General features: G+C 43.6%; 58 protein-coding genes and 1 pseudogene. 23 read left to right on the top strand and 36 right to left on the bottom strand.

The window, feature by feature from the left end:
* Positions 1-143: 143 nt before the first annotated feature.
* Both O9323_RS22480 and O9323_RS01225 read left to right on the top strand, forming a co-directional pair.
* Positions 144-224, top strand: a pseudogene (locus O9323_RS22480) (Uma2 family endonuclease); the annotation flags it as partial.
* Between the two features lie 79 nt (positions 225-303).
* Positions 304-888, top strand: coding sequence for a Uma2 family endonuclease (locus O9323_RS01225; RefSeq protein ID WP_002750099.1), 585 nt, complete (start codon positions 304-306; stop codon positions 886-888).
* Positions 889-901: 13 nt separating this feature from the next.
* On the opposite strand, the gene O9323_RS01230 is transcribed toward O9323_RS01225, so the two are convergent.
* Positions 902-2,389, bottom strand: a complete 1,488-nt coding sequence (locus O9323_RS01230) for a DUF3084 domain-containing protein (RefSeq protein ID WP_288124573.1) — start codon at positions 2,387-2,389, stop codon at positions 902-904.
* A 7-nt stretch (positions 2,390-2,396) separates the two neighbouring features.
* Positions 2,397-3,074, bottom strand: a complete 678-nt coding sequence (gene ntcA, locus O9323_RS01235; RefSeq protein ID WP_002750097.1) for a global nitrogen regulator NtcA — start codon at positions 3,072-3,074, stop codon at positions 2,397-2,399.
* Between the two features lie 214 nt (positions 3,075-3,288).
* Between ntcA and fabI the strand changes: the two genes are divergently transcribed.
* The 3 genes from fabI (at position 3,289) to glyQ (ending at position 6,333) form a co-directional block, all read left to right on the top strand.
* Positions 3,289-4,065 (top strand): enoyl-ACP reductase FabI, encoded by a 777-nt coding sequence (gene fabI, locus O9323_RS01240; RefSeq protein ID WP_002740281.1) that lies wholly within the window; start codon positions 3,289-3,291, stop codon positions 4,063-4,065.
* A 293-nt stretch (positions 4,066-4,358) separates the two neighbouring features.
* Entirely contained in the window at positions 4,359-5,282 is a 924-nt protein-coding gene (locus O9323_RS01245; protein WP_002750096.1) for a hypothetical protein, read from the top strand.
* A gap of 175 nt (positions 5,283-5,457) precedes the next feature.
* Entirely contained in the window at positions 5,458-6,333 is an 876-nt protein-coding gene (gene glyQ / locus O9323_RS01250; protein ID WP_002750095.1) for a glycine--tRNA ligase subunit alpha, read from the top strand.
* Positions 6,334-6,478: 145 nt separating this feature from the next.
* On the opposite strand, the gene rpsJ is transcribed toward glyQ, so the two are convergent.
* From rpsJ to rpsL, 5 genes are all read right to left on the bottom strand, one after another.
* The gene (gene rpsJ / locus O9323_RS01255; RefSeq protein WP_002740287.1) at positions 6,479-6,796 is read right to left on the bottom strand and encodes a 30S ribosomal protein S10; all 318 of its coding nucleotides are present in this window, start codon (positions 6,794-6,796) and stop codon (positions 6,479-6,481) included.
* 90 nt (positions 6,797-6,886) lie between these two features.
* On the bottom strand, positions 6,887-8,116 hold the full coding sequence (gene tuf / locus O9323_RS01260; RefSeq protein ID WP_149108009.1) for an elongation factor Tu: 1,230 nt from the start codon (positions 8,114-8,116) through the stop codon (positions 6,887-6,889).
* 153 nt (positions 8,117-8,269) lie between these two features.
* Positions 8,270-10,345, bottom strand: coding sequence for an elongation factor G (fusA, locus tag O9323_RS01265; protein ID WP_002750091.1), 2,076 nt, complete (start codon positions 10,343-10,345; stop codon positions 8,270-8,272).
* 142 nt (positions 10,346-10,487) lie between these two features.
* Entirely contained in the window at positions 10,488-10,958 is a 471-nt protein-coding gene (gene rpsG / locus O9323_RS01270; RefSeq protein WP_002739653.1) for a 30S ribosomal protein S7, read from the bottom strand.
* Between the two features lie 155 nt (positions 10,959-11,113).
* Positions 11,114-11,497, bottom strand: a complete 384-nt coding sequence (rpsL, locus tag O9323_RS01275; protein ID WP_002740176.1) for a 30S ribosomal protein S12 — start codon at positions 11,495-11,497, stop codon at positions 11,114-11,116.
* 424 nt (positions 11,498-11,921) lie between these two features.
* Here rpsL and O9323_RS01280 point away from each other — a divergent pair, with 424 nt between their 5' ends.
* From O9323_RS01280 to O9323_RS01290, 3 genes are all read left to right on the top strand, one after another.
* Complete coding sequence (locus O9323_RS01280) at positions 11,922-12,206, top strand: type II toxin-antitoxin system RelE/ParE family toxin (RefSeq protein WP_002740273.1); 285 nt, start codon at positions 11,922-11,924, stop codon at positions 12,204-12,206.
* Positions 12,207-12,249: 43 nt separating this feature from the next.
* The gene (locus O9323_RS01285) at positions 12,250-13,407 is read left to right on the top strand and encodes a HigA family addiction module antitoxin (RefSeq protein ID WP_149108010.1); all 1,158 of its coding nucleotides are present in this window, start codon (positions 12,250-12,252) and stop codon (positions 13,405-13,407) included.
* Positions 13,408-13,495: 88 nt separating this feature from the next.
* A complete protein-coding gene (locus O9323_RS01290; RefSeq protein WP_149108011.1) occupies positions 13,496-14,692 on the top strand; it encodes a DNA double-strand break repair nuclease NurA in 1,197 nt (398 codons plus the stop codon).
* A gap of 498 nt (positions 14,693-15,190) precedes the next feature.
* Here the strand turns inward: O9323_RS01290 and O9323_RS01295 are convergent, their stop codons facing one another.
* Positions 15,191-15,796, bottom strand: a complete 606-nt coding sequence (locus tag O9323_RS01295; RefSeq protein ID WP_002743578.1) for a LabA-like NYN domain-containing protein — start codon at positions 15,794-15,796, stop codon at positions 15,191-15,193.
* A gap of 104 nt (positions 15,797-15,900) precedes the next feature.
* Entirely contained in the window at positions 15,901-17,514 is a 1,614-nt protein-coding gene (metG, locus tag O9323_RS01300) for a methionine--tRNA ligase (RefSeq protein WP_043998264.1), read from the bottom strand.
* A 155-nt stretch (positions 17,515-17,669) separates the two neighbouring features.
* On the opposite strand from metG, the gene O9323_RS01305 reads away from it, so the two are divergent.
* Positions 17,670-18,386 carry a lysophospholipid acyltransferase family protein gene (locus O9323_RS01305; protein ID WP_288124577.1) on the top strand — a complete coding sequence of 239 codons (717 nt, stop codon included), beginning with the start codon at positions 17,670-17,672 and terminating at the stop codon, positions 18,384-18,386.
* Between the two features lie 56 nt (positions 18,387-18,442).
* Here the strand turns inward: O9323_RS01305 and O9323_RS01310 are convergent, their stop codons facing one another.
* Positions 18,443-19,150, bottom strand: coding sequence for a Rho termination factor N-terminal domain-containing protein (locus O9323_RS01310; RefSeq protein WP_193979008.1), 708 nt, complete (start codon positions 19,148-19,150; stop codon positions 18,443-18,445).
* Complete coding sequence (locus tag O9323_RS01315; protein WP_288124578.1) at positions 19,147-20,481, bottom strand: AAA family ATPase; 1,335 nt, start codon at positions 20,479-20,481, stop codon at positions 19,147-19,149. The genes O9323_RS01310 and O9323_RS01315 overlap by 4 nt, the downstream gene beginning before the upstream one ends.
* A gap of 79 nt (positions 20,482-20,560) precedes the next feature.
* Between O9323_RS01315 and O9323_RS01320 the strand changes: the two genes are divergently transcribed.
* Positions 20,561-20,980, top strand: coding sequence for a GAF domain-containing protein (locus O9323_RS01320; RefSeq protein ID WP_287694128.1), 420 nt, complete (start codon positions 20,561-20,563; stop codon positions 20,978-20,980).
* Here the strand turns inward: O9323_RS01320 and O9323_RS01325 are convergent.
* Complete coding sequence (locus O9323_RS01325) at positions 20,960-22,153, bottom strand: NAD(P)/FAD-dependent oxidoreductase (RefSeq protein ID WP_288124579.1); 1,194 nt, start codon at positions 22,151-22,153, stop codon at positions 20,960-20,962. The genes O9323_RS01320 and O9323_RS01325 overlap by 21 nt on opposite strands.
* Before the next feature lie 413 nt (positions 22,154-22,566).
* Between O9323_RS01325 and O9323_RS01330 the strand changes: the two genes are divergently transcribed.
* Positions 22,567-22,917, top strand: a complete 351-nt coding sequence (locus tag O9323_RS01330; protein WP_002793181.1) for a hypothetical protein — start codon at positions 22,567-22,569, stop codon at positions 22,915-22,917.
* On the opposite strand, the gene O9323_RS01335 is transcribed toward O9323_RS01330, so the two are convergent.
* The 14 genes from O9323_RS01335 to O9323_RS01400 form a co-directional block, all read right to left on the bottom strand.
* Positions 22,918-23,487 carry an ExbD/TolR family protein gene (locus O9323_RS01335; protein ID WP_002776482.1) on the bottom strand — a complete coding sequence of 190 codons (570 nt, stop codon included), beginning with the start codon at positions 23,485-23,487 and terminating at the stop codon, positions 22,918-22,920.
* Between the two features lie 18 nt (positions 23,488-23,505).
* A complete protein-coding gene (locus O9323_RS01340; RefSeq protein WP_024968580.1) occupies positions 23,506-24,144 on the bottom strand; it encodes a MotA/TolQ/ExbB proton channel family protein in 639 nt (212 codons plus the stop codon).
* Between the two features lie 349 nt (positions 24,145-24,493).
* The gene (locus O9323_RS01345; RefSeq protein WP_002750073.1) at positions 24,494-25,441 is read right to left on the bottom strand and encodes a F0F1 ATP synthase subunit gamma; all 948 of its coding nucleotides are present in this window, start codon (positions 25,439-25,441) and stop codon (positions 24,494-24,496) included.
* Positions 25,442-25,650: 209 nt separating this feature from the next.
* Positions 25,651-27,159 (bottom strand): F0F1 ATP synthase subunit alpha, encoded by a 1,509-nt coding sequence (atpA, locus tag O9323_RS01350; RefSeq protein WP_002750072.1) that lies wholly within the window; start codon positions 27,157-27,159, stop codon positions 25,651-25,653.
* A gap of 69 nt (positions 27,160-27,228) precedes the next feature.
* Positions 27,229-27,777 carry an ATP synthase F1 subunit delta gene (gene atpH / locus O9323_RS01355; protein WP_149108016.1) on the bottom strand — a complete coding sequence of 183 codons (549 nt, stop codon included), beginning with the start codon at positions 27,775-27,777 and terminating at the stop codon, positions 27,229-27,231.
* Positions 27,778-28,320, bottom strand: coding sequence for a F0F1 ATP synthase subunit B (locus O9323_RS01360; protein WP_002750068.1), 543 nt, complete (start codon positions 28,318-28,320; stop codon positions 27,778-27,780). It lies immediately after the preceding gene.
* Positions 28,321-28,446: 126 nt separating this feature from the next.
* Entirely contained in the window at positions 28,447-28,878 is a 432-nt protein-coding gene (locus O9323_RS01365; protein WP_002750066.1) for a F0F1 ATP synthase subunit B', read from the bottom strand.
* Positions 28,879-29,108: 230 nt separating this feature from the next.
* Positions 29,109-29,354 carry an ATP synthase F0 subunit C gene (gene atpE, locus O9323_RS01370; protein WP_002740068.1) on the bottom strand — a complete coding sequence of 82 codons (246 nt, stop codon included), beginning with the start codon at positions 29,352-29,354 and terminating at the stop codon, positions 29,109-29,111.
* Positions 29,355-29,584: 230 nt separating this feature from the next.
* Complete coding sequence (atpB, locus tag O9323_RS01375) at positions 29,585-30,334, bottom strand: F0F1 ATP synthase subunit A (protein ID WP_002739857.1); 750 nt, start codon at positions 30,332-30,334, stop codon at positions 29,585-29,587.
* 58 nt (positions 30,335-30,392) lie between these two features.
* Complete coding sequence (locus O9323_RS01380) at positions 30,393-30,755, bottom strand: ATP synthase subunit I (RefSeq protein WP_149979147.1); 363 nt, start codon at positions 30,753-30,755, stop codon at positions 30,393-30,395.
* A gap of 406 nt (positions 30,756-31,161) precedes the next feature.
* A complete protein-coding gene (locus O9323_RS01385; RefSeq protein ID WP_288124580.1) occupies positions 31,162-31,950 on the bottom strand; it encodes an ion transporter in 789 nt (262 codons plus the stop codon).
* A gap of 86 nt (positions 31,951-32,036) precedes the next feature.
* Complete coding sequence (locus tag O9323_RS01390) at positions 32,037-32,954, bottom strand: NAD(+) kinase (protein ID WP_008201585.1); 918 nt, start codon at positions 32,952-32,954, stop codon at positions 32,037-32,039.
* 23 nt (positions 32,955-32,977) lie between these two features.
* Entirely contained in the window at positions 32,978-33,955 is a 978-nt protein-coding gene (locus O9323_RS01395) for an SDR family oxidoreductase (protein ID WP_288124581.1), read from the bottom strand.
* A 61-nt stretch (positions 33,956-34,016) separates the two neighbouring features.
* On the bottom strand, positions 34,017-34,907 hold the full coding sequence (locus O9323_RS01400) for a S66 peptidase family protein (protein WP_288124582.1): 891 nt from the start codon (positions 34,905-34,907) through the stop codon (positions 34,017-34,019).
* A gap of 40 nt (positions 34,908-34,947) precedes the next feature.
* Here O9323_RS01400 and O9323_RS01405 point away from each other — a divergent pair, with 40 nt between their 5' ends.
* Complete coding sequence (locus O9323_RS01405; RefSeq protein ID WP_288124583.1) at positions 34,948-35,772, top strand: Rpn family recombination-promoting nuclease/putative transposase; 825 nt, start codon at positions 34,948-34,950, stop codon at positions 35,770-35,772.
* A gap of 296 nt (positions 35,773-36,068) precedes the next feature.
* Positions 36,069-36,269 carry a hypothetical protein gene (locus O9323_RS01410; protein ID WP_002739871.1) on the top strand — a complete coding sequence of 67 codons (201 nt, stop codon included), beginning with the start codon at positions 36,069-36,071 and terminating at the stop codon, positions 36,267-36,269.
* A gap of 17 nt (positions 36,270-36,286) precedes the next feature.
* Here O9323_RS01410 and O9323_RS01415 read toward each other — a convergent pair whose 3' ends face one another.
* The 7 genes from O9323_RS01415 to trxA all read right to left on the bottom strand — a co-directional run bounded on the left by O9323_RS01415 (position 36,287) and on the right by trxA (position 40,506).
* A complete protein-coding gene (locus O9323_RS01415; RefSeq protein WP_002739902.1) occupies positions 36,287-36,745 on the bottom strand; it encodes a cupin domain-containing protein in 459 nt (152 codons plus the stop codon).
* 48 nt (positions 36,746-36,793) lie between these two features.
* Positions 36,794-37,636: a dihydropteroate synthase gene (gene folP, locus O9323_RS01420; RefSeq protein WP_002776467.1), complete on the bottom strand. Its 843-nt coding sequence runs from the start codon at positions 37,634-37,636 to the stop codon at positions 36,794-36,796.
* A gap of 120 nt (positions 37,637-37,756) precedes the next feature.
* A complete protein-coding gene (locus O9323_RS01425) occupies positions 37,757-38,554 on the bottom strand; it encodes a hypothetical protein (RefSeq protein ID WP_002739654.1) in 798 nt (265 codons plus the stop codon).
* 150 nt (positions 38,555-38,704) lie between these two features.
* Positions 38,705-39,364 carry an ATP synthase subunit B family protein gene (locus O9323_RS01430; protein ID WP_002739760.1) on the bottom strand — a complete coding sequence of 220 codons (660 nt, stop codon included), beginning with the start codon at positions 39,362-39,364 and terminating at the stop codon, positions 38,705-38,707.
* 36 nt (positions 39,365-39,400) lie between these two features.
* The gene (gene coaD, locus O9323_RS01435; RefSeq protein ID WP_002743551.1) at positions 39,401-39,874 is read right to left on the bottom strand and encodes a pantetheine-phosphate adenylyltransferase; all 474 of its coding nucleotides are present in this window, start codon (positions 39,872-39,874) and stop codon (positions 39,401-39,403) included.
* Positions 39,871-40,155 carry a DUF427 domain-containing protein gene (locus tag O9323_RS01440; RefSeq protein ID WP_002739527.1) on the bottom strand — a complete coding sequence of 95 codons (285 nt, stop codon included), beginning with the start codon at positions 40,153-40,155 and terminating at the stop codon, positions 39,871-39,873. The genes coaD and O9323_RS01440 overlap by 4 nt, the downstream gene beginning before the upstream one ends.
* Positions 40,156-40,188: 33 nt before the next feature.
* Positions 40,189-40,506 (bottom strand): thioredoxin, encoded by a 318-nt coding sequence (gene trxA, locus O9323_RS01445; RefSeq protein WP_002739627.1) that lies wholly within the window; start codon positions 40,504-40,506, stop codon positions 40,189-40,191.
* Between the two features lie 468 nt (positions 40,507-40,974).
* On the opposite strand from trxA, the gene map reads away from it, so the two are divergent.
* The 5 genes from map (at position 40,975) to O9323_RS01470 (ending at position 46,098) form a co-directional block, all read left to right on the top strand.
* Positions 40,975-41,820 carry a type I methionyl aminopeptidase gene (gene map, locus O9323_RS01450; RefSeq protein WP_002750037.1) on the top strand — a complete coding sequence of 282 codons (846 nt, stop codon included), beginning with the start codon at positions 40,975-40,977 and terminating at the stop codon, positions 41,818-41,820.
* A gap of 69 nt (positions 41,821-41,889) precedes the next feature.
* Positions 41,890-42,291 (top strand): universal stress protein, encoded by a 402-nt coding sequence (locus O9323_RS01455; protein WP_069474818.1) that lies wholly within the window; start codon positions 41,890-41,892, stop codon positions 42,289-42,291.
* Between the two features lie 444 nt (positions 42,292-42,735).
* Positions 42,736-42,960, top strand: a complete 225-nt coding sequence (locus O9323_RS01460; protein WP_002739844.1) for a DUF2811 domain-containing protein — start codon at positions 42,736-42,738, stop codon at positions 42,958-42,960.
* Between the two features lie 49 nt (positions 42,961-43,009).
* On the top strand, positions 43,010-43,636 hold the full coding sequence (pth, locus tag O9323_RS01465) for an aminoacyl-tRNA hydrolase (protein WP_288124584.1): 627 nt from the start codon (positions 43,010-43,012) through the stop codon (positions 43,634-43,636).
* 134 nt (positions 43,637-43,770) lie between these two features.
* Positions 43,771-46,098: a VPS10 domain-containing protein gene (locus tag O9323_RS01470; protein ID WP_288124585.1), complete on the top strand. Its 2,328-nt coding sequence runs from the start codon at positions 43,771-43,773 to the stop codon at positions 46,096-46,098.
* 120 nt (positions 46,099-46,218) lie between these two features.
* Here the strand turns inward: O9323_RS01470 and fumC are convergent, their stop codons facing one another.
* Entirely contained in the window at positions 46,219-47,622 is a 1,404-nt protein-coding gene (fumC, locus tag O9323_RS01475; protein WP_002750033.1) for a class II fumarate hydratase, read from the bottom strand.
* 241 nt (positions 47,623-47,863) lie between these two features.
* Here fumC and O9323_RS01480 point away from each other — a divergent pair, with 241 nt between their 5' ends.
* The 5 genes from O9323_RS01480 to O9323_RS01500 all read left to right on the top strand — a co-directional run bounded on the left by O9323_RS01480 (position 47,864) and on the right by O9323_RS01500 (position 53,154).
* Positions 47,864-48,151, top strand: coding sequence for a YggT family protein (locus O9323_RS01480; RefSeq protein ID WP_002750032.1), 288 nt, complete (start codon positions 47,864-47,866; stop codon positions 48,149-48,151).
* An 83-nt stretch (positions 48,152-48,234) separates the two neighbouring features.
* The gene (locus tag O9323_RS01485) at positions 48,235-49,842 is read left to right on the top strand and encodes an MFS transporter (RefSeq protein WP_002739918.1); all 1,608 of its coding nucleotides are present in this window, start codon (positions 48,235-48,237) and stop codon (positions 49,840-49,842) included.
* Positions 49,843-50,035: 193 nt separating this feature from the next.
* Positions 50,036-50,431, top strand: a complete 396-nt coding sequence (locus O9323_RS01490; RefSeq protein ID WP_002743536.1) for a helix-turn-helix domain-containing protein — start codon at positions 50,036-50,038, stop codon at positions 50,429-50,431.
* A 158-nt stretch (positions 50,432-50,589) separates the two neighbouring features.
* Positions 50,590-51,651 (top strand): S-methyl-5-thioribose-1-phosphate isomerase, encoded by a 1,062-nt coding sequence (gene mtnA / locus O9323_RS01495; RefSeq protein ID WP_002776457.1) that lies wholly within the window; start codon positions 50,590-50,592, stop codon positions 51,649-51,651.
* Positions 51,652-52,440: 789 nt separating this feature from the next.
* Positions 52,441-53,154: a response regulator gene (locus O9323_RS01500; RefSeq protein WP_288124600.1), complete on the top strand. Its 714-nt coding sequence runs from the start codon at positions 52,441-52,443 to the stop codon at positions 53,152-53,154.
* A 51-nt stretch (positions 53,155-53,205) separates the two neighbouring features.
* Here the strand turns inward: O9323_RS01500 and O9323_RS01505 are convergent, their stop codons facing one another.
* Both O9323_RS01505 and O9323_RS01510 read right to left on the bottom strand, forming a co-directional pair.
* Entirely contained in the window at positions 53,206-54,207 is a 1,002-nt protein-coding gene (locus O9323_RS01505; protein ID WP_016517207.1) for a phosphoribulokinase, read from the bottom strand.
* Between the two features lie 189 nt (positions 54,208-54,396).
* Positions 54,397-56,217: an EAL domain-containing protein gene (locus O9323_RS01510; RefSeq protein ID WP_288124586.1), complete on the bottom strand. Its 1,821-nt coding sequence runs from the start codon at positions 56,215-56,217 to the stop codon at positions 54,397-54,399.
* Between the last annotated feature and the right edge of the window lie 490 nt (positions 56,218-56,707).

Below are 56,707 nucleotides of genomic sequence, written 5' to 3' on the forward strand. Positions count from 1 at the left end.
AAAGAAAAACTTGATTAATAATGTACAGGATTAATTCTACTACAAAATTGGAAGGAGGGGGCAACCATCGATCCCTACCTCCCACACTCCGAGAATGATTATTATTCTTGAGAATGAATAGTTTATTTTTTGGAAGTCCCCAAGCAAGGGGAATTATATCCCTAGATTCTTTAGGAATTAGCTTAAATCTTGCCGATATTTACGAAGGAGTTGATTTTAATTGAAGAATAATTGATGAATGATAACCTTTTTTCTGTGATCTAGGTTATAATCGGGAGGATTAAAAATTCTGTGACAGAGAAAATGCTAACTCGATCTCCTACCAAAACCCTCAGCTTAGAAGAATATCGTAATTTAGAAACTAGAGCGGAAACTAAACAGGAATATCACGACGGGGAAATTATCGAGATGACAGGGGGAAGCATCAATCATAATCGACTGGTACGCAATTTAATTCGCTTGTTAGACAATGCTTTAAGGAAAACTATTTATGAAGTCTTTCCCAGTGATTTACGACTATGGATACCCCAGTATAATCGCGGTTTATACCCAGATTTAATGATCATTGCTGGGGAACCATTATTTAGTGATAATCGCAACGATGAAATTTTAAATCCCTGTGTAATTATCGAAGTTTTATCTCCTTCCACCTCCGGTTATGATCGGGGTGATAAATTTCGTTATTATCGTTCTATACCCCAATTAAACCAATATCTTCTCGTCAGTCAAGAGGAGATACTAATAGAATCCTATAGCAAAACCTCGGAAAATAATTGGTTACTGCAAGAATACACCCCAGCAAGGGGAATTATATCCCTAGATTCTTTAGGAATTAGCTTAAATCTTGTCGATATTTACGAAGGAGTTGATTTTAATCTCAAATCCTAACTTTAGCTATCTTTTAAGAAGACGTACTAAAAACAATTTTACCATCTTTTACCGCTACTAAACGCAAAGTTAAAGGTCCAGATGTATTAGTTTTACTAGCAGCAACTGCCTCAAGTGTCTCGATAGAATTACCCGACTTTTTCACTTGACCAATAAAGTTAACTACCGTAGTTAATAAACCATCTTCCACTTGAATTGACCCTAAAACTCCCGCACTTCTAGCGCGAAATTGAGCCGAAGCTAAGAGTAAATCTAATCGCTTTTGTAGGTCTTCTTCTGTCATATTTTGGGGATCAATAGAAACGGTAGCGATCACCTGTTTCTCCTCAAAAACTCTTTGATTGGGAACCACATCAGCAAAGACACGAATCTCGCTTTCTCCTAAGACATAATTACCTGCGGAAAGGATTCTCACCACATATTCTTTACCGTCCTGTAATTGTTGACTTAACTGTTCTACCTGTGCTTTTGTGATCTTAACTAAACGCTGGTCAAAATTAGGCTGATTCGGTTGGGTGGCACGGATAGCATTTATATTCGCTTCCCGCAATAACTTATCAATAACAGCGACAATAGCTTGGGGATCGACAATACGAAAAGCTCCAAAAGATAACACCTGTCCCCGGAAAATAGCGATTTGTTTTTCCCGCAATTCTTGATAGGTTTGATAGTATTGTTCTAAAACTTCCACTTCCCGCTTAAGAAAAGCCATTTGGGTTTCTAAATCTTTTAATTTTCCCTCGCGCTGTTCCAAAGCAAAATTTTTATCCACAATCGATCGATCGAGTTCTCCAATACGTTGATCCCGGCGATCAATTTCTAGCTGTAGGGTTTTTTGTTGAGTTTCCAACTGTTGAAGTCGCGCTTGTCTGGTTGTTAATAATTTTTGTTGATTAGCTAACTCTTTATCTCTAACTTGAAGGGTGGTTTGTAGTTGATTGATCTGACTAGAAAGAATTGATTTTTGTTGGGACAATTGATCCCGTTGACTGATTAACTCTGCCTTTTGATTAGTTAAAATAACTCGTTCATTATTTAAATTAGCCACTTCCTTGCGAAACTTTTCCAACTGTCCCGAAACTAATCGCAAACGTTGACGAGAAGCTTGATAATTTTTATTAAGAACCTCTAGACGTTTCTGCACAGCTATCTGTTCACTTTTAGCCGTTTTTAAAGCCTTTTCCACTCGATTTTTTTGTTCGGTGGTTTTTCTTACCTGTCTTTCTAAATCCTTAATAGCGGCACGACGTTCATTTAATAGGCGATCCAGTTCAAAAACCCCTTGACGCAGGGATTTACTAGAAGCAAATAAGACAATTAAAGTGGAACCGGCGATCAAAATTCCCGTTACAATCGTCATCAAAGTTGCGGTTTGTTTCGGACGCAGATTAAATAAACGCATCCTTTTCTTACCGATACGGCTCCCTATGCGATCGCCAATCGCCGCTATCAGACCACCTAAAACCACGATGGCCAAAACTAAAATATAAGCGCTAGTCATCCAGAATTTAGGTAAATTGTTGACTGAGAGCGACGGGATTATGGACGGTAATTTTCTTCTTGTAAATTGAGACCATTTCTTGATCCCGCAGCTCTCCCAATAAACGGGTGACAGTGACGCGGGTAGAACCGATCGCTTCTGCGATCGCTTGGTGAGACAATTTTAGATCCACCCGGATGCCATCGGTGGTGGGAACCCCAAAATCACGACAGAGAATTAATAAAAAACTGACCAAACGTGAACCCATATCCCGGTGAGCTAAGGTTTCGATCATCATTTCCGTTTGCAGAATCCGCGAGGACAAACCCTGCAGCATCAACATTGATAAATCGGGATTATTGCGGAGGGATCTTTCTACCTGCTCGATCGGGGCCGAGAGTAATTCTACCGGAGTAAAAGCCACGGCATGATAAAAACGATCCGATCGCTGACCAGTCAGTAAGGATAGCACACCAAAGACGCTATTTTCCCGCAGTAGAGCCACGGTAATTTCCTCTCCCGCTTCATAGACTCGCGATAACTTAACGGCTCCTTTCAGCAAAAAATAGACTCTTTCGGCGGGATCTCCCGGGAAAAAGATCGTTTTGCCACGCTCGAACAACTCCACCACCGGGGGGAAATTGCCGCTGCCGATTCGACGGAACACATCTGCTAGGGGTTTATCTTGTATTAATGATAAGTCCATCTCACATCCAAAAAAGGGGAAAATTGTTTTTATTATCCAACGAGTGTCACCTCTATTAAACACAACCGCTCGCTAAACTGGGAAAAGTTTTGGGCGCTTTTTGCCAGACAATGGGGGAGGGGTGATCATTGCTGCCCCGTTATCTGTATCCCTATTATACCGAATCTCGCTGGGGTCGGCTATTGGGGAGATTTTTGTAAGAGAAACGAGAACTATGTTAGATTTAACGGGAAAAAACGCCCTAGTGACAGGAATTGCCAATAATCGCTCGATCGCTTGGGGAATTGCTCAACAACTCCATCAAGCTGGTGCAAATATCGGTGTCACCTATCTCCCCGACGAAAAAGGCCGTTTTGAGAAAAAAGTGCGAGAATTGGCCGATGAACTTAATCCCGCTTTTTATGTCCCCTGCGATGTCCAAAATGACCAACAGGTAGAAGATACTTTCGCTACAGTGGCGGAAAAATGGGGTAAACTGGATATTTTGATTCACTGTCTCGCTTTTGCCGATAAAGAGGGTTTAACGGGCGATTTTACCGCCATCCCCCGGGAAGCTTTCACTAAATCCCTAGATATTAGCACTTTTTCCCTAACCCGTCTAGCGCGATCGGCTAAACCCTTGATGACGGAAGGGGGAAGTATTATCACTCTTACCTATCTCGGCGGTGTCAAGGTAATTCCTAACTATAATTTAATGGGGGTGGCAAAAGCCGGTTTAGAAATGAGTGTTCGCTATTTAGCTGCGGAATTAGGTGGCCAAAAGATCCGAGTTAATGGTATTTCTGCCGGTCCAATTCGCACCTTAGCATCTTCGGCCGTGGGGGGAATTCTTGATATGATCCATCATGTGGAAGAAATCGCTCCTTTACATCGCACCGTGACACAAATTGAGGTAGGAAATACGGCCGCTTTTTTAGCCAGTGATCTTTCTAGTGGTATTACCGGTCAGATTATTTATGTAGATTCCGGTTACGAAATTATGGGAATGTAGTTTTATTCAGTTATTAGTTATTAGTTATTAGTTATTAGTGTCACGGGGTTCTGAAGGGGGATTTTTGACTTCTTTGGGGTTAATTGTGATCGGTCTGAAGGTTCATTTAATTTTTTCACAATTTATTCCCTATTTTCAAACAATTTCTCAATGATGCTTTTCATTTTTGCATTGGTGAAGGGATTGGGGAAGATTCGGCGAATCTCAGGATAGGCGATTAAAATGCGTCTTAGCCTATTATTTGTGTTAATCTCATCTTTACAGACCAAAACCCTAAATCGTCTAAGAAGACAATGGCCGCCAATTATCGGAATAAATCGCCCGTTTTTCTCGGCTGTTCTGGCAGAATCGCTATTTTTTGCCTCTTGATGTTATTATCGGCGGCAATAGGCTGGTTAATTGGGAAACAGTGGGTTAAACACAGCAATCAACACGAAACCGTTAAACCAGTTTTTGCCACGGAGGAAAATAATTTTAATTCTGCCACAGATACGGCATGGCAACGGAAAACTGAGATGAGAAAGCGTCGTCTAGAGTTGGGAATTGATAGTCAGTTTTTTAAAAATCTCGTCAATGAATTGTTTAACCTCCGCTATGGGGATATCAAAGAGGAAAAACAGAAACAGGAACAAAGAGACATTCTAGGAGCAGAAATACTCGATCGCTTAGAACGTCTCGATTCTGGCACTAGAGAAGCATTAGGTAGCTACAACGAGCAACAGCGAGAAAAATGGCGAGAACAAGTGAATCAATTACGCTTAAGCGGTATAGTCTTTAATTTACTCACTGATACTGCCTTTTTTCAGCTATTTCCCGAATTGACAGAAAGACCAAGTTTTGATACAAGCCTGGGTCAACTATGGAGTGGTTTGGCCTGGAATCAGTTACAATCTTTACAGTCTGGCCTATCCTACCAAGCGATCGAAAGTTTAGACGCGGGGGGGGAGGAAGTTATCGAGGCAATTCTCAGCGAGGGACAAGGAAAAGCCTATGCAATAAAATTGCGTTCCAGTGATCGGTTAAACTTAAATTTAGAGGCGGAAGGCGAAGTTTTACTATCTTTCTACTCTCCCACGGGTAATATTACCCTTTTAGATAAGTCTAGCGATCGGCAATGGTCTGGTCAATTACCCGAAGAGGGATTTTATGAATTAGTTATTCTCCCCCAGTCTTCTACCCCCGTCCACTTTCGCTTACAGTTAAAAGTAAGTCAATGAATTTAACCGTCAGTTATCAGTTATCAGTTATCAGTTATCAGTTTACTGATCACTGAAAAGCTCCCCACTTCCCCACTTCCCAATTTATAATTTATAATTCATAATTTATAATTGATAATTTATAATTTATAATTCCCACTTCCTCAACCCCTAATCTGCTTTTTTACTTTTTCCCATGTCTCTAACTTTCCAAGCTGTTATCGCTAAATTAAATGAATTTTGGGCTGATCGCGGTTGTTTAGTTGCTCAACCCTATGATACCGAAAAAGGTGCAGGAACCATGAGTCCCCACACTTTTTTAAGGGCAATTGGTCCGGAACCTTGGTCCGTTGCCTATGTGGAACCCTGTCGTCGTCCTACGGATGGCCGTTATGGCGAAAATCCCAATCGTTTTCAGCATTACTATCAATATCAAGTCCTAATTAAACCCTCTCCCGATAATATTCAGGATATCTATTTAGACTCCCTGAGGGTGTTAGGAATTAACCCAGAAGATCACGATATTCGCTTCGTGGAAGATAACTGGGAATCTCCCACCCTCGGCGCCTGGGGTGTGGGTTGGGAAGTGTGGTTAGATGGTATGGAAATCACCCAGTTTACCTACTTTCAACAGTGTGGGGGTATCGATTGTCGTCCCGTGGCGATCGAAATTACCTACGGTTTAGAAAGATTAGCCATGTATCTGCAAGATGTGGAGGCAATTAATAAAATTCAATGGAATGAAAATATCCTCTACGGTGACATTTTTCTACAAAATGAAATCGAACAATGTACCTACAATTTTGAGGCTTCTAATCCTGAGTTATTATTTAGTTTATTCAGTTTATATGAACAGGAAGCTAAACAATTAATCGATCGCTCTCTGGTGATTCCCAGTCTAGATTATGTTCTCAAATGTTCCCATACTTTTAATTTACTCGATGCTAGAGGTGTGATTGCTGTAGCTGAAAGAACCCGTTATATCGGCAGAATTCGCAATTTAGCTCGACAGGTTGCTCAATTGTATTTACAGCAACGAGAAGCTTTAGGTTTTCCCCTACAAAAGGTCTAGCGATCTGGGCATCTTTGGTGATGCACCCCTACCAATTGTACTGCCCTTCTTTTAATAACTTCCTTTTATCAAAAATCCTGTTTAAAAGTTATGGGATAGTGGGGAAGAAAAAAAGATGTTAGCGATAACATCTTTTTGGCATTTTTTACAATTTAACTTCAATATCAACCCCTGCGGGTAAATCTAATTTCATCAAGGCATCGATTGTCTTAGAAGAGGGTTGGTAAATATCAATAATGCGGCGATGGGTGCGGGTTTCAAAATGTTCACGGGAGTCCTTGTCAACGTGAGGGGAACGCAGGACACAATAAATCTTTCTTTTTGTCGGTAGGGGAATCGGTCCGATCGCTGTGGCGTTAGTTCTATTGGCAGTATCGACAATCTTCTCACAGGAAGTATCGAGTAAGCGCTGGTCAAAAGCTTTCAAACGAATGCGAATTTTCTGTTGTTGTAGCGTAGCCATAATTTCACCTATTGCAATTGTCAAGGTACAAAATAAAGACAGTAACGGAGCAGCTTTTAAATTCACTGCCCCGTTAATTAGTAGATTAGCCTACTTGATAATTTTCGAGATAACGCCGGAACCGATGGTGCGACCACCTTCGCGAATAGCGAAGCGCATACCCTGTTCAATAGCGATCGGGTTGATCAGTTCCACGGTCATTTTGATCCGGTCTCCCGGCATGACCATTTCTACAGTGCTGCCATCATCGGCGGTGTAGTCTTTGATAGTGCCAGTTACGTCGGTTGTGCGTACATAGAACTGAGGACGATATTCTTTAAAGAAAGGAGTGTGACGACCACCCTCTGCTTGAGTTAACACATACACCTCCCCTTCAAACTGGGTGTGGGGTTTGATCGTACCCGGTTTAGCGATCACCATGCCGCGCTCGATGTCGGTTTTTTGGATACCACGCAGGAGGATACCAGCGTTGTCACCGGCCATCCCTTGGTCGAGACTTTTCTTGAACATTTCGATCCCGGTGACGGTGGTGGGGCGAGTTTCTCTGATCCCGACCAATTCCACGTTATCACCCACTTTCACAATACCGCGTTCGATCCGACCAGTAGCCACCGTCCCCCGACCAGTAATCGAGAATACGTCTTCTACCGCCATCAGGAAGGGTTTATCGATATCCCGTTCAGGGGTGGGGATATAGCTATCTACCGCGTCCATTAATTCATAAATCGCATCTACCCACTCGTTTTCGCCTTTTTGGGCCTTGGGGTTTTCGGTCATGTAGTTGAGGGCTTCTTTCGCAGAACCGGCAATAATGGGGATATCGTCGCCAGCAAAGTCGTAACTGGTGAGAAGTTCGCGCACTTCCAGTTCCACCAGTTCCAGTAATTCCTCATCGTCCACCATATCTTTTTTGTTGAGGAAGACCACGAGGTTAGGTACACCCACCTGACGAGCCAGCAGGATATGTTCCCGGGTTTGGGGCATCGGGCCATCGGCGGCCGAGACCACGAGAATACCACCGTCCATCTGTGCCGCACCGGTGATCATGTTTTTTACATAGTCGGCGTGGCCGGGGCAGTCCACGTGTGCATAGTGGCGACTGGCGGTTTCGTACTCAACGTGAGCGGTGTTGATGGTGATCCCGCGAGCTTTTTCTTCGGGAGCGGCATCGATTTCATCGTATTTTTTAGCTTGGGCATTACCCAGAGCCGCTAGGGTCATAGTGATAGCGGCGGTGAGGGTAGTTTTGCCGTGGTCAACGTGACCGATCGTACCGATGTTAACGTGGGGTTTCGTCCGTTCAAATTTAGCGCGTGCCATTTACTTTCTGTTCCTTTGTTTTTTTTTCTTCTTCAGGTGGGTGAACAGTAATCAGTTACTGGAGATCAGTTTTAAGTTAGCAGTTATTAGGGTTGACCGATCGAATTTAAATGATCGGTTTATCCCCACTGCTCACTGGTCACTGGCAACTGATTAACCGTTCCCTTTACTTTTGGTGATAATCGCCTCAGCCACGTTGCGGGGGACTTCTTCGTAATGGCTAAATTCCATGGTGAAGATGCCCCGTCCTTGGGTTTTGGAGCGAATATCAGTGGCGTAACCAAACATTTCCGCTAAGGGAACTTTAGCGGAGACTTTGGCGATGCCGGTCTCGGTTTCTTGACCTTCGATTTGTCCCCGACGGGAGTTAAGATCACCGATGACGTTACCGATGAAGTCTTCGGGTACTTCCACCTCGACCTTCATCATCGGTTCTAGGAGAACGGGGGTAGCTTTCATCACCGCTTCTTTGATCGCCATGGAACCGGCAATCTTAAAGGCCATCTCGGAGGAGTCCACATCGTGGAAAGAACCATCTACCAGGGTTGCTTTCAGGTCGATGACGGGATAACCCGCGACGATCCCCGATTCGCAAGCTTCTTTCATCCCTTGTTCTGACGGACTGATGTATTCTTTGGGGATAGCACCACCGACAATTTTGGAGACGAAGACAAAGCCTGACCCCGGTTCACCCGGTTCGAGTTCGATGACGACGTGGCCGTACTGCCCTTTACCGCCACTTTGACGGATAAATTTACCCTCAGCGCGCACGGGTTTCCGCACAGTTTCCCGATAGGCCACCTGGGGAGCGCCCACCGTCGCTTCCACTTTGTATTCCCGGAGCATTCGATCGACGAGGATTTCCAGGTGCAGTTCTCCCATCCCAGCGATTACCGTTTGATTGGTTTCGGGATCAACTTTGACCCGGAAGGTGGGATCTTCATCGGAGAGAGCTTGCAGAGCTTTGCTGAGTTTCTCGATGTCCTGTTTGGTTTTCGGTTCCACCGCTACGGAGATAACCGGTTCGGGGATAAAGAGGGATTCTAGGATAACTGGGTTCTTCTCATCACAGAGGGTATCCCCGGTAATGGTGTTTTTCAGTCCGATCGCCGCTCCTAGATCACCGGCGCGCAGTTCATCCACTTCGATCCGTTCGTTGGATTTGAGGACGATCAGGCGAGCGATCCGTTCTTTGGTTCCTTTGGTGGAGTTGTAGGCGTAGCTGCCTTTAGCTAGTACACCGGAATAGACCCGCAGGAAGGTTAAACGACCGAAGGGATCGGCCATGATTTTGAAGGCCAGGGCCGAGAAGGGCGCATCGTCCTTGGCTTCCCGGATTGCCTCGCTGCCATCGGGAAGAATCCCTTTAACGGCGGCTACTTCCGAGGGTGAGGGCAGATAATCGACAACGGCATCGAGGAGCAGTTGTACCCCTTTGTTTTTGAAAGCCGAGCCGCAGAGGACGGGAACAATTGTACCAGCAATCGTCCCTTCTCTGAGACCGCGTTTGATTTCGGCTTCGGTGAGTTCTTCACCTTCTAGATATTTTTCTAGGAGTTCTTCATCGGCTTCCGCTACAGCCTCCACCAGCTGCACGTGGAATTCTTCGGCCTTTTTCAATAAGTCTTCGGGAATGTCGGTTTCTTCTATGTCTTTGCCTAGATCGTCCTTATATATATAGGCGCGCATCTTGACGAGATCAACGATCCCGCTTAGTTCGCTTTCTGCGCCGATCGGCATTTGGATGGGAACGGCGTTAGCTCTAAGGCGATCTCTTAATTGTTCGTAAACTTTGAAGAAGTTCGCTCCCGTTCTGTCCATTTTGTTGATAAAGGCAATCCGGGGTACTTTGTACCGATCGGCTTGTCTCCAGACGGTTTCCGATTGGGGTTGTACACCACCAACAGAGCAGAAAACCGCCACCACGCCATCGAGTACCCGCATGGAACGTTCCACTTCAATGGTGAAATCGACGTGGCCAGGGGTATCAATGATGTTGATGCGATGATCTTGCCAACTGGTACTGATGGCGGCGGCGGTGATGGTGATTCCTCGCTCCCGTTCCTGTTCCATCCAGTCGGTAATTGCCGTTCCGTCGTGGACTTCGCCCAGTTTATGAGCGACTCCCGTATAGAACAGGATTCTTTCTGTTGTCGTTGTTTTGCCCGCGTCTATGTGAGCGGCGATTCCGATGTTTCGCACTCTCTCTAGCGGGATAGTCCGTGCCACAGCAACCTCCTTGCTTTGCTTGCCAGTGATGGGATTTTGTTCTAGGATTTTTTACACTATTTACAATTCTATACTTTTCTTGACAGTTTTTTGGCGGCAGCGGTGTAGTCCACCGCCCTTAAAGTATCTTTAAAGTATCTTTTTAGTAACGATAGTGGGCAAAGGCTTTGTTTGCCTCCGCCATCCGGTGGGTTTCTTCCCGTTTTTTGATCGTGCCGCCGGTTTCGTTGGCCGCATCCATGATCTCGTTAGCTAGTTTACCAGCCATGGTTTTGCCGCCTCTGGTTCTGGCATAATGGACTAACCAGCGTAGTGCCAATGTACTACCACGGTTGGTGCGTACTTCCATCGGCACTTGATAGGTGGCTCCACCGACCCGGCGGGCTTTCACTTCCACTAGGGGGGTGGCGTTTTTAACGGCTTTTTCAAATACTTCTAGGGGTTCTTGACCGGTACGTTCGCCGACGGTTTTTAGGGCATCGTAAACGATGTTAGCGGCCAAGGATTTTTTGCCCGATCGCATGATCCGGCGGATGGTCATGCTGACTAAACAGCTATTGTAAACGGGATCGGGGGGAATAGGACGTTTTTTGACGTTTTTACGGCGAGACATCGGAATATTCCTGAATTTTCTAGGTTAACTTTAACTTTTGCTTGACAGTCGGATGATTACAGCCCATCTCAAACCCTCTCCTGCGAGTCTTCAGTCTCTTGGGTTAACTTTGACCGACTCGGTGGGAGTATTTTTTTGGTTAATCAATTTCCTGTTTATTTAGCGGCGGGTTTGGGGCGTTTGGTTCCGTACTTGGATCGCGCCTTTTGACGGTTTTTCACCCCGGTGGCATCAAGGGTGCCGCGAATGATGTGATATCTGACTCCGGGTAGATCTTTGACCCGACCGCCGCGAATGAGGACGACCGAGTGTTCTTGCAGGTTATGACCGATGCCCGGGATGTAGGCTGTCACCTCAAATCCAGAGGTTAAACGTACCCTAGCCACTTTCCGTAGGGCTGAGTTGGGTTTTTTGGGTGTGGTGGTATATACTCTTGTACAAACTCCCCGACGTTGGGGGCATTGTTTGAGGGCGGGAGATTTGGTTTTTCTTTTCGCTTTGGATCTTTCGTCGCGTATTAATTGCTGAATGGTGGGCATGATAGGGCTGTATCTAAGGTTACTCTGAACTCCTTGTTACCGAAGGTCAAATCGTTGACAAAAGGCCATTATAGCAAATTGCCGCTGTTGTTGTCAAGTCGCTTATTGTGCTTTTCTCTGGTTTCGGAGGTTAGAGATTGTCTTTTTCTTGGGCAGCGGCGGCACTCAATTCGGGCGTTATTAGACGATAAAATTACAGCTTCGTTGTTTTGGCTTGATAGTGCGATTTTAGCGATAATTATCACCTGATTAATCGGCTAATATCTGAAAAACTGTCTCTAGCTAACCTCATTTTCAGAACTGGTGTCTAGACTATTAGCTCTTAACGCTATATTTAGAGCGTTTGTACTGGATGCAACCCAGGTGTGCTGCCATAAAATATTGTTAACCTTTGAGGTTAACAATATTACAAGGGTCATCTACAATGGATATTGTATTTAAGGAAAAAAAATTTGAGAACGAATGCAATAGCCAAAGACTACTGAAAAAACAGTATGGAGAGAAGATGGCTAAGAAAATCAGGCAAAGACTCGACGACTTAAAAGCAGTTATTGTCTTGGAGGAAATGCGATCGCTGCCGGGACGTTGCCACGAATTGTTACATAACCGTGCTGGACAACTATCTCTAGATTTAGTTCATCCTCTCAGACTAATTTTTGAGCCGGCTAATATACCGATTCCTCAAAAAGCAGACGGGGGAATTGATTAGAAGAAAGTAACCGCAGTCGTAATTATTGGCATAGATGACACCCATGACTAATACTATTGAGAACAGATATGCACCGGATTTTATTTCTCCACCGGGAGAAACCCTTGCCGAAATCCTAGAAGAAAGAAATATGTCTCAATCGGAACTCGCCCAACGCATGGGCAGACCAAAAAAGACTATCAATGAGATAATAAAAGGTAAAGCGGAGATTACTATCGATACCGCCTTACAGATAGAGTTAGTGTTAGGAACTCCCGCCAGTTTCTGGATAGAGCGCGAAAGACTTTATCGGGAATATTTAGCGAGAAAAAATGAGAATCAAAGATTAAAAGGTTATTTAGGCTGGTTAAAACAAATTCCTTATCGCCAGATGACTGAATTAGGCTGGCTCAAGTTTGATGAGGATAAAATAGAGCAATTACGGGAGAGTTTGAATTTTTTTGCCGTTGTTTCCCCTGAGCAATGGGAGGAGATTTGGGGGAGAAATTTATCGATTGATTTTAGAAAGTCTCAAGCATTTGATAGCGATCGAGGGGCAATAACGGCATGGTTGCGTCAAGGAGAAATAGAAGCATCGAAAATTAATTGTGCTGATTACAACGAGTTGAAATTCAGAGATGCCTTGCGACAAATTCGTTCGTTAACTATTAAGTCTATCGAGGTATTTCAACCGCAAATTATCGAGCTTTGTGCGGCAGCGGGAGTTGCCTTGGTTTTTGTTCCTGAACTTCCGAAAACAAGGGTACACGGTGCTACCCGTTGGTTAGATTCTCACAGAGCTTTAATTCAATTGAGCGATCGATACAAAACAAATGATCATTTTTGGTTTTCTTTTTTTCATGAAGCTGGTCATATTTTATTACATGGGAAACGAACTTTATTTTTAGAGGGGCAAGATATTCGAGATAAAATTAAAGAAAAAGAGGCGGATGTTTTTGCGGCTAATTTCTTAATTGCTCCCAGAGATTGGCAGAGATTTATCGCCAATAATTCTCTCAGTAAAAAAGCTATTAATCAATTTGCCGAACAACTAGGAATACACCCTGGTATTATTGTTGGTAGAATGCAACATGAGCAAATTATTTCTTATCAAAACTATAATGATCTCAAGGACAAATATTGTCTAAATACGCAAGATTCCTTTTTGGTATTGACGAGCGACTCCCCAAAAGGAAAACTTCCTATCTCACCCTTGAGATAAATGCTGTAAGCGGAGATTACTATGGATAAATTTGGCAATAACTGACAAAATTGCGATAAAATCAAAAAAAGTCAGGGAGAGGATAGCTATGCTCGATCTTGCGAAATTAGCGGCAAAAATGCCAGGAATCAGTCAACATTTTCAACAGGAAGTGGCAGCTAGTCGCGAGCGCGTGCAACGGGCTAAAATTCTTTTAGAACAGGCTCAACAGCAACAGGAAAAACTGCTAGAACTCTATCATAACTGGCACGATCGCCTAATTTTCTCCGTTGCACTACCGATCGAACCTCTCGACACCCGCGTTACTATCCTTCCCGCTCCCGAAAGTCATAGCGTTTTTGCCACGGATGGTTCCCAAATTGCCCCTTCTCACCACGAAATCGCCTACTGTTATCTAATTAATATCGGTAGGATTATGTTGCACTATGGTCAAAATTTGCACCCGCTCCTCGATAGCATTCCCGAAGTCTATTACAAATCAGAAGACCTCTACATTTCTAAACAGTGGGGTATTCGCGTGGATGAGTGGATGAGTTATCGTCGCACGGTATTAGAAAGCCAAATGTTAGCAGAAATGGCTACCCGTTGGGTAAAACCCCCTGGGGCCCATTATGAACCAAATTTAGCCCTTGTGGATGGTTCTTTGATCTATTGGTTTATCGATAGTCTCCCCCCGGAAGCAAAAGATTTAATTTTGCCACCGATTTTTCAGTCTTGGGACGATTTAAAATCAGCTAGAATCCCGCTTATGGGTTATATTAGTGCTTCTCGTAGCACGGAAAGCTTAAATTTCCTCCGTTTACAATCTTGTCCCCATGATACTCCCAATTGCTTGATCAATTGCGGTGATTTAGACCCAGAAAAAACCCCTTGTCGCGTTGTCGATCCTCTCCGGGATGCTTCTCTCTGGGGTTATTTATTGGAACCGGGGCAAAGAAGTCCTTTTTGGCGCAGTTCTTTGAAAATACTCGATCTTTATGGGGATGAGCATCGCATTTACTTCTGTTATCTCCATGTGGGGACGGAAATCGCTAGGGTAGAGGTTCCTGCTTGGGTGGTGGAGGAGCGAGAATTACTCGATCGCTCTTTGAGTATTTTACTGGCCCAGGTGTTAAAAGGTTATGGTTATCCGATCGCCTTAGCGGAAGCGCACAATTTAGCTGTGATTAAAGGTGGCGATCGCTTGCGTTTTTTTGCCCTTTTGGAACAACAGATGATTAAAGTCGGTTTACAGGATGTGGGAACATCTTATAAGGAAGCGAGAAAACGCAGTAGTATCGCTTAATTGAGGAGACAGGGAGTGGGGAGTGGTTATGCTAAATCCAGTTATTGCGTGAGTGCCTCTCTTGATATGTAGCCCATACTCAACGGATTTAGTATTACTTCCCACTTGATCACTCAATCCAAGTCTTTGGGGGGTTCTACCCCCCAAACCCCCCGTTGGGGGCGTGGCGCCGCCCCCAAACCCCCCGCGCATTAGTTTTTCGGTGGGATGCTTACACGCAGCTGCTAATACATCTGTCACAATCTAACAGTCACTCCACTTGCAGGAGTGCCTCTCCTGATATGTAGCTTATACTCAACGGATTTAGTATGATTGACGAATTTGCGTTATTTCAGCTTCTATTTTCAAGTCAGGGAGCAGGGGAGCGGGGAGATGGGAGACCACTTCGTGCGCGTTGCGGGGGGAGTGGTCACTGATAACTGATAACTGGTCACTGATAACTGATAACTGAAAAAGGTGGGAATTACCCACCTTAAACTTGATTTTTGCCGAATTTTTCTAGCGACTGCTACGATCTTGATCCAAGACGCTGACGGGGAAATTATTATAACTAACGTGATGTTTGCTAGTTTTTTGAATTTCTTCTTTGATTTGATCTAGATCAACATAGCGATCGGCTACATTAATTAAACTATCACTGGTCATTGATCGCAAACTAACCACTTCCACTCGCGCACCACGGTAACTGACGGAATCGGCAGCATAGGCTAAATCCCCATCACCACTGACAATTACTGCGGTATCATAGGAACCCACTAGCGCCATTAAATCTACGGCAATTTCCACGTCGAGATTGGCTTTTTTGGAACCATCGGGTAATTGTACCAGATCTTTAGCGATGACTCGATAACCGTTGCGACGCATCCAGAGGAGGAATCCCTGCTGTTTTTCGTTAGTGCGATCAACTCCAGTATAAAAGAAGGCGCGCAAGAGACGAGAACCGGCAGTTAAACGACAAAGTAATTTGGTGTAGTCAATTTCGATACCTAATTGCAGAGCCGCATAAAATAAATTAGAACCATCGATGAAAATCGCCACACGGCCGCGATTTTCTAGCACTTGTTCAGGGGTGAAGACTGGGGCTGTATCATAATCATCAAACATTTTATTTTTCCTCGTTTGTTTGTTAAAAGTTTAGTGTTGGGTGTTTGCCAGTTGTATCCGAAAGGACAACAGACCTTAAAAAATAGAGTTATCAAAAAATTCCTTTAGGAATCGTTTAACGGCAGTTCTAGTTTAGAAAAGATCGGTTCAGGTGTTCCTAGTTGTGGATTTGTGGGTAATCCCCATTGACAGTGTTGGAAAAAAGAGACACTATCAGGGAAGTTTTCCCCATCCTCCGACCTGAAAGTATTAAAATCAATAACAAAACCTAGTTGTTGATAAATTTTACTGCTCAAGGTCGGTATTATCGGTGAGAGTAGGTAGGCAGAGAGTCTTACTGATTCCAAAACTGCGTAGAGGACTTGTTCTACTGCTGCTTGTTGTTTCTGTTTAAATAAACTCCAGGGCGCACTCTCATCGATAAACTTGTTACTAGCGCGAATCAACGCTAATATTTCCTCACAGGCTTGATTAAATTGTAGCGCATTGTACTTCTGTTCAACAATGCCCCCTAGATTGATCCCCATATTCTTAAGACGATTATCGTTGGGGATATCTACGCCAGTCAACTGGGGGGGGATATTTTGGCAGTATTTTTTGACCATGCCTAGGGTGCGATTGAGGAGGTTGCCTAAATCGTTGGCTAAATCTGCGTTAAGAATATTAACAAATCTGGTTTCCTGAAAATCGCCATCCTGTCCTAATTCAATCTCTTTAACGAAATAGTAACGGACGGCATCGGCCCCATAGCGATCAACCAAATCGAAGGGATCGAGGGTATTACCGAGACTTTTGCCCATTTTCCGCCCGTCTTTGGTCAAAAAGCCGTGGCCGAAGACTCTTTTAGGCAAGGGTAAACCCGCCGACATTAGCATAGCCGGCCAATAAATGGCATGGAATCTTAATATATCTTTACCGATCAGATGCAGATCGATCGGCCACCATTTGGCCAAGGCATTTTCTAGGGTGGGTTCGTCTTCGGGGTCGAGAAGGGCGGTAACATAGCCAAGAAGGGCATCAAACCAAACGTAGATGGTATGCTGACCATCGTGGGGAATGGGAAACCCCCAAGCCACATTAACCCTAGAAATGGAGAAGTCCTGTAGTCCCTGGTTGACGAAGTTGAGAACCTCATTACGTCGGCTTTCCGGTTGAATAAAATCGGGTTGTTCTTGGTAAAATTGTTCTAGTTGCGTCTGATACTTAGAGAGACGGAAAAAATAGTTTTCCTCGTCGCGCCATTCGGCGGCCAGATTAGTATGAATGGGACAACAGCCATTATCTAACAGTTCTCTTTTTTCCTTAAATTCTTCACAGGCGACGCAATACCAACCCTGTTGGCGATCGAGATAGATATCGCCCTTTTCCCAGACTCTTTCAAAAAATTCGTTAACAATTGCCTGATGACGGGGGGCAGTGGTGCGACTAAAGCGATCATACTGGATCTGTAGCTTGGCCCAGAGATTGGCAAAACTGGTGGCTATGCGATCGCAATGTTCCTGGGGATTGAGTCCTTTGGCTGCCGCAGTCCGTTCGATTTTCTGTCCGTGTTCGTCGGTTCCTGTAATCAGGAGGACAGAATTGCCCTGTAACCGCTGCCATCGTGCCATAACATCCGCTACGATCGTCGTGTAAGCACTACCGATGTGGGGGATATCGTTGACATAATAAAGAGGTGTTGTTAAAGCAAATGTTTTTCGCTCATTCAAATCATTCATGAAATTTATTTTTTTAAATAGACGAGGCTGCCCCAAGGCTGATCCGTAGATGATTGGGAGACAATCCCTATGTTTTATGATCCTCTAATTCTGTTTTATCCTTTAGTTGTGATCTAAGTCAATAAAAACAATCTTAAGGCCGATTTTTTTTCTCCATGACGCTGCTTACCCCCCTATCTACCTCTCGTTTAATTCTTGATACCACGCGCACGAGTCTGTTTACCGTCGGTCAAGAAAATCTACCCAGCCAAGGAGTGGCGATCGTGGTAAGTAACCATCGCAGCTTTTTGGACGCGCCGATCTTAATTCAAGCTTTGGGCAAAACTCTCCCGATCGCCTGTCATCACTACATGGGAAAAACGCCGCTTTTGCGGGAATTAATCGGAGAATTGGGCTGTTTTCCCTTTGATACTCCCGAAAAGCGCCACCAGACTTTTTTTCGGCAAGCAACGGATTTTTTACAGTCCGGACGATGGATCGGTTTATTTCCAGAAGGTGGATCGCCGATGTTAAATTTGACTGCTCCTCGTCAAATTAGCCGTTTTCAAAGCGGATTTGCCCATTTAGCCTTGGGTTGTCCCGTGGAGAATCTATCTGTCTTACCTGTGGCTATTCTCTCCGAGTCGGAAACTACTATTAGTCCTTTTCCCGTGCGTTTGCTGCGCTTATTAGATACCACAGAACCTTTATTCGATCAAGATGGTTGGCATCCCGTTGTCTTTTATCATCGTGTCAAGGTGGCGATCGGTCGTCCCTACCGAATTACTGAAAGCGATCGCTCAGATTATCAAGGTAAACAAGGAAAAAAAGCCCTTAATCGTTTAATTGGTCATTGTCAGTCGGAAATTGGCGATTTATTGCTGAAAGGGTAAGTCAGGAGGCAGTCGGCAGCTTTTTTCTTCCCACTTCCTAACTCATAATTCATAATTCATACTCCTTTTTCTGATTGCGCCAATATTCTGACTAGCTCTGCTTTCTTCATCTTGCTTAAACCAACGATTCCTTTTTCTTTGGCTAGAGTCTTTAATTCAGAAACAGTCTTGAGTTTGAGAGTTTCTTCTGAAAACTCCTCAATCACTGCATCTTGTTGAGATTCAGGAGTGAGATAAAAGACAGTTTTGAGTAAATCTAATCCCTTCCCTTTTGTAATTCCACACTTGAGGGCAACAATTGAATCTAAACTCTTCCAGAATTGACGGGGAGCTTCATCAATCCTAGCAGTAGCAGTAGCTAATTTAACTGTTTTCAGTGGGCTATTCGGTTGTTCAATTAAGAACTGTAAAGCAGATTTAATTTCTTCTCTTGAAGCTGTTGACAGATTTAGTTTTGGGGTTTCTTCTCTTGCCAAAACTCTGGATATATTCCTAGCATCTTCTGTTCCATCGGCAATAATACACCAAATTCTTTCTAGTCCAGCCCTTTCAGCCACAGCATAAACAAATGAGTTGCCGATAACTTCATAGCGATCCTCTGATAGTTCTTTCACGATTACAGGCAGCCAATTGCGTCCACCTGTCTGCTGTAATAGTTTGGCAGCAACTTCAATTAAAAAACTATCAGCATCGGTCCCATTAGTAATTTCTATTTCATCTAAGTAGAGATACTTCAAAGTACCAATATCGGTATATTCCATCATTGTAAAAAATACTCCTTTGCTAAGTCTTTGTAGTATTCATGAGCGGAACGATTTTTATAAACGGCTGGCACGCGAGCGAAGGCAGCACTGGCTATAATAGCGTATTCTGGCAGGTGATGAATATGTAAATCTTTTTTGGCATTAGTATATCTGGGATAAAAATAGTGTACAAGGTTTTTGTCATTTTTTAGTATTTGATTAATTTCTTTTTGGGCAAGCTGTAACTGTGGTTGAGTAATCTTCTCACCGTTGAAAAAAATTGGTAAGGCTATGGGAGTCCCATCTTTTTTCAAATTTTGCATTTGCGGCAGAAACTTCTTGATGGCAATGGCTGCATTATTAAGGGAGAATGAATTGTTATGTTTTGTGGGTAAGAGGACAACATCGGCAGCATAAACAGCCAGCCGGCTAGTAAATCGCCAATTGGGAGCTGCATCTATAAAGATGTAATCATATTCATATCTAGCTAAGTCTAATTTTTTATGGAGAGTGGACACTGTCATTTCAGGATGAAAGTCAGATTCCGTCAGCCCTGATATTTTATTATCAGCAGGAACAACATCGAAGGTAATTTGTAGTTTTGTATTCTTAAAAATATAGGGACGAATCACTGATCTTAGATCAATATTGCGGTCAGTTAAAGCCTTTTCTAGGAGGCCATCTTCTGGGTTTATATTTAGGAGAGAGCTAGTTAAATCTCGTTGATTAAAATCAAAGTCTAAAACTAGAACTTTTTTACCTAAAAAAGCAAGAATAGCCGCAAGATTTACAGTTGTGGTGGTTTTGCCTACACCGCCTTTATTGTTGTAAACAGTAACCGTTAATGCTTTGGGAGTATTGTCAATTTTTGTCTTGATCAGAGCTATAGTATTATCAATGTTATCAGGAGTTAGCTCTATGCAAGTAGTGGCAGGAAAAATGATTTTACCATGTTTTCTAAATAACTGGATGTGTGAACCGTTAGTGATAATTCCCCATTGGGCTGCTTGACACTTAGTCCCTAATAACTGACGCTTTAACTGATTGACAGTTGCCTTATAACTTGGACTATTTTCAGTTAGGTTAATATCTCTACCCTTTAACTCTATCAGCAGAAAAGGATTACTCTTTGTCTGTAAAAAAATATCGTTTGCTAGGTTTCTCCGAGTGGCAAAGTCGGTAATCCCACCGCCTCCCGTGTCGTAACTTGGGATTATCTCCGTGGTTGAAAATCCTAAATATGATATCAGGTAACGTGCAAAGTTGGTGCTAACGATCGCTTCCCGCGCATCTTGAGGCAAATCCTCAAGATAAGATTTGAGACTTTTTACTTTGGGGGTGTTATCTTTCATTTCAGTTCACAAACTATAGACTAAAGTTAATGAATTGCTCTTTTTTTGAGTATAACACCCCATCACCCTATCACCCCTTATGGAAAAATTAACTAATCTCGATCGCATTGCTGAAGAAATTTTAGGTTTAATTCCAACAGAAACGGTTATCATTGCCGAATTTGACGGTGATAGTATTGATTATCGTGCGGGTGCGGGTAAAAATACCCAGGCAATTGTGGGCAAAAGGGGTGATATTGCCACGTCGGGATTGTGTACGGTGGTTTATCAGGGGAGTTGTCCGGTGGTGGTGGGACAAACTCTAGGAGATAATCGCATTCGTCAGGATATAGCGGTCGCTTTGGGGATAAAAACGGCTTTAGCTGTGCCAATTAGGGTTAATAATCAGTTATTTGGCGCAGTAATGCTGTTAAACCGTCTCGATGGTCAGGAATTGACCGATCGAGATAGTTTGTTAGTGGAGGAATATCTGAACTCGCTACTCAGAGATGAGGGATAGAAGCGGTTGGGTAATCCAGTTAAATGCTACGGCGATTTGATGGTTAAGGGTGGGCAGACGGTAGAGATAGACTAAGCGACGGGTAAGATGGGCAAGGGGACCGGCTAATTCTAGTCCTAAACCGCTAATCGTAGCTTCATCGATGCCGAGGGTCAACATTTCGCCTAAAGGTTGATAACGGAAGGGTAAAGCTGGTTTATCGTGGAAACTCGCCCAAATATTCCAAGCGCAGTAGTCGGACTGTTGAAGGGCCACTTGGGCCGTGGCAGCGTATGGTTTATCCTCTTGGTCGCGACTATCGGCCGCATCGCCGATCGCGTAGATACTGGGGTTTTCGACAGTTTGTAAATATTGATTAACTTTTAGTAATTTGCGCTCACTATGTGCTATGGGCAAATTAGCGATCAGTGGGGAGGCGATCGGGCTAACGGTCCAGAGAATTAGATCAACGGGGATATTGTCGATCTGTCCTTTGTAGTCAAGGGAGAGGCGATCCGCTTGGATGTCGGCGACAGTGGTTTCTAGGTCTAACCAAACCAGACGTTTTTCTAGGGCTTTTTTGGCGGTGTCGCGGTTAAATTGGGTTGAAGGTCCAAGTATATCGCTATTTCTTTCGATCAGACGAATTCTTCCCCTTTCTCCGAGACGATCGGCCAGCTTACAGGCTAATTCTACGCCGCTATAACCGCCCCCGATAATGGCGACCCGGATTTTATCGCGATCGGATTGTTCTAGGGTTTTGAGTCGATCCCGAAGACGATAGGCATCCTCTAGACTACGAAAGGGGATAGCGTGGGTTCTGGCCCCGGGTAGGAATTCAAGGGAGGATTGACCACCGAGGGCGATCACGAGGCGGTCATAGCATATATCGTTTTTATTGTCAAGGGTTATTTTATGATTATTAACATTGATCGCCGTGACGGTTCCCTGTTGGAAGTTAACGGGGGTATTGGCGAGCAATTCGCTGAAAGGGGGAGCAATTTCCCAGGATTGTAGTTCTGAGGTGACTAATTCGTAGAGAAGGGGAGAAAATAAAAAGTGATCGCTTTTATCAATTAAGGTAATTTGGGGAGGGTGTTGATCGCTCCAAGGCAATTGACTCAAACGCAAAGCAGTATAGAGTCCACCAAAACCACCACCGAGAATACAAATTTTTGGGTTTGAGTCAGTCATATCGATCGCTGAGGGTTTTGTTTCTTATTTTGACACTCCCTGCCATAAAATGGACGGGGAAACTTAAACCCAAATTTTCGGTAAACCAGGAAAGAAAAATAGTTTTTATTTATCTACCCAGCCAAATCGTCAGCAAAGCCAAAATTGTAGCCAGAAAAAGGATATGATTCATCCAATCATCGAAAGACCAATTTTTAAACATAATTTAGTTCCTTAAAATCGAGGCTTACTGCTCAACAGCTTACCTTAATTTCTAATAGAAGTGCTATCGGGTGCAGCCGGTTGACCCGGGCAATCTATTAAGATTAGTTAAGGGCAGTAAAGGAATCGTTAAATCAATCATAAATTGTCATAGTCCATTTCCTCCAGAGCCTAGCATAGAGGGGAAGCCTCCTTTATACCCAGGTAATTGCATGAATGGACTACAACAACAGATTATCAGTCTTGATCGGAAAGTCGATCATCTACAGGATATTGTCGAGAGCCTCAGCCGGCAAATTGCTATCCTAGCTGGGGATAAATCGAGTCGTTCTCCGCGTGAATCTTTGGAAATGGTCGGTTTTTCCGAGTTATCCGATAATAGCCTCTACGATCATAAAGATATTCTCCGAGATCACGGTGGCAAACAATCCCCGGCTGTCAATGGAGAAAATTCTTTTTCCGATGAAATCCAAATTCGCCGATTGACGGCACAATTGACGGCGGCCTACAATCGCATTGCAGCTCTCGAAGAACAATTACTCAGCTATCGCATCCATTCCTAGTTAATTTCTGCCCAGGGGATTGGTTAAACCGGGTAAGGTGGGATTAGTCGGCAAATTAGGCAAAGGATTGCTATTTTCTATTGTGGGATTGTTAGCTTCCCCCGATAGAGTGGCTAAGGCCACGCGATCGCCACCCACCTGTCGCAGTAGGTCTAAAACCCCAACCACTTCGTTATAACTGGCATTACGCGAAGCATTCAGTACCATCAGTCCATTGGGACTATATTGATGATAATTCTTGATTGCCTCGAATAACTGGGGGCGAGTCACCATCTGTTTTTCGACGTAGAGTTGTCCGAAATCATCGAGACTAACCACCAACATTTCCCGCATCGGGGTGGTGGCGGTACTAGCTTTCGGTAAATCAAGACTGATAGCCTGTTGGCGAGATAATCCCACTGCACCGAGAATAAAGAAGGTGAGAATACAGAAAATTACATCGATCAAGGGAATGATGTTAACCTGCACATCCTCTTGAATGCGGTGTTGATCATGCCATAATTTCAGGGGACGAGCCGTAATATGGCTACTTTTGGGCTTTTTGTGGTTAAGAGATTTAGTTTCGGCCATGGGTTATAGGGGGGAGACTTAGCGATCGAGAGGTTTTTCTAGGTTAGCACTGAGGGCGTATTGTTGGTCTTCTCCATCTAGCCAACGTTGACGGTAGATAATTTCTAAATCACTGCCGGCCTTGCGAAAAATTCTAGCTTGATTGAACCAGAGTCCCTGAAAAATGCGATAGAAAGCGAGGCTAAAGATAGCGACAATTAAGCCGGTAGCGGTGGAAATTAAAGCTTCACTAATACCTAAAGTTACTCCGGCTGTGGAGGAAGTTCCCAGGTCACTCAGTTGAATATTGGCCAAAGAGGTAATTAAACCGAGTACCGTCCCTAATAATCCTAGCAGGGGAGAAAGGGCGATGACTGCCTCAAGGATTTTATCGCCCCGTTTCATTAGGGATAATTGTTCATCGGCAGCCGATTCGAGGGCAAAGTGAAAAACCTCTGGATCTGGATTTTCTAAGCGCAGGGGTGCGTAGAGATAGCTACCGATGGGGTGATTGCGGGAATCCCTAGCGACTTTTGCCGCTAAGTCCCAGTTACGGGTGGCCGATTCCATAATCCGGTTTAAAATCTGGCCTTCACTGAGGAGGGTGCGACTCCAAAACCAAATTCGTTCGATAATAGTGCTAAGAGCTAAAATAGACAGAAAAAGCAGCGGCCACATGGCCACTCCGCCTTTTTGGATTAAATCAGTTATACTCACGAGTTGTTTTGTCCCTCCTGGGCGATCGGGTAATGATTATAGTTTAAGGATTATAGTTTAAGATTTAGCTTAATCGATTGACATTTATAGTTCTCACGCTGACTTAGAATACAGGATGAGATGGGGCTTTTCAAGAGGCCAGAAGATATCAGAAAAGGGATTGCCCTGACTCTATTGGAACCTAATTCGGGGCAGAGAAGTCTAAACCACGGTTATCTAACCGTCCCTACTTTTTGCCGCAAACCCTATATAAAAAAAGGAGTGAAAATAATCACTCCTACTGATAATCACAAGAAAAACTGGCTTAAACCTAGAGAGCGTTTGCCCCCGCTACTACTTCTAACAATTCTTGCGTAATAGCGGCCTGACGCGCTTTGTTGTAGGTACGGCTTAAAGTGCCAATTAACTCGCTGGCGTTCTCGCTGGCGTTACTCATCGCCGTCATCCGGGCTGCTAATTCACTAGCCGCTGATTCCTGGAGAGCGCGCAGTAATTGGTTATTTAAGTACAAAGGTAGCAGAGAATCGAGAATTTGGACGGGATTCTGCTCAAAAATCATGTCTTGGGGAAAAACCTGCGCCGGTTGGCTGGCCATTTTTTCCCGTTGTACCTTAAATTTTCCCTCTTTAGTCACCAAACGGAAAATCTCGTCATCCTGTACCGCTAAACCTTGAGTAGTTAAAGGTAACAGGGTTTGAATCACCGGAGTGGAACTGATCAGGGAGATAAAACGAGTATAAACCAACTCGACGCGATCAACTGTTTCCGATAAAAATAAGGAAAGCAATTCATCCCCAATCGTGCCAGCTTCATCGGCAGTGGGAATCTGTTCGAGGTTAATAAATTTAGCGGCAATGGGAGCATTCCGGCGCTCGAAATATTGTGCCGCTTTCCGGCCGGCAATAACTAATTGATAGTTAATCCCTTGCTCTTTTAATTCATTCATCCGTTGTTCAGCACGACGGATGACGTTAGTATTATAACCGCCACAAAGACCTCGATCGCCTGTGACTACCAACAGAGCCACGGTTTTTACTTCCCGTTGGGCCAGCAGGGGTAAATTAACATCACTAAAGGCTAAACGACCTTGAAGATTATAAAGTACCTGAGCGAGGGCATCGGCAAAAGGACGGGTACAGAGAACTTGTTCTTGGGCGCGTCGCACTTTTGCGGCCGCCACCAGACGCATGGCCTCGGTAATTTTTTTGGTATTTTTGACCGATTGAATTTGGTCGCGAATCGCTTTGAGATTAGGCATAATTCAGTTATCAGTTATCAGTTATCAGTCATCAGTCATCAGTTATCAGTTATCAGATTGGAGTTTTAAGTGAGCAGTATGTGTTAAGTGAGCAGTATTAAATAGCAGTTTCTTGCCATCTTTTCATTGTTTACTGATCACTATTTACTGATCACTGTTTACTGGTCACTGATAACTGAAAAGGCTGACAGCTTAAAGCTCACAGAAGTTTACTTGAAAGCCTGTTTGTACTCGTTGATGCCATCTTTGAGCAGGCCTTCTGCTTCGTCGTTGAGTTGTTTTTCAGTGCTGACGATCTCAACGTAGCGAGGTTTGCTGGTTTTCAGGTATTCCCGCAAACCGGTGCAGAAATCGATAACTTTATCGGTGGCGATATCGTCGAGATAACCGTTTAAACCGGCATAAACCACCGCGACCTGTTCCCAAACGGAGAGGGGGAAGTTTTGGGGCTGTTTGAGGATTTGACGCAGACGTTGACCGCGAGCGAGTTGTGCTTGGGTGGCCGCATCAAGGTCAGAAGCGAATTGAGCAAAAGCTTCTAATTCGTCAAACTGGGCTAATTCGAGTTTTAATTTACCAGCAACTTTCTTCATTGCTTTCGTTTGGGCCGCCGAACCGACGCGGGATACGGAAATACCAGCGTTAATCGCGGGACGGAAACCAGCGTTAAAGAGGTCGGTGGAGAGGAAGATCTGACCGTCAGTAATCGAAATTACATTGGTGGGAATGTAGGCAGAAACGTCACCGGCTTGGGTTTCGATAATCGGCAGGGCGGTCATGCTACCACCACCGAGGGCATCGCTGAGTTTAGCGGCACGTTCTAGTAAACGGGAGTGGAGATAGAAAACGTCGCCGGGGTAAGCTTCCCGACCGGGAGGACGACGCATGAGCAGGGATAGCTGACGATAAGCTTGAGCCTGTTTGGTGAGGTCATCATAGATAACTAGGGTCGCTTTGCCTTTATACATGAAGTATTCGGCGATCGAAGCTCCGGTGTAGGGGGCGATATACTGGAGGGTGGCGGGGTCGTTAGCGTTAGCGGCCACCACCACGGTGTAATCCATGGCGCCTCTTTGGGTGAGGGTGTCGATTACTTGGGCGACGGTGGAGGCTTTTTGACCGATGGCGACATAGACACAGATCACGTCTTCGCTTTTCTGGTTAATGATCGTGTCAATGGCGATCGCTGTTTTACCAGTTTTTCTGTCACCGATAATTAACTCCCGTTGGCCACGACCGACGGGAATCATGGCATCGATAGCGGTGATGCCGGTTTGCATCGGTTCACAGACGGATTTGCGAGCGACAATACCGGGGGCGGGGGATTCTACCAGACGGGTTTCGCTGGCGAGGATGTCCCCTTTCCCGTCGATGGGACGACCGAGGGCATCAACCACGCGGCCGACTAAGGCTTCACCCACGGGAACCTGAGCGATTTTACCGGTAGCTTTCACCGTACCGCCTTCTTTAATCCCGAAACCGTCACCCATTAACACCGCGCCGACGTTATCTTCTTCGAGGTTAAGGGCGATGCCGACGGTTCCATCTTCAAATTCTAATAGTTCTCCCGACATGGCCTGTTGTAGGCCGTAGATGCGGGCAGTACCGTCACCCACTTGCAGGACGGTTCCCACGTTGGAGACCTGTACTTCTTGGTTATAGGATTCGATCTGTTGACGAATAATCGTGCTAATTTCGTCGGGTCTGATAGCTACCATAGTTTAATCTGGGAAAAAGTAAAAAATTAAGAAGGTGAAAAAACGGCAAAAAAGGGAGATTAGATGACCTTAGCGCAGGGAGAGGCTGAGGCGTTGTAGTTGACCGCGAATGCTGGCATCAAAGATCTGAGAACCGACTTTGATCACCACACCACCGATTAGGCTGCCATCAACTTTGGTTTTCAGTTCGACCACGTTCGCCCCGGTCAGGGTTTTCACTTTGTCGATGACGATTTGTTTTTGGCTATCGTTCAATTCGGTGGCCGAGGAAACTTCCGCTAAAACGGTGTTAGTCAGCACTCTAGCCAGGGTGAGATATTGTTGACAAACGGGTTCTAAAAATTGAATCCGACGTTTATCGACTAATAACATCATGAAGTTAGTTAAATAGGGATTGGCATTGGTCCCCATTACTTGGGAAAGAACGGCTTTTTTAGCTTCTTCTTTGATGACGGGATTGCCGATAAAAGCTCTTAGATCGGGAGCATTTTCCAACAATTCTAAGAGGGATTTTATTTCGCCGCCGATCGCTTCTAATTGTCCGCTGCTTTGGGCGACGGAAAGTAATGCTTGGGCGTAGGGTTCGGCTATTTCTGAACTGATTAAACTTCCCTGCATCTATTTACCTCCTAGGTTGGCCAAACTGCGATCAATTAGGGTTTGTTGTACCGATTCTTCCAGGCCAGTGCTTAATTGGGATTCCACATTAGCTAAGGCTAAAGCGGTAATTCTTTGGCGTAATTCTACTAAAACGCGATCCTGTTCTGCCGAGAGATCTTTAGCGGCACTTTCGCGCATTCTTTGAATATCGAGTTCGGCTTGGGCGGCGATGTCGGCGGTGACAGTTTTAGCTCTAGATCGAGCATTATTGATAATTTTTTCCGCTTCTTGTTTTGCTAGGGCGAGTTTTTTCTGTTCTTCGGCGAGGGCGTTAGCGGCAATATTTTTCCGGTCTTCAGCTTCGGCTAAAGCTTCAGCAATCTTCGACTGACGTTCTCCGAGGATTTGTCCGAGAACTTTGCGGCCGTAGAAGATGACTAAACCGAGCAGAATCGAGAGGTTAAATAGGTTAGTTCCTAGGATATCGGTGTTGATGCCGAATCCTTCTGCTGCCGCTTCCTTCGCCTCCGTGGCTAATAATAAAACTGTGTCGATGATCATGGTTATTGAGGGCGGGGAGTAGGTTATTCAGTTATCAGTTATCAGAGGTAAGTTATCAGTCTTCTAACTTCTGACGACTGAGTTCTATCTTTTTACTGATCACTGTTATTAACCAAGGGCTGGGGTTTAGCGAACGAGTTCGGGGCCGAGGAGTTTTTCGAGAATTTGACGGGAAAGAGAGGCCACTTGTCCTTCTAGAGAACGAAAGACTTCTTCTTTCTGTTGGGCAATTTCGGCGGCGACGGCTTCCTTACGAGCGATCGCTTCTTTTTGGGCTGCGGCAACTCGTTCGCTGGCTAGTTTTTGGGCCTCAGCTTGCGCTTGGGCGATAATCTCTTGGGATTGTTTACGAGCCGAAGTTAATTGCAATTCGTACTCTTGTACCAGTGCTTCGGTTTTGGCTAGTTGTTCTTTGGCTCCGCCTTCCGTTTGCCGAATATACTCCGCCCGTTCATCTAAAACTTTACTGAGGGGTTTATAAAAAACGGCGTTCAGGATCACTGCCAAAAGAATAAACTGTAGTGCCATCACTGGCAGGGTGGCATCGAAATCAAACATTGATTTATTCCTGATAAATAGAAGCTATAGACAGGTTCAAAAAAGGAAGACGATCCCCCTGCTTTAAAAGTAAACAGTCAGGGGGAATCACTAAAATTCCCTTAATTAGCTATCAGCCTTCCGTCCCAAAAACCAGATTTTTTAGTGGGCTGCTTTGGCGTTTTTTAAGAGTTTTTAAAACTCTGCTGCCAAGCTGGGGACTGGGGGCTGATAGCCCACTGCTTTTTTAATTAGGCGAAGGGGTTAGCGAACAGTAAAACGAGAGCGATAACCAAACCGTAGATGGTTAAGGATTCCATGAATGCCAAGCTGAGGAGAAGGGTACCACGAATTCTTCCTTCAGCTTCGGGTTGACGGGCGATACCGGAAACAGCTTCTCCAGAAGCGGTACCTTGACCAACACCGGGGCCGATAGCGGCTAAACCAACGGCGAGGGCGGCGGCGATAACGGAAGCGGCAGCTACTGTGGGGTTCATGGTGATTTTTTCCTCTATTTACTAATCAATTTCAATCTGTTGTTTACAGAGCGCGTTCTCAGCCTCAAAAAATGGCTGGTTTTCTGCTCAAAACTCCCGAAAGAGTTTTTGGGAAATAACGATCCTGGAATTCAGTTGCTCATCCTGAATTCGACCAATAATTTCTTAGTTATTATCCTATTATTTGGACACTTTTCCCTAAGAAATTTTTCTGTTTTCGTCTCTCGCTTTTAAGCGTGTTCTTCTTCGTGTTCCGATTCCAGTGCCTCATGGATATAGGCCCCGGCAAGGGTAGCGAAGACAAGGGCCTGGATAGCGCTGGTAAATAAACCGAGAGCCATCAGGGGGAGGGGTACGACTAGGGGGACGAGGAAGACTAATACGGCTACTACCAACTCGTCCGCGAGGATGTTTCCGAAAAGACGGAAGCTGAGGGAGAGGGGTTTGGTAAAGTCTTCTAAAATTTTGATCGGTAATAGCACGGGAATCGGCTCTAGGTAGTGAGCGAAGTAACCGAGTCCTTTTTTACTGATGCCCGCGTAGAAGTAAGCGAGGGAAGTCAGTAGGGCTAACGCCACCGTGGTATTGATGTCGTTAGTGGGGGCGGCTAATTCTCCTTCGGGCAGTTCGATTAACTTCCAAGGAATCAAGGCCCCTAACCAGTTAGAAACGAAAATAAATAAAAATAGGGTGCCGATGAAGGGCAACCAGGGTCGATATTCCTTTTCTCCTAGCTGGTTTTTGGCTAAATCGCGCAGAAATTCGAGAACGTACTCCATGAGGTTTTGAATACCGCTAGGGACTTTCTGGATTTTGCGGGTAGCGGCGATCGAGGCGATGATTAAGATAGCGAAGACGATCCAGGAGACCGCGATCACTTGCCCGTGAATTTTTAGTCCGCCGATGTGCCAGTACCAGTGTTGTCCCACTTCCAGGGAAGCGAGACTATAAAAATTAAGCACACTTAAACTGTCTAACATTTCTACCTTAGAGAGATTCAGGTTCGCAAATCAGGGTTATTTTGAACGGTCAAAGGGTTTAGGAATCGGCTTTCTGCTCCAGCTTGAAGATGGTTTGCAGGGTATAGACGATGATCGCGCCTTTATAGGTCAAAAAACCCAAAAAAACTGGCACTATGTGCAGTTCTTGCCAACGACTGGCGATGATGATTAATCCAGCGAATAGGGCTAATCCTTTTTTGCCTACCCGATTTTTCGTTACCCCCAATTTTTCCACTTCCCCGGCGAGGAGTTTTAGGTAAACAACTCCCACCATTGCCCCTAATAGGTAATTAAGGGCGGTATTAAGGGAATAAAACAGCCACACGGGTATAAAGATCAGACCGATTAAGATCAGGGTGGTGATCAGTAAAGTGTTTTGTAGTTGATAGTATTCCCGCATCGGATCTGACGGCGGGTTGGTTTCTGGGGTTGGAGGAGATTCGATCGATGGGTCAGACAAGGTACACCTAAATCAGCGATAGACTAATCTCAATATCTGGATTGCTTTCCCAGCTATGACGCTCAGGTAAGCCACAAGACATATTATCACGGCAGCGGCAACAATTATTAAGCAATTGTAAATTGTGATGATTCCGTCGGTCGTCGGGAGACTCCGAGACTCCGAGACTCCGAGTCGGGAGATAGGGTGATAGGGATTTAGGGGTTTAGGGGTTTAGGGGTTTGGGGAAATTTCAGCCAAATGCTCCACTTCCCCACTTCCCAATTCATAATTCATAATTCATAATTCATAATTCCCCACACCCCACTTCCTCATCTCCCCACCCTACCTTTGGCCAGAATTAGTCTCAATCAGGTTTTTTTAAGAGTTTTGCGCCACAGTTTTTACAAAAATTGGCGTCTATATCGTGACGGGGTAAACCACAATCTGGACAAGGATAATCAGTTTGAGTGCCAGATTTTAATATTTGTTTAGTCAGAGTGCTAATTTGCAAGGGAATTAACAAAACTCCCGTTAAAATCATTAAAACTGTCACCATTTTGCCCCCATCAGAAAGAGGAGTCACATCCCCAAATCCCACGGTAGTCATAGTCACTACAGCAAAGTAAAAAGCATCAAAAAATGTCCGATAAACTTGGGGATTAATTGGGTGTTCGATCTGATAAATTAAACCAGCATAGACAAAAATAATCGAGAATAGAGTTAGTAATATGCGAGTAAATACTATCTGATCGGAAGTTTTAATTTGAAAAATAGAAAGATCGGAACCAAAAAAACGAATCACTCGCAAAATTCTAAACCAGCGAAAAATTCTAAAGAACCTAATATCAAAAAAACCAAAAAATAGAGGCAGGATTGATAATAAATCTAGGATGGAAAAAATGTTAAAAACAAAGCCTAGTTTTGATTCCGCACACCAAAACCGAATTAGATACTCTAGGGAAAATAAGCTTAAAATTCCCCAATCAAGCTGACGTAACCACATTTGCCAAGTGGCGGATAAGGGATAGGTTTGAGCCACATAAATCCCCAACGAGAGTAAAATTAATGCTAAGATAAGCAGATTTACCGTCAGTCCGATCGCCGTGGTGACATCCTCTAAATAAAAAGCTATCTTGGCACGAAAAGAGAGCATAAATTCGGCTATCAGTAAACAGTAACCAGTAATCAGTGAACTGAAAACTCACATCTGATAACTGATCACTGATAACTGATAACTGCTTAAGGTAATTCCACCGAAGTTGGTTTAGCAATATGAGGCAAACCCCAACCCAATTTTTCCCGGAGTATGCGGAAGAATTCCGTCGATTGCAGACGAATAAAATGAGCTTGGTGGGGCGATTTCTGCACATTAATTCGATCTTCTGGCAAGATATAAGAACCGCCATTACCGTCCACCACCATCACCATCCTGTTAGCAGTTGCTGGGAAAATATTCACCGTTTCCTTGTCAGAAAATACCAAGGATCTCGAAGCTAAAGAATGGGGACAAATGGGAGCTAATTGTAATACCGGCACATCGGGAGTTATTACCGGGCCACCGGCGCTGAGAGCATAGGCAGTAGAACCGGTGGGAGTGGAGAGAATCACCCCATCGGCAGCGATATCGACGGGTGCGTGTTCACCAATTTGAATCTCAAAATGACACATACTGGTGAGGGGTTCCCGGTGGACGACCACCTCATTGAGAGAAAGTGCCTCCCAGAGGAGGGTATCTTCGCGAAACAGTCGTACCGTGATCATCGAGCGATTTTCGATGGTGTATTTCCCCTCTAAAACCAGTTCTAAGGCAGGTTCAAGCTGATTTAGGTAAATTTCGGTCAAAAAGCCCATGTGTCCCGTATTGACCGTTAACAGGGGCAAATTGAGGGTGGCCAACTGCCGGGCTGCCGATAGGACTGTACCATCGCCCCCCAACACGATCGCAAAACTTAAATCTTGCTCGAAGTGGGGGGGGACTAACTGATCGATCGGGGTAAAACAAACCGGACGAGAGGGTTTAGAATGGCCTAGTAGGCCACCGCTGCCGGTAGCCATAAACACCTGCCAACCTAAAGAAAGTAGCTGATCTTGTATCTGATGGGCTGTTTTACAAGCGATAGGCTTAATATCGTTGTAAATAATGCCGATTTTGGGCATTGACAAATTTTCCTACTGCTGAATCACGCTTTCTTTTTGAAAGGGGTCTTCTTCTTCTGCTGAGCTTTTTGTTTCTCGAAGTCGATTTCCTTGAGCTTCTTGAGAATGCGGCTAAAGTATTCTTGTAAATAGGATTCTAAAGTAGTTGTTTGACTCGGATCAAGGCCAAATACTTGATAAACTTCTGCCATGGGAGCATCAAGAGCTTGACTACTAGCGAGAACCTCCGCAAAAGCTAGTCGGTCAGATATATTATAAGTCCACTGGAAACAACGGCTTATTCCCCGCATAAAACGCAGTAATCCCATGGGTAAACGCCAAATTTTCCCCTCTTTACCCGATAAGCGTTCGCAAACTTCGATAATTTCTTCAGCTTTCCAAGCTTTGCTGCCGACCACGGGATAGGATTGACCGACGGTTTCGGGGACTTCTAAAGCGCGAACGGCGAATTTAGCGATATCTTGGGTGTCCATGTAGGCGATCGCCGTACTTTCCCCCGTGATCCAGACGGTTTGATTATCTAACATCGGGATGGCGTATTGACCGATTAAACCCTGCATAAAGCCACAGGGACGCAGAATTGTATATTTTAAACCCGATTCTGCTATAAATTTCTCGGTACAGCGTTTTATCTCCATCAAAGGCACGTTGGGATATTTTTCGGCATTGAGGATCGAAAAGAAAATAAAGCGATCAACTCCGGCGGTTTTAGCCGCTTGAATCAGATTAACTTTACCATCCCAATCCACCTGTTTAATGCTGGCTGAGTCCGTCGCCCGGGCTGTAGCGGCATCGATCACCGCGTCCATTCCCTCTAAAGCAGCAATAATGGTATTTTTATCCCGCAGGGTTCCCCCGACTAATTCCGCGCCCCATTCCTTCAAAAAAGCCGCTTTTCTCTGACTGCGTACCAAACAACGCACTTGATGTCCCTGATCGATGGCATGACGCACGATCTGTCGCCCTAGGGTTCCTGTCGCACCGACAACTAATACTTTCATCTATAATTAATTTTTTGTTACATTTGTTAACACTTCTCTAAGATACTATCAAAAAAGTGGATCATTGGGGATAGAAAAATTCTAAGATTCCCCGATCCCCGTCCAGTTCTACCATTGTTCCCACCGGTAAAGCGGCATTATCGCCATCATGACCGAAAGGTAACTCAGCAATAACCGCAATGCCTAAATCGCCCAAACGCTCTTTTAAGACTTCCTCTACGGTTTGACTATCACTGTCGGGGGCTGCCAGACAACGGCTAAAACGACCGAGAGCAATGCCTTTAATTCGGGAGAAAATGCCCAGCATTCGCCACTGAGTTAACATTCGATCGATCCGGTAGGGGGCCTCGGTTACGTCCTCTAGGGCTAAAATTACCCCCTCTAGGGTGGGTTGAACCGAGGTTCCGAGGAGATGGGTGGCTACGGTTAAATTAGCTGGTAATAAGCGTCCCCGCACTTTGCCCCCACCCCAACCTTGACCGATAAGAGGGGCTAAAGGACGACCTTCCAGAAGAGAAAAGAGGCGATCAATTGATTGGGGACTTTCTTGGGCTAAGGTGGTTAAAACTGGCCCGTGAACGCTACAAATGCCCTGTTTCGCTAAACTCCATAAAATCCCCGTCACGTCGGAAAAACCGATTAACCATTTCGGGTTAGTTTTTGCCCATGTCCAATTTTCCAAGAGGCGAGCGCTACCGTAACCCCCCCTAGCGCAGAGAATTGCTTGACAATCGTCATCTTGCCATGTTTGGGCTAAAGCTTGACGACGTTGCTCGTCGCTACCGGCGAGATAACCGAGACGATTAGCCCAATTCTCGCTAAATTCCACTTGATAACCCCTTGATCGCCAGATTTCTACGCCTTTTTCGAGGGCGGCTAATTCCTTGACGGCTCCACTGGTGGCCACCAGAGAAACTTTAGCACCGGGTTGCAGAAACGATGGGATGATCATAGGCGGATTAAGCTGAAATTACAGGCAATTTTGTGGCAGTATGAAAACTGACAGCATATTCTATCGAATGTTTCTCGATTTTCCCGATTCGTTCTTTGAATTAATCGAACGACCCGATGCTAGGGTTAGCAATTATCGATTTACTTCCCAAGAAGTCAAACAACTAGCTTTTCGATTAGATGGTTTATTTTTGCCGCTCGATAATCTAGAAAATTTGCCTTTTTATCTGGTAGAAGTGCAGTTTCAAAAGGATGAAGACCTATATTATCGATTATTTTCGGAACTTTTCTTGTATCTTAGACAGTATAAACCTTTGTCACCCTGGCAGATAGTTGTTATTTATCCTAGTCGAGAAATTGAGCGAGAACATCCCCAGCAATTTGCCGATTTTTTATCCCTAGCAAGGGTTAAAAGAATCTATCTGGATGAATTGCCAAATGACGAGACTCCTTCCTTAGCGATCGCTCTGATCAAATTGGTTACGGAAAGTGAGAGTCAAGCTGTTAATTCTGCTAAGATTTTAATTAAACAGGCTCAAAGAGAAGTCAGCGATCGCTTAGTGCAGAGAAATGTCATTGATTTAATCGAAACGATAATCATTTATAAGTTACCCCAAAAAAGTCGAGAGGAAATAGAAGCTATGTTGGAACTACAAGACCTAAAACAAACTCGTTTCTATCAAGAAGCTTTTGGAGATGGAATTGAACGGGGAATTGAACAGGGAATTGAACAGGGAATAAACTTGCAAAAATTGAAAACAATTTCTCTACTGCAAGACCTCGGTTTAACCCCGCAACAAATCTCGGAACGCTTAGACTTGACTCTGGAAACAGTGCTTAACTATTTGGCACAACAGCAACAATAATCACACCTGTTTTAACAGTCTATAAAAACAGCAGTTGCTAAGTAGTGAACAAATGGATGGTAGCGAATCAGTGACCTTTAACCTATCAGTGATAACTCGATGAATAACGACTTATTGACTTTTCTCTTTGGTGTTACCCTTCTCATTCTCTATCTAGTTTTTTCAGCTTTAACCGAGATGGGAACAAAATGGCCTTGGACAAAAAAATAAGAGAAATACTTATAGATGTGAATAAACATAAAATCGGGTCAGGGATTCGGTCATTGGAAAAATTCTATTCGCTCTACTGATAAAATATGAAACTAATTGGTGATATTTCCCCGAGCTTGGATTTATTCTTGTTGCTTTTTTTCTGGCATTGTCTCATCGGTGCCATTGCTACAGTCATCGCTATCAATAAAGGCTATCCAAGATTAAATTGGCTAATCTTCGGCCTTCTGGGAGGAACCTTTACCTTTTTTATCGCTCTTTTCCTGAAAAAAAAGCCCAAAATTTAAGGGATGATATTGCTTGATTATCCTTTAATAGTTCCCATCAACACCTCTAAATCTTCTGCGTCTAACTCCTCTGGGATGCCATTACGAATTAATTCCGAAAAATCCTCATTGGGAACCATAAAACATAGTGCATAAAGTCTTCCGTCCCCCACATTTCTAATCTCGTGAATACCCGTGGGACGGACTAATAAACTATCCCCCGGCCCCAGGGGAATCGCTTTACCATCACAGATAGCCATTCCCTCCCCTTTGAGGATAAAAAACATTTCTACGGCAAAATGATGACGATGGGTAGGGGTGCGACCGTGGGGATCGAAAATTTCCACACAAACGGTCAAGGAATCCCCCGCTACGGTAGAATCAAAGACGATCGCTAAACGATTCGTATCCCCAGCGCTAATGCGAAAAACTTGATAGTCCCGGGGAGATCGAATCACGGGTAACATACAATAATCGCTGGTCAGTTGGCTATTCATCGCTAATTTCGATCAAACTGTGGATGATTCTAAGACTAGCAAAAATTTTCAACTTCGCTCGATTGCGTCCACCACTTTACTCACATCTACGATCGCAGCCACATCATGGACGCGCAGGATATCGGCCCCCTTAGCGATCGCTATAGCACAGGCCGCCGCCGTTCCGAAAACTCGTTCTTTTGGGTCATCTTTGCCTGTAATCTCGCCAATAAAGCGTTTTCTCGACAATCCAATCAAAATAGGTAAATCTAAATCCCGAAATTGCTTTAATTCTCGCAATAACTCAAGATTTTGTGTCCCAGTTTTGGCGAAACCAATCCCCGGATCGATGATAATATTTTCCCTAGCAATACCCCACTGTAAAGCTTCCTTAACACGATTCTGTAAAAATTCTTTAATTTCCTTGACTAAATCATCATAATGTGTTAGAGATTGCATGGTTTGCGGATTGCCCCGCAGGTGCATGAGGATGATGGGAACGGCCAATTTAGCCACCGTCGGCAATAATAGGCGATCGAAGGTTCCCCCGGAAATATCATTGATCAAATCGGCCCCGGCGGCGATACCTTGGGCTGCTACAATCGCCCTAGTGGTATCGAGAGAGATAGGAATAGAACTTTGTTGTCGAATAGCGGTGATTACGGGGATAACTCGCGATAATTCTGCTTCTAGGCTAATTTCTTGCGCTCCCGGACGGGTGGATTGACCACCGATATCGATTATATCAGCCCCAGCCTCGATCATTTTCATCGCCTGTAGCAGGGCATTTTCAACATTGTCAAATTCTCCCCCATCACTAAAACTATCGGGAGTAACGTTCAAAACACCCATGATATAGGTGCGTTTTCCCCAAGCAAAAATATGTTCACGAATTACCGTTAAATTAGACATAATACTAAATCCTGCTGACAAAGTAGATGAATTATGAATTATGAAGTGGGGAGAATAAATCAAAATAATCTCCTGATAAATGATTACTGATAACTAATAACTGATTACTGACGGTGATAGTTAATTTTTAAGTAGAGAAGAATCTTTTAATTCAAAATAAGCTTGTACTTCTTCTTTCCAGAGTTGATATTTTTCTTGAATTAGTTGATATTGACTGGCAAAATCGAGGTTACAATCAACGAGATTGCTATCGATATCGGATTGGACTAATTCCCGTTCGATTAGGGTTTCTCGGATAAATTTTAAACATTCTTGTCTCAAAGTTTCCGCTTGATCGATAATTAGCTGGACTTGATTAATTGCTCGATCATACAATGGAGTTTGTGAGTGAAAAATTTCCGAAGATGCGGCCAGATTTCGCAGTCTATGTAATTGATTTTTCTTTTCTACTAAACTGGCAATTTTGGGGTTAATTTCAAAAAGCAAGGTTTTCACCAGAGGAGCCAAGCGGCGAGTGTTAATATAATCGTAGTTATTAAGATCTGATTTAATCAGGTGTACCTGTTGTAAATCGACGGTAATATCGTGGAATTGGATCTCGGTTTCGGTGATGGTGGGATGAATTGTTTTAACTTTCCACGTGGTAACAGAAGTCAACTGCTGGCGATCAATATTAACCATTTGCTGCTCCATTTTCAGCACATCGAGGGGAATGCTATAAAGTTTTTTCTCAGGGATATAGATAACATCGCTACCGAGAATGCGATCGATTTTAGGACGACGATATAAATAATGATACAGGAATCGATAAAAGCTTTTACTACCTTGAAATATCTGGAGAAATAACCAAATTTTCCAGCTAAATAACCCGCTAAGAAAGCGTCCGAATAGATGGGAATTCGAGGAGGAGTTATTCATGAAATTCCGTTATCAGTTATCGGTGAGGAATCGGAGGTTTGGTTCTTTTCAGCGATCGGTAAATAGTAAAGAGTAATCAGGGATAAAGATAACTAACTAATTAACTTAAAACTTACATCTGATAACTGATAACTGATAACTGATAACTGATTAAGGACGTTCTCCGGGTAGATTTTTTGAAGATGTTGGTTTCGATCTTACCTGTTGACGACCGTTGCGGATAACTTGTAACATTTGCCCTAATTGTCGATCGAGATCTTCTAAAACCGCTTCAGCATAGTCGTCAGCGCCTTTTTGAATTTCATGACATTCAGCTTGGGTTTTTTGTCGTAACTGTTGTACTTCCTGCAAGGTGCTGTGACGCATCTGTTCGATTTCATCGAGGGTTTGTTGTTGCAAGGATTCGCATTCCTGTTGAACCCGTTGACGAATTTGGGCCGCTTGCCGTTCTGCTTGTTGAATAATACCGGACTCGTCGAGAATTTGGGCGGCTCTTTGTTGAGCGGAACGCAGGACTTGTTGAGCGTATTCCTCTGCTTTAGTGATAATTTCCTGTTCTTCCTGCAAAATTGCTAAAGCTTTCTGTACTGCCGGTGGCACGGTTTCATAGATAAGATCGATTTGTTCGGCTATCTGTCCCTCATCGATCATTGTCCAACGGGTGAGGGGGATATGGAAACTATCAAAAATCATCTCTTGCAGACGCGCCAAATCCTGATAGATATCGAAATCGACGGGTGGACTGGGAACCCCACTATTAGAAGTGTTAGGTACTGCTTTTCTGGGATCATTAGGTTCTCGGCGCGCCATAGGTTCAGATCGTCCTCATTACTGTATTTTAGTATGTTAACTGTAGTATGAGTAAATATCCCTAGAAACGTTTTCCGGGACTAGATGACTGACGGAGCCACCGAATTGAGCGATTTCTTTAACCACGCTACTACTTAAAAAACTATATTCTTTAGTGGTGGCCAAAAAAACCGTTTCGATTCCTTCCCAGAGAGTTTTATTGGTATGTGCCATTTGCAGTTCTTTTTCAAAGTCTGAGAGAACCCGCAACCCCCGCAACAGCACCTTAGCACCTTTCAATCTGGCATATTCAACCGTTAATCCTGAAAAACTGTCTATCTCAACGTTTTTCAGGTGTTTTGTACAGTAGCTGATCTGTTCTATGCGTTGTTCGACGGTAAACAGGGGGTTTTTATGGGGATTGCAGAGAACTGCCACGATTACTCGCTCGAATAGTGGCACACTGCGTTCGATAATATCTAAATGACCGAGTGTAACTGGATCGAAGCTGCCGGGGTAGATGGCGATCATTTCTCAACCTGCACACCTCGCCAAAAAGCGATATATCCTTTGATATTTTGGGCTTTTGGCTTAGGATCGGGATAATACCAAGCGGCATCTTTATTGTCTTGTCCATCTACCCTGAGAGTATAGTAACTAGCCTCTCCTTTCCAAGAACAAATGGTATGGGTGTTACTGGGTTGGAAATATTCAGCTTTGACGGTATCGGGGGGAAAATAGTAGTTTCCCTCGACAATTTCGCAGTTATCGCTTTCCGCTACCACTGCACCATTCCAAATCGCCTTTGCCATGACACTAACTCCTAGTTCTGTTTCAAAATTATCTTACAACAGAGTTTGTAAATGTTGAACCAGTTGGTTAACCTGCACCACTCCCTCGATTCGATCGATCGGTTGACCATTTTTAAAGACTACTAAAGTCGGTAAAGCTTGAATACCGTACTTAGTGGCTAAATTGGGATATTTGTCTGTATCAATTTTGACAATTTGTAGGCGATTTTTGAAATACATTCCCGTTTGTTCTAGAATCGGAGCCATCATTTGACAAGGACCACACCAAGTGGCATAGAAATCCACTAACACGGGAAGATTAGTGGTTTGCAACAGTTCCTCAAAACTGGAAAACTCTTTTTTGACTGCCATAAATTGTCACCTCGCCAGAAAAATAGCCTTTTCCCTACTATAGCTTTTCTACTGAAGGGGTGACAACGAGGTTGAAGTCTAGGCTGGGTGTGGGGTGTGGGGAAAATCTCCTCGCTGTCAGCCGTCAAATTCATTAACTTATACCAATTCTCCAAAGTCTGACTACAGAAGTTTAATCCCCCTAAATCCCCCTTAAAAAGGGGAACTTAAAGGGGGATTTAAATTCGATGTGTAGTTTTCATTTAGAGAAATGGTATTACTTAAGCTTAAACCTGATTCTCTCGTCCTCATTTCGGGGAAAGTCTCAAGGTTTTTCCCTACACCTTACCCCCACACCCTGTTTCACTTTCAATCTGCTTGTCACCCCTTGAGACTTTTCTTTTTCTAGATGTTCCTTGATTTCTTCAGAGCAGTCATCGATCGCCGGGAAAATGCTAAGTTAAGTAAAGACTCGACAGCCAAATCTCCATGAACATCCTAACCAAGCTGCTTTTTCCCGAAACTAAAACCCCAGAGCAAGTAGGTTCACCGCGAGTACAGAAAAGCCGCCGGGGAATCGAAACCAAATCCGCCGCAGAAATCGTTATTATGCGACAAGCGGGTAAAATTGCCGCCACAGTCCTCAAGGAAATTGCCGAGATCGCTCAACCCGGGATGACGACGGCGGATCTGGATGCTCATGCGGAAAAACGTATCCGTGCAATGGGTGCTACTCCCAGTTTTAAAGGTTATTATGGCTTTCCTGCCTCGATTTGTGCCTCCGTCGATAACGAAGTCGTTCACGGTATCCCTAGCCCGAAAAAACGCCTCAAAGCTGGTTCTGTGTTAAAGGTAGATACAGGGGCCTACTACCAAGGTTATCATGGGGATTCCTGTATCACGATCGCGATCGGTTCCGTCTCTCCCAAAGCCGAAAAATTAATCCGCGTAGCGGAAGAAGCTTTATATAAAGGCATAAATCAGGTAAAAGCTGGCAATTATCTGCTCGATATCGCAGGAGCGATCGAAGATCACGTTCAAGCTAACGGTTTCCAAGTGGTAGAAGATTTTACCGGTCATGGAGTCGGCAGAAATCTCCACGAAGAACCCTCGGTATTTAATTTTCGCACTAATGAGTTACCCAATGTCAAACTCCGCGCCGGGATGACTCTGGCAATTGAACCAATTGTCAATGCGGGATCTAAACATACCAGAACTTTGCGCGATCGTTGGACGGTGGTGACGATGGATAATGCTTTCTCCGCTCAATTTGAGCATACTGTCTTAGTAACCGCCACAGGTTACGAAATCTTAACCGATCGCAATAACCTATAAAATTGTCTATAGATTTTTTTGCTCCGGAATCTTAATTGAAAATTTATTTAGTGGCAGGATTTAGTCAAAATGTTTAAAAATATCGTTGTTGCCTTGGATTGTGGGGAATCATCCCATCGAGTCCTTCATGCTTTGAATTCCCTCTCGCTAACGGCAAATTCTTACATCATCATCACCCATATTCTTGGTAAGGAGGGAGATGAATCGGCAGTGGATCGCCCTCATCCCTCCCGTGAGATCATTGAAGATCAATTGCGCTGCTATCAATCCCAAATTGCTACCCCTAGTGAAATCGAGGTCATCTTTGGCGATCCAGCGGAGGAAATTATTCGTTTAGCTAATATCTATCAAGCTGATCTGATCGTGATCGGCAGCCGGGGATTAACGGGAGTTCAACGGGTGATCGAAGATTCTGTTAGTAGTCTCGTGGTGGCAGAAGCTACCTGTTCCGTATTGGTGGTGAAAGCATAGCAGCCAGCATTCAGCGTCGAGACTCCCAGACTTGTGAGACAGCTATCAGGGATCGGATGTGAGCAGCACTACTGACTAAAATTTGCAAATCTTATTTTTCCCCAATGTTTTCCCCCATACATTCCCCAGTCTTTCCCCACTCACTCCCCAGTTTTCCACAGTTTACCCAGACTTTTCCACAGGCAACAGCGATAGAATCGGCACTTGCTTCCAGAAAAAATTAATCTTGATTGTCAAAATCCCACTCGCAAGATACTGAGTTACTGTTAAGTTAAGTAAATAAAATCTGGCTCTAACCCTTATTCCCTCGTAAATATTAAGTTTTTCTAAAGCATTCCTTTACATCTGGTAATATTGCAACTCCCTCCAACTTGGCTCACAATAGTCCTTACTGTCCACTGCACCAGTCAGGGATTTCCCCACTTCCGATCAGAGGTAAACGATATGAATACATCAGTCAGTATCTTGGCAGAAATCCCCGAAATTCTCCACCAATCCCTACAACAATACCTAGAAACTCACCCCGGTTGGGATCAAGATGGTGTGTTTACGGCGGCATTATCATTTTTTCTGCTTAATTGTCAATCCCCCGAAAGGATGAATTTTGAGGAACAAAATAGCTGTGCCAAGGTTTATCTAGAAACTTTGTTCCAGCGCTCGGAGTGCTAATTCGGTGATAATAAGAGTCGGGTCTTGGTTAAAAGCCCGATTTCTCCCTATGAATTCCGATAAAACCCCTAATTTAATCATTCCTCAGCTAATTATCGGTTTGGGTAATCCCGAACCCAAATATGATCGCACCCGTCATAATATCGGTTTTGAAGCTGTGGACTCATTAGCGCGGGATTGGGGGCTATCTTGGCAGGAAAATAAGCGATTTCAAGGTTTTATCGCCGAAGGTGACAGTCCTCTCCCGGGCAAAATTCGTCTCTTGAAACCCCAAACCTATATGAATCGCTCCGGGCAATCGGTGCGCTCGGTGCTGGACTGGTATAAACTAGCTCCAGAGTCGATTTTAGTCATTTACGATGATATGGATCTGCCCCTAGGCCGGTTGAGAATCCGTCTATCGGGATCGGCGGGCGGACACAACGGTATTAAATCAATGATTGCCCACGTTGGCACGGAAAACTTCGCTCGTTTACGCATAGGAATCGGTAAATCAAGCGAAAAAGCGACTATTTCCCACGTTTTAGGTCGATTCACCCCCCAAGAAAACGAAGTGATCTTGAAAGTGTTAGACTTGTCCAGAAAAGCGATCGAACTTGGTCTCAAACAGGGGTTACAAAAGTCAATGAGTCTCTACAATAATCAAAGTGTAGAGATTGGCTCTAATCTATGCTGATAGCAAATAAGCCTGATTTTAGTAATGGTTATAATCGCCATTTTCGTCTATGCTCCTACAGAACCCTTGCTTAAATTTTGATCGCCCTTTGCTAGATTAGGTCAATTTTTATCCTCGATATTAGTAGTTTAAGTATGATTAATCGCCAAAGTTTGCGGAGATTCGTCCACAGGTTTAATCTCATTTTATTGATAATCGCTACAGTTTTTTGTCTTTGGAGTAATCCCGCTTTTGCCCATCGTCCCCATGATGTGATTAGTCAAGTGGAAGTTTCTCCCGATTTCCAGACAGATAATACGGTATATATATTAGTGCGAAATAACTTTTATAAGTCTAGGGATGGAGGTAGCAGCTGGACAAGATTAATTCAAGGTTTAGATTATACGGGGGAATTAAGTTCCCTGTCCCTATCTCCCCTCAATAAAAATATTCTCTATTTAGCTTCAAGGTCCAATGGTATTTATAAAAGTGAAGATGCGGGGGAATCTTGGCAGAAAGTTAATCAGGGTTTAGAAACTAACTTTATTAACTTCCTAGAAATTGCCCCTTCCGATCCCAATATAGCAGCAGCAGTGGGATTAGAAAAAGGGGTTTATTTAACCGAAGATGGTGGTAAAAATTGGTCAAATATTTTCCCCACCACGGCACTGATAACCTCTCTAGCTATTACTCCCAGCAATCCTGATCGCATTTTTTTCGGGGATGAACAGGGTAAATTATACACTTCCTCCGATGGGGGAAAAACTTGGCAGAATCTCCCCTTACCTGCTAATATGGGGGCAGTAGATACAATTGCTTTTTCTCCTAATTTAGACAGGGATAAAACCTTTTTTGTCGGCACAAAAGAAGCGGGTATTTTTAAAACCGTTGATGATGGTAAAACCTTCCAAGCTGTTAACGAAGGAATTAAGGATAAAATCATCGAAGACATCGTTATTTCTCCCGACTATGCTCAAAACTCCACTCTTTATGCTATTACTTGGCATGACGGAATGTATGTTTCTCAGGATGGGGGCAAAAGTTGGACAAAAATGAGCGAGGGTTTAACCAAAGATAAACAGGCTGATGATTATAAAGTTCCCCATTTTATGGATTTAAAAATAGTTCAAGATACGATGTTTTTGGGGGGATTTAATGGCTTATTTAAAACCACGGATAGCGGCAAACAATGGCAGGAAATAGAAACGTTAGACCGGGGAACAGTTATCGCCATGGCGGTTTCTCCTAAATATGCCGAGGATGGTACTGTCGTCATTGCTAATTATGTAGGCAATATCTTCATCAGTCGGGATAAAGGGGAAACTTGGACACCAATTAATCGCGGTTTAGAGGTTTATCGACTTGGCAAGGATCCCGAAGAATCAGGACAAGATCCCCGGCGTTTCTTTGACATTGCCTTTTCTCCTAACTATGGAGAAGATAGAACTATTTTTGCGGGGTTTTTACGCAATAGATTTGCCAAATCCGATAACGGTGGTGATTTATGGAAAATTATCGAAATTGATCAGGGAGTCCGCGGTCCGAGAATAGTTCCTTCTCCAGATTTTGCCAAGGATAAAACTCTCTTTCTCACCAATCAGCAGGGGAGAATATTTCGTTCTACTGATGGAGGAAATACGGTTAAAAATATTAGTGAAGTGGGCAGAATTTTCGGTAATTATGCCCCTGCTATGGTAGCTTCCCCCGATTTTGCTAAGGATAAAACTTTGTTTGTCACGGGAAAAGAGGGTATTTATCAAAGTGTTGATGGTGGACTAACTTGGAAAAATGTCAGCCAAGGAACACCTCTATCAAAAACCCCTAATGTACAGTTGGCAATGTCTCCCAATTATCCCAGCGATGGAACTATTTTTGCTGGGACAGTTTCTGGTTTGTTTGTCAGCAAAGATGGGGCTAAAAGTTGGACAAAATTAGAGAAACCGGGGTTTAATCCCAATACTTCGGTAGAAACCATTGCTATCTCTCCTGATTATGCTAATGATCGCACGGTAATGGTTAGTTTACAGGGAGATGGTTTGTTTAAATCTACCGATGGTGGGGAAACTTTTAAATCAATTGGTGATCCTAAAATACCCCTAGTGAAAATTCATAGTATCCCTTCCTCTGGTATCTCCGTCCAGTTTTCTCCTAATTATGCTCAAGATAAAACTTTATTCGGTTTTGGTGGCGCTAAAACTACAGTTTTTCGTTCCACCGATGGGGGAGAAACTTGGACAAGTGTAACTATTTCTCCTCACGAGGAAGAAGATACACCCCGCTATAAAATCGGTGAGTTTTTCTTTAGTCCCCTTGGCACAATCTTGCGCGTGGTTATCCCGATTCTCCTTGCAATCGTCGCTTATTTTCTGGTGGGTTTCCTGAAACTGGAGAAAATTATTAATCTTCCTAAATCCTTCTTCCCCATGACAGGAGCATTGATGATTTTTCTGTTTGTTTTCTTCGTTATCATTACCCAAGTTTAGGAGAAATTTTGACCAGCGGGGCTTGACAAATCCCGCCGCTTGCCATATACTTATATGTATAATGGGAATCCGTGCCTGCCTGCGACCTCTGATTTTTGTGGCAGTTATCCCTTGAGAGAATTAACCATCGGCAACGTAGGGATTGACCATCTTAGCGGGGTCAACAATGCGATCAAAATCCTCTTCCTCGATGTATCCTAGTTGCAAGGCTGCCACTTTCAGGGTTAAATCCTTTTCTAGGGCATAATGAGCGACGTAGGCAGCCTTTTGGTAGCCAATCACGGGACTTAAAGCAGTCACCAGCATCAAGGATTGATTTAAAAAAGTCTCAATTTGTTTTTGATTAGCAGTCATCCCCTTAACCAAAAACTGACAGAAATTAGCGCAACCATCCGTGAGCAAACGGATAGACTGCATGAGATTATGAATCAACAGCGGTTTATAAACATTCATCTCCAGATGTCCCCCAGCGCCTCCCATCGTCACCGCTAAATCATTAGCCATCACCTGCACTGCTATCATCGATAAAGCTTCGCATTGGGTGGGATTAACTTTCCCCGGCATAATTGAAGAACCCGGTTCATTTTCCGGCAGCTGTAATTCTCCGATTCCACAACGGGGACCACAGCTAAGTAAACGGATATCATTAGCAATTTTATAGAGGGAACTAGCGATAGTTTTCAGTCCCCCGCTCAAGAAAACTAGAGCATCGTGGGAACCTTGCACGGTAAACTTATTAGGAGCGGTAATAAAGGGTAATTTAGTCAGATTAGCGATTTCGGCAGCCACATCTCGATCAAAATCTGGGGGAGCATTAATTCCCGTACCCACTGCTGTTCCTCCCAAGGATAAACGATAGACTTTTTCTAGACATTTTTCTAGCCAATCGCTGCCATCATCTAATAAACCCACATAACCGGAGAATTCTTGTCCGAGGGTTAAAGGGGTGGCATCCTGTAGGTGAGTGCGACCAATTTTAACTATATTTGCCCATAATTGCGCCTTTTCATCGAGACTATTCCGTAATAGTTGCAGACTGGGAATTAATTTTTCCTTGACTGCCAAGGCAACGGCAATATACATGGCCGAGGGAAAGGAATCATTAGTCGATTGGGACATATTAACATGATCGTTAGGATCCACGGGCGTTTTGCTACCCAGAGGATTCCCCGTCAGTTGACTGCAACGATTGGAGATGACTTCGTTGATGTTCATGTTAAACTGGGTGCCACTTCCCGTCATCCAAACGTAGAGGGGAAAGTTATCTGCGTGTTGTCCGGCTAAAATTTCGTCGCAGACTTGACAGATAAGGTTTTTTCTCTCCTGACTGAGACGATTTTTTTGCTGATTGACAATTGCACAGGCTTTTTTGAGAATGGCATAAGACCGGATCATCTCCCGGGGCATGAGATTATCACCGATACTAAAGTATTGTAGGGATCTTTGGGTCTGCGCTCCCCAAAGTTTATCGGCAGGTACGGGGATTTCTCCCATGCTGTCTTTCTCGATGCGAAATTCTGTCATCTTTAAGTTACTTCTGCATCTGGCCTGAAAAGAGAGGGTCTCCAGGACGACACGGATTCCCACTATAAGAAAAGTATAAGTCAAGTCTGGCTGGTTTGTCAAGCCCTATGGGGACTTTTTCTGTCGGCATTTTTATCCAGGAGGTTGACAAGAATAACTGGCAGGGTGCTGCAGTGATTATGAGACAAAAACTGTTATATTTTAGGGAAGATAATCAGTAAAAAAGACGGGATTGGAGACTATGGACACAGCGATCGCATTAAGTTGGACATTGGGAATTATCTTAGGGTTGATGACCCTTTTGTTTATCTTACGGATCGTGCTGACTTGGAATCCACAGGTAGATTTAAATAGCTTCCCCTTTAATATTATTGCCTGGCCTACAGAACCTTTTTTAATCCCCGTGCGTAAACTCATACCCCCCTTGGGAGGAGTTGACATTTCTCCGATTATTTGGGTGGGAATTTGTACGCTGCTGCGGGAAATTCTTCTCGGTCAACAGGGTTTAATTACCATGGCCTTAAAATAATTAGACCTCTTGGATATTGGGTGAAAAAGGTTGACAATGCCCCCAGAACAGTTAAGCTTATTTTAATCTCTGTAATTGCGTTTATGGCTCATTTAAGTTATGAAAAACTCAATTTAACCACAAAAATCGCCTATGGTGCTGGCGATTTGGGACCAGCTATCACTGCCAATATCTCAGTATTTTACCTGCTATTTTTCCTCACTGATGTGGCAGGATTATCGGCAGGATTAGCCGGTAGTGTGCTGATGGTGGTGAGAATTTTCGACGCTATTAACGATCCGATTATTGGTATGTGGAGCGATCGAACTCGTACTATCTGGGGTCGTCGCTTACCATGGATGTTATTGGGGTCGATTCCCTTCGGAATTAGCTATTTTTTACTGTGGTTAATCCCGACCAATAACCAATTATGGTTATTTTTATATTATATTTTTATCGGCATTATTTTTAATTTAACCTACACGGTAGTCAATCTTCCCTACCAGGCTCTCACCCCTGAATTAACTTATGATTATAATGAGAGAACCCGCTTAAATAGTTTTCGTTTTGCCTTTTCGATCGGGGGTAGCATTCTCTCATTAATTCTCTATATTCTCGTCTCATCGTCCTATGCCAATGATCTCCATAAAGCTTTTTTATTGTTAGGTGTAGTTTGTGCTTTAATCTCAATTATAGCAGTTATTTGGTGCGCTTTAGTTTTACAAGAACGAGGAGCAAAAGCGATTCTCAATCCCGCTCAGAAAAAAGTTTTGGCAATTGCTTTTATAGTTATCGGTGCGCTTTCCTTGGTCTATGGAGTAGGAAAAATGGGGGGAAATCCCAGAGACTTTATCGCTATTTCCACAATTTTATTAGGAATAGAAGGGATAGTTTCTGGTTTAACTATTTACTATGGTAAAACTGAAAATCATCTCAGGGATGGTGCGGCAATTAAACAGAGAGAAGCTGCTGATAATACCGAAACTATTCCCCTGAAAGAACAATTAAAAATAGTTTTTGGTAATCGTCCCTTTTTATACGTTATTGGCATCTATCTTTGTGCTTGGTTAGGAGTACAATTAACCGCCTCGATTTTGGTTTACTATGTCGTCAGCTACATGAGACTATCGGAAGCAGAATCGGGTTTAGTCGCTTTAGCAGTACAGGGGACAGCTTTAGTGATGTTATTTTTTTGGCAAGCAGTTAGTCAAAAATTAGACAAAAAGATAGTCTATTTTTTAGGGATGATATTCTGGATTATTGCCCAAATTGGTTTATTTTTGCTCCAACCAGGAGAAATAACTTTAATGTATATTTTGGCAGTTTTGGCGGGATTTGGCGTATCTGTGGCCTATTTAATTCCTTGGTCAATGGTTCCTGATGTGATTGAATTAGACGAATTAGAAACAGGAAAACGTCGAGAAGGTATTTTTTATGCTTTTATGGTACTTTTGCAAAAAATTGGTTTAGCTTTGGGGTTATTTCTTGTCGGTATTGCTCTAGAAACATCGGGGTTTAAACCGAGAATACCAGGAGAAGCAATTCCCCTGCAGCCGGATAGTGCTTTAATAGCAATTCGCCTAGCAATTGCGCCTTTACCGGCATTTTTTCTGATCATTAGTTTAATTCTTGCCTATTTTTATCCAATTACTCGCCAAGTTCACGCCGAAATTTTAGACCAATTAGCAGCAAGAAGACCAGAGGAAAAGTAAACATCAATTGTCGGCCGTCAGGAGACAGGAAATTATTTTTTTATTCCCGAACTTCCTGTCCAAAAAAATCAGCAAACCCTTACCCTAAAGCATTTGTATTGACTTTTGAACTACTGATTACTGGGTACAATCGACCCGGCAGCATAATGTCTTCAATGAGTATAATGTTATCGATAGCTAAATTGTACAAAAAATGAAATCCTATCCAGTAGAGTTCCGTCAGAAAATCCTAGACTGTTATTATAACGAACCCATCTCTCAAAGACAATTAGCGAAAAGATTCTGTGTAACCTTAAGTTTCGTACAAAAGCTTTTGAAGCAATCTCGAGAAACGGGAGATATTCGACCGAAGACTTATCGATGTGGCCGTCATTTAAAACTTACGCCAGAACAGATGATCGCCCTCGGTGATTTGATTGAGGAAAATAATGACGCAACTCTAGCCGAACTATCGAAACTATTCCTAGAAAGAACCGGTATATTGTTAAGTGTGACCACAGTGGCAAGAATAGCCGAACGCTTGAGAATCACCCGCAAAAAAAACTCTACACCCGACCGAAAAAGAGATAGAAAGAGTACAAAAACTTAGACAAGAATACAAAGGATAAAATTCGGGATATATAAGATTAAACCCTAATCTAGTTATGACCAAAATCCAAGCTCGATCGCTTAAAGTAACTAGAGCGCACGAGACTAGACCTCTTAAAAAAAACCAAAATTTTGCAACTATTACGGAGATTACTAATTATGACCACAAACAATGCCGAGAATAACTCAATCTATCCCGTGCGTTGGCAAGATAACAAAGTCTGGCTGATCGATCAAACCCGTTTACCCATGGAGTATGGGGAAGTTGAGATCACCAGCAGTGAAGCCATGGCCCGGGCGATCGAAACGATGATTGTGCGCGGCGCCCCGGCGATCGGGGTAGCGGCTGCCTATGGTATGGTTTTAGGAGCGCAGGAAATTAAAACCAACCAGAAAGAGCAGTTTCTGGCCGATTTAACTAGAATAGCCGATCGATTAGCCCAAACCCGGCCCACGGCGGTGAATTTATTCTGGGCGATCGAGCGAATGTTAAAAGTGGCCAGGGAAAGTGGCCCAGAAGTGGCAATAATTAGCAAAAATCTTCTTGAAACTGCCCACAATATCCAAAAAGAAGACGTGGAAACCTGTCGGGCGATCGGTCATCATGGTTTATTGGCGCTGCCGGAGCAACCGGAAAAACTGACAATTTTAACCCACTGTAATACTGGGTCCCTAGCCACGGCCAGTTATGGCACTGCTTTAGGGGTAATTCGTTCCGCTTGGACGGCGGGTAGATTAATACAAGTGTATGCAGATGAAACCCGGCCAAGGTTGCAAGGAGCAAAATTAACCGCCTGGGAATGTGCGCGGGAGGGAATTCCCGTCACCGTGATCACCGATAGCATGGCGGCCCACTGTATGCAGCAAAAACTGATCGATGCGGTGATCGTTGGGGCCGATCGCATTGCGGCCAATGGGGACACGGCCAACAAAATCGGCACCTATTCCCTCGCGGTGGTGGCGAAAGCTCATAATCTGCCTTTTTATGTGGCTGCCCCCCTATCGACGGTGGATTTTTCCCTTAAGGATGGTACGGGGATACCGATCGAACAGCGCGATAGTGCCGAAATTTATCAGGTGGGGACGACAACCCTTTGCCCTAGAAATGTTAATTTTTATAACCCCGCTTTTGATGTTACTCCCGCCGCTTTCATCACCGCTATCATTACCGAAAAAGGAGCGGTAACGCCGGCTGAATTAATTTTTTTACAGGAATCCTAGGGGGTGAGCTTTTTCCCCACTGATACCATTTTTATCTGGATTGGGGACTTGCGCTTTGATAATGTACCTTTTGGGCGAACGCAGTTCGCCCCTACATTGTGGACAAAATCCGTTACTGTAGGGGCGCAAAGCTTGCGCCCTCCGATCGATTGGGATATTATTCCCACGCAAGTCCCTTGGCACAGTGGGGAAAAATTCCGCCTCAATCCAATTGGAGGTGACGGCCAAGGGAAAAATGGGTAAGATCACTATTGACAAATAAACTAAAATAGCGTATGGGAATAAAATCAAGGAAGACAATGATTAGGATTTGCTTTTATCTATAGTTAAATGCTATTATTCAGCTTAATTAATCTTAGTTAATCCCCAAGTATATCTTTTTGTTTACTTAAAAGATTTGTGTTGAGATAGTCTAAAAAAATTAAATGAACCAGAGCTTGGTTTTATTCTCTTAAAACCCAAGCATCTCGAAAATTTATTCCTGTTAAATCTTTACCTCATCGAGATTTACACGATGTTATAGTACAAGAGTAAAGACCAAGATCGGAGTAGTAAAGTCTAGATTTGGGTAGATTTGAGTAGATTTTAGGGGAGGCTAAGTATATTTGCCATCTCTGCTTTTAGTAAGTATCAATAAAATCAACCGGAAACAGGTGATTGCCGAATGAAGATAAGAAAGTGGAATTCAATTCAAGGAAGGGAGTGAAGTAAATGTTTAGGAACGGCTCTAATAATCCAAAAGCCAAAATTATTGAATCATCGCCTAGTTCAGCACAACCGGGAAAAAATATGGATAAAGTGCGGGTTATCGTCATAGAGGATCACGATTTAACCCGCATGGGGTTAGTGGCGGCTCTCCAGCATCGAGAGGGTATTCAATTGGTGGGAGAAGCCATCAGTGGATTACAGGGACTGAAACTGCTAGAGGAGACTAAACCCGATGTAGCGATCATCGATATAGCTTTGCCCATGATCGATGGGATTGAGTTAATGCGACGCTTCCAACAAAATTGCGGCGAAGACAGCTTGGCTACGAAGATCCTCATGCTAACCATGTACAACACCCAAGAACAGGTTTTAGCGGCTTTTAGTGCTGGGGCTGATTCCTACTGTATGAAGGATATTAGCATTGATAAGTTAATCGAGGTGATTTATTCCACCCACGAAGGCAATCCTTGGATCGATCCCGTGATCGTCGGCGTTATTCGGCAACAAGTGCGCCAAAATTTTGCCACCAGTAGCCGCACCGACGGCAAAACAGTGATAATTCAAGGCGTTGACCCAGAACATCGCCAATTGCTGGAAAATGTGCCCCTAACAGAACGAGAGCTAGAAATTCTCGCTCTGATTGTCGGGGGTTTTAGTAATGCTCAGATTGGCAACCGACTCTATATCACTATCGGCACGGTGAAAACCCATGTCCGCAATATCTTAAATAAACTCTCTGTGGATGATCGCACTCAAGCGGCAGTGTTGGCCCTGCGATCAGGATTAGTGGACTAAAAAAACCGGCATCCTCTAGGGTTAGGATGCCGGTTCGGTCAAAACTAGAAACTAGACTTGGGCTACCACTTTTGATTCGGCCGCCATTAGTTTTTCGTAGGTTTCACGCATTTTGAGACCGACTAAGACTTGGAATAAACCCGTACCATTGGTAGAGCCGGGATAATCTTTGTGTTTGAGCAGTAATTCCGTCATTTCACCGTAGTATTTAGTGCCGGTTTTGCTCAAATGGCTTTCGATGTAGATCATTTCTTCGAGGTTATCGAATTGACCATCTAGTTCCAGAATCGACACTTCATTCCCCAAGAAGCCATCTGGACCGTAGTAGAGTTTAATACCGGGATAAGTGCAGGTCAATTTACGACCACAGGGCCGCCAATCGATGGTGGAACCTTCATCAAACAGATAAGCGGGTTCAAAGTTTTCCACCCCTTCTTTCTGGATTAAACGAACCCGCAGTAATTTACTTTCGTGATCTTCAAGTAATTTGGTGGGCAGCACTTGAATCACCACGTCAGCGTACTGTCTTTGGGGATCGATATAGGCACTGAAATCCGGTTTTCTAGAATTAATGGCCGCCATCACATCATCATAGGTGTGACCGCGCTCGGCCATATCCCGTTGAATTTTCCAGTTAACTTTGACTTCATCGCTAATATCGAGATAAACGCTGAAATCTAATAGAGACCGGACTCGTTCATCATATAAGGGGTGTAGTCCCTCGATCACGATTACCTTATTCGGTTCGATGATTTCGGGGGGATCGATCATCCCCGTTTCATGATTATAAATAGGTTTATTAATGGCTTGACCTCCCTTAAGAGCTTTAATCTGCTCATACATCAGGTCAAAGTTATTCGCTTTCGGATTGAGTGCGGTGACACCCACCTCTTTTCTCTGTTTGCGATCGAGGCAATGGTAGTCATCTAAACAGATCACTGTCATAAACTCGGCCCCGAATAAATCGGTCAAACGACGTAAAAAAGTAGATTTCCCACAACCGGAGTCCCCAGCTACACCGATTAGAACCACGCGCTCTGGCTTATTGGCCATAGTTTCCCTCTAAATACACAACTAATTGTTAACCCTATAGTATGTAATTAAACCAGACTCTGGATCGAGCAGTACCCCGCCGCCACAAATTTCTGCTGCTGACAGGTTCGGCAAGAGCCTCACGCTAGAATGAGTAGGTATTTGATACTAGATAATCTGTTCAGATCATACCGGAATCAGTGACCAAAATCAGTTATCACTGATTACTGAGAGGGTGCGGTGGGTGTGGAGAAATGTCGTCATTTCCTCCACTGCTAGAGGGGAACTGATGCGATTGCCTTGCATTCTCTCACAACCTAATTCTTGCAGGATTTCTAATTGTTGTTGGGTTTCTACTCCCTTGGCGATCGCTATTAAGTTAAAACTTTTCGCTACCGCCAGCAATGACGAGATAAAACGGGTATCTTGGGGAGTATCAGTCAGTTTTTTTGTTAAAGATTGCTCTATTTTCAGTTTTTTCACGGGAAATTGACCGAGATAGGCGATCGAAGCGTAACCGCTGCCAAAATCATCGAGGGTAATACTAATACCCAATTTCTGCAAATCCCCAAGAATTCGACCGGTTTCGCGGCTATTTTCCAGTAAACTTGTCTCAGTTATTTCTACCTCCAGAAAGAAAGGCCCGATTTGGGTTTCAGTCAAGACTTCTTTGAGGTTGGTGAGCAACTGGGGATCACGCAATTGGTGTGGGGACAAATTGATCGAGATGGGAGTGTATAATAATCCCCGCTGCTGCCATATTTGTGCCTGTTGACAGGCATTTTTTAGTACCCAACGATTAAGCTCAAGGATTAAGTCGCTTTCTTCGACTAAGGGTAAAAAACGATTAGGGGGAATTAATCCGAATTGAGGGTGTAACCAGCACAATAATGCCTCCAATCCTTCCACTTGCCCCTTAATGATATTAACTTGCGGTTGATAGTAAAGAGCTAATTCATTATTTCTCATTGCCTGATAGAGAAAATATTCAACTTTAGAACTACGAGTATTTTTGGGGTGAACATTAACCGACTCTATCTGGGAGTTATCATTTATATTATTCTTAACTGCTACTAAATTTTCCTCCAGTTTCTGTAATATTACTTTCCTGTCTGTGCCGTCGGGGGGATAGATAACTGAACCTAAACTTAATCGCACGACTAGGGAGTGATTTTCGATTTCATTATTACTTTCTAGGGTTTTAATAATTCTTTGACCAACCTTTTCTAGATCATTAGCATCATTAATTTGTGACAGCAGGATAATAAATTCGTACCCTCTCCAATGGGCGACTATATCCTCTGATCGCAAACTTTTTCTTAAACGTTCAATTAAGATTTTTAATAGTTTGTTCCCCAGTCGATAACCTAGTTGATTGTTGACATTTCTTAGCTGCCCTACATCCAATAATAATAGCCCGATCAGTTGATTATTTTTCTGGGCATTATTAATAGCACTTGAGAGGTGTTCATTAAAGAGGGAACGGTTAGGTAAATCCTTGAGAACAACCGAAGAATATTCCTCTTGAATCTTGCTATTAAAACTTATGATTTGCGATGGAGCTTGACGGAGAATTAAGGTACTTTTTGCATGGGGGTCATTATGGCTAGAATTGGTTTCATTTTCCGTAGTTTTCCCTTGTAACTGTTCTATATTTTCAACTGATTCTCGCTCTATTTTTGCTTGACTAGCTATTAAATGAAAACTGGCATTTATATCACAGCCAAAGTTAATTAAATCACCATCTTTTAATTCATGAATTAAGCATTTAGACCCATTGACGTAAATGCCATTATGACTTTTATTTCCCTCTAAATCACCATCAAGAATCCAATAGGAAAATTTTTGGCGATCAATACTCTTTTTAATTAAAGTCGCATGATAGCGAGACGCGTGTTTAGAGCGAAGAACAATTTGATTATCAGACTTACGACCCAGAGAATATTTCATGTCCTCTAGGGTAATTGTTCTCCTACCTTGAGGATCTTCCACAATCAGGAGATAACGGGAATTGGATGAACCATTAATCATTTTTTCAGCACCTCGACAAAAGTGAAAATATAAGTTAATTTATTCTCTCAAAAGCTACGGCTTATTCGTCTTTAAGTTAATTTATTTTCTCAATAAAGTGTTGGGGGTAATTCGGAACAGTTACTTAACAGCAATTGTGTCACATATTCAGGGTTCAAAGTCCGAGTCGACCAAAATCATTGTACTTCTTCACAGTCGAGACGTGGGCAAGTGTCCAACTGTTGTAAACTTTCTCCCCCAACGGCAATAACTCGTAAATTCAAATTCTGCTCTAGGCTGATCATAGTCGATAACATAGCTAAATGCTTGGTTTTTGATGGTAAAGATTGGATAAAGGTTTGATCGATCGATCTTCAAACTGTCGAAGGTGTATTTATAAATATAACTTAATCAGGAATAGCCGGCATCAAAATTATCTAAAACTAACTGCATCCCTAATTCCCGCAAGTCCCTTAAAGCTGAGTTGGCAAAGCTCTCATCCTGCATGATG

The sequence above is a fragment of the Microcystis sp. LE19-131.1A genome, assembly GCF_027532015.1.
Taxonomy (GTDB): Bacteria; Cyanobacteriota; Cyanobacteriia; order Cyanobacteriales; family Microcystaceae; genus Microcystis; species Microcystis ichthyoblabe_A.

What these genes read in the sequence shown, in the direction of transcription:
- O9323_RS01455 (WP_069474818.1), top strand. Translation starts at nt 41,890, where the DNA reads ATGTTTAAAAATATCGTTGTTGCCTTGGATTGTGGGGAATCATCCCAT.
- atpE (WP_002740068.1), bottom strand. Translation starts at nt 29,354, where the DNA reads ATGAACCCCACAGTAGCTGCCGCTTCCGTTATCGCCGCCGCCCTCGCC.
- O9323_RS01320 (WP_287694128.1), top strand. Translation starts at nt 20,561, where the DNA reads ATGGAAAAATTAACTAATCTCGATCGCATTGCTGAAGAAATTTTAGGT.
- O9323_RS01360 (WP_002750068.1), bottom strand. Translation starts at nt 28,320, where the DNA reads ATGATCATCGACACAGTTTTATTATTAGCCACGGAGGCGAAGGAAGCG.
- O9323_RS01335 (WP_002776482.1), bottom strand. Translation starts at nt 23,487, where the DNA reads ATGGCCGAAACTAAATCTCTTAACCACAAAAAGCCCAAAAGTAGCCAT.
- O9323_RS01500 (WP_288124600.1), top strand. Translation starts at nt 52,441, where the DNA reads ATGGATAAAGTGCGGGTTATCGTCATAGAGGATCACGATTTAACCCGC.
- O9323_RS01340 (WP_024968580.1), bottom strand. Translation starts at nt 24,144, where the DNA reads ATGTGGCCGCTGCTTTTTCTGTCTATTTTAGCTCTTAGCACTATTATC.
- fabI (WP_002740281.1), top strand. Translation starts at nt 3,289, where the DNA reads ATGTTAGATTTAACGGGAAAAAACGCCCTAGTGACAGGAATTGCCAAT.
- O9323_RS01415 (WP_002739902.1), bottom strand. Translation starts at nt 36,745, where the DNA reads ATGAATAGCCAACTGACCAGCGATTATTGTATGTTACCCGTGATTCGA.
- O9323_RS01385 (WP_288124580.1), bottom strand. Translation starts at nt 31,950, where the DNA reads ATGCTCTCTTTTCGTGCCAAGATAGCTTTTTATTTAGAGGATGTCACC.
- map (WP_002750037.1), top strand. Translation starts at nt 40,975, where the DNA reads ATGAACATCCTAACCAAGCTGCTTTTTCCCGAAACTAAAACCCCAGAG.
- metG (WP_043998264.1), bottom strand. Translation starts at nt 17,514, where the DNA reads ATGAATGATTTGAATGAGCGAAAAACATTTGCTTTAACAACACCTCTT.
- O9323_RS01325 (WP_288124579.1), bottom strand. Translation starts at nt 22,153, where the DNA reads ATGACTGACTCAAACCCAAAAATTTGTATTCTCGGTGGTGGTTTTGGT.
- coaD (WP_002743551.1), bottom strand. Translation starts at nt 39,874, where the DNA reads ATGATCGCCATCTACCCCGGCAGCTTCGATCCAGTTACACTCGGTCAT.
- O9323_RS01230 (WP_288124573.1), bottom strand. Translation starts at nt 2,389, where the DNA reads ATGACTAGCGCTTATATTTTAGTTTTGGCCATCGTGGTTTTAGGTGGT.
- O9323_RS01315 (WP_288124578.1), bottom strand. Translation starts at nt 20,481, where the DNA reads ATGAAAGATAACACCCCCAAAGTAAAAAGTCTCAAATCTTATCTTGAG.
- O9323_RS01425 (WP_002739654.1), bottom strand. Translation starts at nt 38,554, where the DNA reads ATGAATAACTCCTCCTCGAATTCCCATCTATTCGGACGCTTTCTTAGC.
- pth (WP_288124584.1), top strand. Translation starts at nt 43,010, where the DNA reads ATGAATTCCGATAAAACCCCTAATTTAATCATTCCTCAGCTAATTATC.
- tuf (WP_149108009.1), bottom strand. Translation starts at nt 8,116, where the DNA reads ATGGCACGCGCTAAATTTGAACGGACGAAACCCCACGTTAACATCGGT.
- O9323_RS01365 (WP_002750066.1), bottom strand. Translation starts at nt 28,878, where the DNA reads ATGTTTGATTTCGATGCCACCCTGCCAGTGATGGCACTACAGTTTATT.
- O9323_RS01345 (WP_002750073.1), bottom strand. Translation starts at nt 25,441, where the DNA reads ATGCCTAATCTCAAAGCGATTCGCGACCAAATTCAATCGGTCAAAAAT.
- O9323_RS01390 (WP_008201585.1), bottom strand. Translation starts at nt 32,954, where the DNA reads ATGCCCAAAATCGGCATTATTTACAACGATATTAAGCCTATCGCTTGT.
- O9323_RS01470 (WP_288124585.1), top strand. Translation starts at nt 43,771, where the DNA reads ATGATTAATCGCCAAAGTTTGCGGAGATTCGTCCACAGGTTTAATCTC.
- O9323_RS01405 (WP_288124583.1), top strand. Translation starts at nt 34,948, where the DNA reads ATGAAAACTGACAGCATATTCTATCGAATGTTTCTCGATTTTCCCGAT.
- O9323_RS01290 (WP_149108011.1), top strand. Translation starts at nt 13,496, where the DNA reads ATGCTCGATCTTGCGAAATTAGCGGCAAAAATGCCAGGAATCAGTCAA.
- O9323_RS01395 (WP_288124581.1), bottom strand. Translation starts at nt 33,955, where the DNA reads ATGAAAGTATTAGTTGTCGGTGCGACAGGAACCCTAGGGCGACAGATC.
- O9323_RS01245 (WP_002750096.1), top strand. Translation starts at nt 4,359, where the DNA reads ATGGCCGCCAATTATCGGAATAAATCGCCCGTTTTTCTCGGCTGTTCT.
- atpH (WP_149108016.1), bottom strand. Translation starts at nt 27,777, where the DNA reads ATGCAGGGAAGTTTAATCAGTTCAGAAATAGCCGAACCCTACGCCCAA.
- O9323_RS01225 (WP_002750099.1), top strand. Translation starts at nt 304, where the DNA reads ATGCTAACTCGATCTCCTACCAAAACCCTCAGCTTAGAAGAATATCGT.
- O9323_RS01490 (WP_002743536.1), top strand. Translation starts at nt 50,036, where the DNA reads ATGAAATCCTATCCAGTAGAGTTCCGTCAGAAAATCCTAGACTGTTAT.
- O9323_RS01310 (WP_193979008.1), bottom strand. Translation starts at nt 19,150, where the DNA reads ATGATGGAATATACCGATATTGGTACTTTGAAGTATCTCTACTTAGAT.
- O9323_RS01330 (WP_002793181.1), top strand. Translation starts at nt 22,567, where the DNA reads ATGAATGGACTACAACAACAGATTATCAGTCTTGATCGGAAAGTCGAT.
- glyQ (WP_002750095.1), top strand. Translation starts at nt 5,458, where the DNA reads ATGTCTCTAACTTTCCAAGCTGTTATCGCTAAATTAAATGAATTTTGG.
- O9323_RS01305 (WP_288124577.1), top strand. Translation starts at nt 17,670, where the DNA reads ATGACGCTGCTTACCCCCCTATCTACCTCTCGTTTAATTCTTGATACC.
- atpB (WP_002739857.1), bottom strand. Translation starts at nt 30,334, where the DNA reads ATGTTAGACAGTTTAAGTGTGCTTAATTTTTATAGTCTCGCTTCCCTG.
- atpA (WP_002750072.1), bottom strand. Translation starts at nt 27,159, where the DNA reads ATGGTAGCTATCAGACCCGACGAAATTAGCACGATTATTCGTCAACAG.
- mtnA (WP_002776457.1), top strand. Translation starts at nt 50,590, where the DNA reads ATGACCACAAACAATGCCGAGAATAACTCAATCTATCCCGTGCGTTGG.
- O9323_RS01410 (WP_002739871.1), top strand. Translation starts at nt 36,069, where the DNA reads ATGAAACTAATTGGTGATATTTCCCCGAGCTTGGATTTATTCTTGTTG.
- fumC (WP_002750033.1), bottom strand. Translation starts at nt 47,622, where the DNA reads ATGACAGAATTTCGCATCGAGAAAGACAGCATGGGAGAAATCCCCGTA.
- O9323_RS01505 (WP_016517207.1), bottom strand. Translation starts at nt 54,207, where the DNA reads ATGGCCAATAAGCCAGAGCGCGTGGTTCTAATCGGTGTAGCTGGGGAC.
- O9323_RS01485 (WP_002739918.1), top strand. Translation starts at nt 48,235, where the DNA reads ATGGCTCATTTAAGTTATGAAAAACTCAATTTAACCACAAAAATCGCC.
- O9323_RS01280 (WP_002740273.1), top strand. Translation starts at nt 11,922, where the DNA reads ATGGATATTGTATTTAAGGAAAAAAAATTTGAGAACGAATGCAATAGC.
- O9323_RS01285 (WP_149108010.1), top strand. Translation starts at nt 12,250, where the DNA reads ATGACTAATACTATTGAGAACAGATATGCACCGGATTTTATTTCTCCA.
- O9323_RS01460 (WP_002739844.1), top strand. Translation starts at nt 42,736, where the DNA reads ATGAATACATCAGTCAGTATCTTGGCAGAAATCCCCGAAATTCTCCAC.
- ntcA (WP_002750097.1), bottom strand. Translation starts at nt 3,074, where the DNA reads ATGGACTTATCATTAATACAAGATAAACCCCTAGCAGATGTGTTCCGT.
- trxA (WP_002739627.1), bottom strand. Translation starts at nt 40,506, where the DNA reads ATGGCAGTCAAAAAAGAGTTTTCCAGTTTTGAGGAACTGTTGCAAACC.
- O9323_RS01440 (WP_002739527.1), bottom strand. Translation starts at nt 40,155, where the DNA reads ATGGCAAAGGCGATTTGGAATGGTGCAGTGGTAGCGGAAAGCGATAAC.
- O9323_RS01295 (WP_002743578.1), bottom strand. Translation starts at nt 15,796, where the DNA reads ATGTTTGATGATTATGATACAGCCCCAGTCTTCACCCCTGAACAAGTG.
- O9323_RS01430 (WP_002739760.1), bottom strand. Translation starts at nt 39,364, where the DNA reads ATGGCGCGCCGAGAACCTAATGATCCCAGAAAAGCAGTACCTAACACT.
- rpsJ (WP_002740287.1), bottom strand. Translation starts at nt 6,796, where the DNA reads ATGGCTACGCTACAACAACAGAAAATTCGCATTCGTTTGAAAGCTTTT.
- O9323_RS01400 (WP_288124582.1), bottom strand. Translation starts at nt 34,907, where the DNA reads ATGATCATCCCATCGTTTCTGCAACCCGGTGCTAAAGTTTCTCTGGTG.
- O9323_RS01380 (WP_149979147.1), bottom strand. Translation starts at nt 30,755, where the DNA reads ATGCGGGAATACTATCAACTACAAAACACTTTACTGATCACCACCCTG.
- folP (WP_002776467.1), bottom strand. Translation starts at nt 37,636, where the DNA reads ATGTCTAATTTAACGGTAATTCGTGAACATATTTTTGCTTGGGGAAAA.
- O9323_RS01510 (WP_288124586.1), bottom strand. Translation starts at nt 56,217, where the DNA reads ATGATTAATGGTTCATCCAATTCCCGTTATCTCCTGATTGTGGAAGAT.
- rpsG (WP_002739653.1), bottom strand. Translation starts at nt 10,958, where the DNA reads ATGTCTCGCCGTAAAAACGTCAAAAAACGTCCTATTCCCCCCGATCCC.
- O9323_RS01480 (WP_002750032.1), top strand. Translation starts at nt 47,864, where the DNA reads ATGGACACAGCGATCGCATTAAGTTGGACATTGGGAATTATCTTAGGG.
- rpsL (WP_002740176.1), bottom strand. Translation starts at nt 11,497, where the DNA reads ATGCCCACCATTCAGCAATTAATACGCGACGAAAGATCCAAAGCGAAA.